Source organism: Arcticibacterium sp. SM2516 (assembly GCF_057914865.1).
The window spans coordinates 2,825,904-2,883,574 of record NZ_CP195290.1 but is presented as its reverse complement, the minus strand read 5'-3'; the positions used below and the strand labels follow the sequence as shown (position 1 = coordinate 2,883,574).

Annotated in this window: 41 protein-coding genes and 1 pseudogene (2 of these 42 cut by a window edge); 10 read left to right on the top strand and 32 right to left on the bottom strand. The window is 38.8% G+C overall.

What is annotated here, in order from left to right; genetic code table 11:
- From ACSBFT_RS11930 to ispF, 24 genes and pseudogenes are all read right to left on the bottom strand, one after another.
- Positions 1–3,036 carry the 5' portion of an Ig-like domain-containing protein gene (locus ACSBFT_RS11930; RefSeq protein ID WP_489604798.1) on the bottom strand. 17,202 nt of this gene lie to the left of the window's left edge, so the window shows 3,036 of its 20,238 coding nt (coding positions 1–3,036); it begins with the start codon at positions 3,034–3,036; the stop codon falls past the left edge of the window.
- A gap of 854 nt (positions 3,037–3,890) precedes the next feature.
- Positions 3,891–5,261, bottom strand: coding sequence for an FGGY-family carbohydrate kinase (locus ACSBFT_RS11925; RefSeq protein WP_489604797.1), 1,371 nt, complete (start codon positions 5,259–5,261; stop codon positions 3,891–3,893).
- Between the two features lie 102 nt (positions 5,262–5,363).
- Entirely contained in the window at positions 5,364–7,469 is a 2,106-nt protein-coding gene (locus ACSBFT_RS11920) for a bifunctional aldolase/short-chain dehydrogenase (protein WP_489604796.1), read from the bottom strand.
- A 132-nt stretch (positions 7,470–7,601) separates the two neighbouring features.
- Positions 7,602–8,519, bottom strand: coding sequence for a sugar ABC transporter substrate-binding protein (locus ACSBFT_RS11915; protein WP_463046743.1), 918 nt, complete (start codon positions 8,517–8,519; stop codon positions 7,602–7,604).
- A gap of 9 nt (positions 8,520–8,528) precedes the next feature.
- The gene (locus ACSBFT_RS11910; RefSeq protein WP_489604795.1) at positions 8,529–9,467 is read right to left on the bottom strand and encodes an ABC transporter permease; all 939 of its coding nucleotides are present in this window, start codon (positions 9,465–9,467) and stop codon (positions 8,529–8,531) included.
- Positions 9,454–10,929, bottom strand: a complete 1,476-nt coding sequence (locus tag ACSBFT_RS11905) for a sugar ABC transporter ATP-binding protein (RefSeq protein WP_489604794.1) — start codon at positions 10,927–10,929, stop codon at positions 9,454–9,456. The genes ACSBFT_RS11910 and ACSBFT_RS11905 overlap by 14 nt, the downstream gene beginning before the upstream one ends.
- A 47-nt stretch (positions 10,930–10,976) precedes the next feature.
- Positions 10,977–12,140 carry a Gfo/Idh/MocA family protein gene (locus ACSBFT_RS11900; RefSeq protein ID WP_489604793.1) on the bottom strand — a complete coding sequence of 388 codons (1,164 nt, stop codon included), beginning with the start codon at positions 12,138–12,140 and terminating at the stop codon, positions 10,977–10,979.
- A gap of 81 nt (positions 12,141–12,221) precedes the next feature.
- On the bottom strand, positions 12,222–13,256 hold the full coding sequence (locus ACSBFT_RS11895; protein WP_489604792.1) for a sugar phosphate isomerase/epimerase family protein: 1,035 nt from the start codon (positions 13,254–13,256) through the stop codon (positions 12,222–12,224).
- Positions 13,257–13,293: 37 nt separating this feature from the next.
- A complete protein-coding gene (locus tag ACSBFT_RS11890; protein ID WP_489604791.1) occupies positions 13,294–14,502 on the bottom strand; it encodes a hypothetical protein in 1,209 nt (402 codons plus the stop codon).
- Positions 14,503–14,523: 21 nt separating this feature from the next.
- Entirely contained in the window at positions 14,524–15,555 is a 1,032-nt protein-coding gene (locus tag ACSBFT_RS11885) for an aldose 1-epimerase family protein (protein ID WP_489604790.1), read from the bottom strand.
- Positions 15,552–16,361 carry an alpha/beta fold hydrolase gene (locus ACSBFT_RS11880; protein ID WP_489604789.1) on the bottom strand — a complete coding sequence of 270 codons (810 nt, stop codon included), beginning with the start codon at positions 16,359–16,361 and terminating at the stop codon, positions 15,552–15,554. Before ACSBFT_RS11880 ends, ACSBFT_RS11885 begins: the two co-directional genes overlap by 4 nt.
- A 1-nt stretch (position 16,362) precedes the next feature.
- Positions 16,363–17,190, bottom strand: coding sequence for a sugar phosphate isomerase/epimerase family protein (locus ACSBFT_RS11875; RefSeq protein WP_489604788.1), 828 nt, complete (start codon positions 17,188–17,190; stop codon positions 16,363–16,365).
- Positions 17,191–17,244: 54 nt separating this feature from the next.
- On the bottom strand, positions 17,245–18,096 hold the full coding sequence (locus ACSBFT_RS11870) for a sugar phosphate isomerase/epimerase family protein (RefSeq protein WP_489604787.1): 852 nt from the start codon (positions 18,094–18,096) through the stop codon (positions 17,245–17,247).
- A 3-nt stretch (positions 18,097–18,099) separates the two neighbouring features.
- Positions 18,100–18,900: a 3-keto-disaccharide hydrolase gene (locus ACSBFT_RS11865; RefSeq protein ID WP_463046753.1), complete on the bottom strand. Its 801-nt coding sequence runs from the start codon at positions 18,898–18,900 to the stop codon at positions 18,100–18,102.
- Between the two features lie 24 nt (positions 18,901–18,924).
- Complete coding sequence (locus ACSBFT_RS11860) at positions 18,925–20,373, bottom strand: sulfatase family protein (protein ID WP_489604786.1); 1,449 nt, start codon at positions 20,371–20,373, stop codon at positions 18,925–18,927.
- 153 nt (positions 20,374–20,526) lie between these two features.
- Positions 20,527–23,208: a c-type cytochrome gene (locus tag ACSBFT_RS11855; protein WP_489604785.1), complete on the bottom strand. Its 2,682-nt coding sequence runs from the start codon at positions 23,206–23,208 to the stop codon at positions 20,527–20,529.
- A gap of 84 nt (positions 23,209–23,292) precedes the next feature.
- Positions 23,293–24,801 (bottom strand): RagB/SusD family nutrient uptake outer membrane protein, encoded by a 1,509-nt coding sequence (locus tag ACSBFT_RS11850; RefSeq protein WP_463046756.1) that lies wholly within the window; start codon positions 24,799–24,801, stop codon positions 23,293–23,295.
- Positions 24,802–24,822: 21 nt separating this feature from the next.
- Positions 24,823–27,883, bottom strand: a pseudogene (locus ACSBFT_RS11845) (SusC/RagA family TonB-linked outer membrane protein).
- A 438-nt stretch (positions 27,884–28,321) separates the two neighbouring features.
- The gene (locus tag ACSBFT_RS11840) at positions 28,322–29,341 is read right to left on the bottom strand and encodes a winged helix-turn-helix domain-containing protein (protein ID WP_463046758.1); all 1,020 of its coding nucleotides are present in this window, start codon (positions 29,339–29,341) and stop codon (positions 28,322–28,324) included.
- A 176-nt stretch (positions 29,342–29,517) separates the two neighbouring features.
- Positions 29,518–30,018, bottom strand: coding sequence for a thiol peroxidase (gene tpx, locus ACSBFT_RS11835; protein WP_489604784.1), 501 nt, complete (start codon positions 30,016–30,018; stop codon positions 29,518–29,520).
- Between the two features lie 91 nt (positions 30,019–30,109).
- On the bottom strand, positions 30,110–31,387 hold the full coding sequence (locus tag ACSBFT_RS11830) for a DEAD/DEAH box helicase (RefSeq protein WP_489604783.1): 1,278 nt from the start codon (positions 31,385–31,387) through the stop codon (positions 30,110–30,112).
- A gap of 119 nt (positions 31,388–31,506) precedes the next feature.
- Positions 31,507–32,991, bottom strand: a complete 1,485-nt coding sequence (locus ACSBFT_RS11825) for a xylulokinase (protein ID WP_489604782.1) — start codon at positions 32,989–32,991, stop codon at positions 31,507–31,509.
- A gap of 846 nt (positions 32,992–33,837) precedes the next feature.
- Positions 33,838–34,986 carry an amidohydrolase family protein gene (locus tag ACSBFT_RS11820; protein ID WP_489604781.1) on the bottom strand — a complete coding sequence of 383 codons (1,149 nt, stop codon included), beginning with the start codon at positions 34,984–34,986 and terminating at the stop codon, positions 33,838–33,840.
- A gap of 117 nt (positions 34,987–35,103) precedes the next feature.
- The gene (ispF, locus tag ACSBFT_RS11815; RefSeq protein WP_489604780.1) at positions 35,104–35,583 is read right to left on the bottom strand and encodes a 2-C-methyl-D-erythritol 2,4-cyclodiphosphate synthase; all 480 of its coding nucleotides are present in this window, start codon (positions 35,581–35,583) and stop codon (positions 35,104–35,106) included.
- Positions 35,584–35,784: 201 nt separating this feature from the next.
- Here ispF and ACSBFT_RS11810 point away from each other — a divergent pair, with 201 nt between their 5' ends.
- The 3 genes from ACSBFT_RS11810 to ACSBFT_RS11800 all read left to right on the top strand — a co-directional run bounded on the left by ACSBFT_RS11810 (position 35,785) and on the right by ACSBFT_RS11800 (position 39,810).
- Positions 35,785–37,194 carry an inorganic phosphate transporter gene (locus tag ACSBFT_RS11810; protein WP_463046764.1) on the top strand — a complete coding sequence of 470 codons (1,410 nt, stop codon included), beginning with the start codon at positions 35,785–35,787 and terminating at the stop codon, positions 37,192–37,194.
- A gap of 421 nt (positions 37,195–37,615) precedes the next feature.
- Entirely contained in the window at positions 37,616–38,560 is a 945-nt protein-coding gene (locus ACSBFT_RS11805) for a hypothetical protein (protein ID WP_463046765.1), read from the top strand.
- A gap of 53 nt (positions 38,561–38,613) precedes the next feature.
- A complete protein-coding gene (locus tag ACSBFT_RS11800) occupies positions 38,614–39,810 on the top strand; it encodes a porin (RefSeq protein WP_489604779.1) in 1,197 nt (398 codons plus the stop codon).
- A 1-nt stretch (position 39,811) separates the two neighbouring features.
- Here the strand turns inward: ACSBFT_RS11800 and ACSBFT_RS11795 are convergent, their stop codons facing one another.
- Positions 39,812–40,378, bottom strand: coding sequence for a thioredoxin family protein (locus ACSBFT_RS11795; protein ID WP_463046767.1), 567 nt, complete (start codon positions 40,376–40,378; stop codon positions 39,812–39,814).
- Between the two features lie 551 nt (positions 40,379–40,929).
- Between ACSBFT_RS11795 and ACSBFT_RS11790 the strand changes: the two genes are divergently transcribed.
- The 4 genes from ACSBFT_RS11790 (at position 40,930) to ACSBFT_RS11775 (ending at position 44,178) form a co-directional block, all read left to right on the top strand.
- Complete coding sequence (locus ACSBFT_RS11790; protein ID WP_463046768.1) at positions 40,930–41,562, top strand: peroxiredoxin; 633 nt, start codon at positions 40,930–40,932, stop codon at positions 41,560–41,562.
- A gap of 215 nt (positions 41,563–41,777) precedes the next feature.
- Positions 41,778–42,389, top strand: coding sequence for a MarC family protein (locus ACSBFT_RS11785; protein ID WP_463046769.1), 612 nt, complete (start codon positions 41,778–41,780; stop codon positions 42,387–42,389).
- A 15-nt stretch (positions 42,390–42,404) separates the two neighbouring features.
- Positions 42,405–43,091 (top strand): DUF2461 domain-containing protein, encoded by a 687-nt coding sequence (locus ACSBFT_RS11780; protein WP_489604778.1) that lies wholly within the window; start codon positions 42,405–42,407, stop codon positions 43,089–43,091.
- Between the two features lie 172 nt (positions 43,092–43,263).
- A complete protein-coding gene (locus tag ACSBFT_RS11775; RefSeq protein ID WP_463046771.1) occupies positions 43,264–44,178 on the top strand; it encodes an OmpA/MotB family protein in 915 nt (304 codons plus the stop codon).
- Between the two features lie 85 nt (positions 44,179–44,263).
- Here ACSBFT_RS11775 and uvrB read toward each other — a convergent pair whose 3' ends face one another.
- On the bottom strand, positions 44,264–46,285 hold the full coding sequence (uvrB, locus tag ACSBFT_RS11770; protein WP_463046772.1) for an excinuclease ABC subunit UvrB: 2,022 nt from the start codon (positions 46,283–46,285) through the stop codon (positions 44,264–44,266).
- 197 nt (positions 46,286–46,482) lie between these two features.
- Between uvrB and ACSBFT_RS11765 the strand changes: the two genes are divergently transcribed.
- Positions 46,483–47,085, top strand: coding sequence for a carbon-nitrogen hydrolase family protein (locus ACSBFT_RS11765; protein WP_489604777.1), 603 nt, complete (start codon positions 46,483–46,485; stop codon positions 47,083–47,085).
- Between the two features lie 302 nt (positions 47,086–47,387).
- Positions 47,388–48,299, top strand: a complete 912-nt coding sequence (locus ACSBFT_RS11760) for an alpha/beta hydrolase (RefSeq protein ID WP_489604776.1) — start codon at positions 47,388–47,390, stop codon at positions 48,297–48,299.
- A gap of 130 nt (positions 48,300–48,429) precedes the next feature.
- On the opposite strand, the gene ACSBFT_RS11755 is transcribed toward ACSBFT_RS11760, so the two are convergent.
- The 4 genes from ACSBFT_RS11755 to ACSBFT_RS11740 all read right to left on the bottom strand — a co-directional run bounded on the left by ACSBFT_RS11755 (position 48,430) and on the right by ACSBFT_RS11740 (position 55,418).
- On the bottom strand, positions 48,430–52,056 hold the full coding sequence (locus tag ACSBFT_RS11755; protein ID WP_489604775.1) for an ABC transporter permease/M1 family aminopeptidase: 3,627 nt from the start codon (positions 52,054–52,056) through the stop codon (positions 48,430–48,432).
- 23 nt (positions 52,057–52,079) lie between these two features.
- Complete coding sequence (locus tag ACSBFT_RS11750) at positions 52,080–52,952, bottom strand: ABC transporter ATP-binding protein (RefSeq protein WP_489604774.1); 873 nt, start codon at positions 52,950–52,952, stop codon at positions 52,080–52,082.
- 185 nt (positions 52,953–53,137) lie between these two features.
- Positions 53,138–54,637 (bottom strand): malate dehydrogenase (quinone), encoded by a 1,500-nt coding sequence (gene mqo / locus ACSBFT_RS11745; RefSeq protein WP_489604834.1) that lies wholly within the window; start codon positions 54,635–54,637, stop codon positions 53,138–53,140.
- 88 nt (positions 54,638–54,725) lie between these two features.
- Positions 54,726–55,418 (bottom strand): peroxiredoxin family protein, encoded by a 693-nt coding sequence (locus tag ACSBFT_RS11740; protein WP_489604773.1) that lies wholly within the window; start codon positions 55,416–55,418, stop codon positions 54,726–54,728.
- 331 nt (positions 55,419–55,749) lie between these two features.
- Between ACSBFT_RS11740 and ACSBFT_RS11735 the strand changes: the two genes are divergently transcribed.
- The gene (locus ACSBFT_RS11735) at positions 55,750–56,904 is read left to right on the top strand and encodes a DEAD/DEAH box helicase (protein ID WP_489604772.1); all 1,155 of its coding nucleotides are present in this window, start codon (positions 55,750–55,752) and stop codon (positions 56,902–56,904) included.
- Here the strand turns inward: ACSBFT_RS11735 and ACSBFT_RS11730 are convergent, their stop codons facing one another.
- Both ACSBFT_RS11730 and ACSBFT_RS11725 read right to left on the bottom strand, forming a co-directional pair.
- Positions 56,905–57,390, bottom strand: coding sequence for an ExbD/TolR family protein (locus tag ACSBFT_RS11730; RefSeq protein WP_489604771.1), 486 nt, complete (start codon positions 57,388–57,390; stop codon positions 56,905–56,907). It abuts the gene before it with no gap.
- A gap of 148 nt (positions 57,391–57,538) precedes the next feature.
- Positions 57,539–57,671 carry the final stretch of a M3 family metallopeptidase gene (locus tag ACSBFT_RS11725; RefSeq protein WP_489604770.1) on the bottom strand. 1,985 nt of this gene lie beyond the right edge of the window, so 133 of the gene's 2,118 nt are visible here — the last part of the coding sequence; the start codon falls outside the window, past its right edge; its stop codon occupies positions 57,539–57,541.

Below are 57,671 nucleotides of genomic sequence, written 5' to 3'. Positions count from 1 at the left end.
ATTGCCACCTGTTAAACTTGCTCCATCCAAACTATAGGTGATGCCTGTTGAATTGGTTGCGGTGGCAGTATATGGGGCCGAAGTGCCTGCTCCGATACAACGTGAAGACGTGGCACCTAAGGTAAATACAGGAGTGCCTACAGTAGGCGTAGTGGTTAGACTACGTGTCGCTGTCTTTGCTCCCCCACATCCTGCAGCCGAAGCCGTAATGATAGAAGTACCACTCCATCCAGCAGCAAAAGTCACCAATCCAGTAGACGTATTGATAGCATTGCCAGCTAATGCTGCGGTGGTAGCATCCAAGCTATAAGTAATTCCAGTAGCATTCGTAGATGTAGCGGTATATTGCTGCGTACCAGCACCTTGGCATCTGGAAGTGACCCCCACCGTGAAGGTAGGGTCTCCTATCACAGGTGTACAAAACGCTACGCTAAGTTGACGCACATCCGTCACAGTACCTTCATATCCTTCTTTTGCAGTAGCAGGAAGAGATACGTTTCCACTTGCACCTGTTGAGTTCCAAGCATATTCAAAGGTTTTGGTACATCCGGCTGTCGCTTTCAAGGTGGCTGCTAATGAGCTGCCGGAAATATTGATGTTTAATCCTGTGATATCGGTTGCTCCAAATGGATCGGTCACTACGGAGCGTAAATAAACGATATCGCCCGCAGTTGCACTGCTTATAATGCTGCCGCCTGGATATGGGGCATTGTATGCTGCATAGGAATTTATTTTTATAAACGTAGTGACGGGTAGTTCTATTTTGGAGGGCTTTGTTTGGCTGTCATAATCGATCTTGAAAATTACGCCAGATTGTGCTGTGGTGACCTGTAAGGCAATGGCTTCCCCTGCTGGTACGCTTAAATTGGAACCCAACGTGCCCGTCCAAGTCAATATACCTCCGCTATATGTAGGATTGCTGAGCGTGATAATATTGGTTGAACCGTATTTTAAAACGGCGGTAATACTCGGATTGGCGGGCATTGTGCCGCTGACAATACTCACATAATTACTCACAGTAATAGTCTTACCAGCAAAAATGGTCAAAGGACTACATAAAACTGGGCTTTGGGTGAAGGTGGTATTCGTAACCGCTACAGCAGGTTTAATAGATACTGCACCAATTGCCCAATCCTGACCGCTATCAGTTGTCCAACTCATAGTTACCAATGACGCTCCTGGCTTTGTACTTGCACCTCCTCCTTTTATTTCTTGACCTGTATCACGGTTGTAACGTTGGGTTTGACCTGATCCCACAGCAATTAAAGATGCGTTCCTCGTTGAGACTACATCATAAACCAATTCTCCTGAAGCAGATGAAACAGTAACAGTAGGCGTTGTTGTTTTATTTTGTGCTCCTCCAAATGTACCTAAGGGTGTAGTTTGGTTTACGCCTGTGAAAGTTGTAACACCAACTACTGCACCTTTGTCAATTTTTAACCCAAAATTAACAGTAACGTTAGCCGTTCCAGATGTTGGGTTGAGCAGTCGATAAATTGCTATTTTAGCGTTCCCATTATCAATGTTATGCCCTACAAATGTTAATGGAATGCCACCATAGGTAACACTGGAAATAGTTGAATTTTTATGTGAAATCCCAACTAACATTAATTTGTCGACCCCATTTCCGGTAGTATGAGAAAGTGTAGCTATAGGAGAACTTGAGCCATCTACAAAAGAATTTGAACTGACTGCATCTATAACAACACCTGCTGGTGTCGAACTTAGTGTCGCTGACTGTGCTGTTGTCGCATCAGAGGTGTTGACAGGGTCTATGCGATCAAGTGCCTGATTTGGGTCAGATAGATAAAGGTGTTTGTTAACATACTGAGCAATGGTCCCCGAAATGGTAGTGGTAGAGGGACATCCGTCTGTTACCGTCACAGCATAGATACCTTCTCCAAGTCCGCTTATGTCTTCAGTAGTCGCATAATTGACGTTATTTTTTTTCCACTGATAGCCTACTGTTGGTGTGGCACCGGTTACGGTTAGGTTTATGGCCCCATCGCCAGCACCTTGCGAGCTTTCTTGGGTGATGGCTAAACTTAAGGAGGGACCTGCTCCTACATTGATGGTTATGTTATCAGTTGCTAAACCAGATGCGGCATCAGTTACCGCTACTTTATACGTTCCTGGGCTTAGACCAGTTCTATTTTTTGACGTTGAACCGTCTGACCAAGTATAGGAGTAAGGAGGGGTTCCTCCTGAAATTGTTAAATTAACTGCCCCGTTATTAGCACCAGCACAAGTTTCATGTGTTAAGGACGGAGTTACTACAATAGGAGGAGCGGTGGTATAAGTAACGGTCAATTTAGCTGGTACGCCACCTCCCTCATAACTGCTTATTGAACGATGTCCTGAACCAGTAATAAGGAGGGCTATTGGGCTACTGGTACTCCATCCCGATTGGTTGACCAACTCTTGAATAACTGTTGACAGGTTTGGTGAATTATAATCTGATCCCGTACTCCAACTGGAGACATTTGACCATGAAGTACTTGCTGTAGTTGCCGTTCTATTGGTAATATCAAAATTGGTACTACTAAAGGTTGGAGCACTTGTGGATTTGTGACCCTTAATCGTCAAGTTAGTTGCTTGGCTATTGGTCATCGGAGCATCCGCAGATGTCGCTCTAAAAGTCAGGTAGGCGTTTGTAATGGTAGCACCAGTGGGAATGTTTAAGCTGGTAAACCTGAATCCTACTTTTTGGTTACCAGTGGCCGTAGGTTCGTTATCTTCCGTTAATTCTATATCGGTAGAGCCATGATACATATGACCATAACTTCCGGCTGTGCCTTCTTCCTCCACATCATCTGTAGAAAGTGTAATGGATCTAACAACCGTGGTTTGGGCAAATAGTGATGCCGTTGAAACAAAAGTAAGTCCAATGATCAATAACAAAAGGTATGGCATTCTACTTTCTGTCAGCTTAAAATTGACAGAAATAGGCTTTGTACAAATCGGTAAAGCTTCGAACCTTTTGGTATTCATTGGGGATTTCATTTGAAATAATGGCAGTCGGATATTTTTTTTCATAATACTAGTCTGATTATGAATGGATTAACTGCTGATTGAAGCTTTACCACACTAGGAAGTAGGACTTGATAGTGGCCCGTAAAGTTTTTATTAATTGAAGTGATAGTGTCCCGTATGGCGGTTGCTAATGAGCCATAAGCACTTTGTAAATGCGTTATAATAGCTGTTTCAACGAGGGCTGGGCATAAGTAGAGTAAAACGCCAAGGGCTAGAAAATTCGAAGAACCTTCGAAGCCCATGGATTGAAATCCAGTTATTAGTTTTAAAGTAAACAGCATTAGAAAATATTTTTTCAAGTACGACCTCTGTAAAAAATAGTACTTGTTACATGTTTGTGTTCAATTTTCATACCAAGTGGTATCATTGAAGGACAAATGGAAGGTTTATGGCGGTAGTTGCCTATTTGGAATTAACTCGAATGAAGGGTGTAAATCACTGAAAGTGAGTAGTTAGTGTTGATGTTGAAATTTGCTTAAAGTAAGAAGTTTAAATTTCCAGGGTTAAGACCAAATTTTCCCAAATTTCTTTAAGTAGTAGTGTTTAAACCGCTATTAATTTTAGTTTATTTTTGGTAAATAAGAGTGCTTTTTAAGCCCTAAAAAGTTCGTTTTTGAGTAGATGTTTTCTTTACCCTTTGGTGGAATGTGCATTCCTTTGTTTTGCACTATTTTCCATCTGAAATTCATGGTTTCTAACTCGATTTCACTCCGTTTTTGCGTGGCTTTAGGAAACTTAATACTAGGATATAATTTTAGGGCATTGTTCGGAGGGAAGAAAAGCTTTTCCTTTTTGAAGAAAACAAAAAAGCGTAATGCTCTAGGAACATTACGCTTTGAAAAATGCTGTAAAGGTTTTTATAAAATGATAGGTTCGTGTTTTTTTAAGGAGTAGTTTTTCTTTAAGAATTCTGGGGTTAATGTGGCCTCAGAAATAGTGATGGCTGCACCCAATGCAGAGCCTAGTGAAGAATCTGTAGTTCTTAGCTCCATATCACTTAAATAGTAACTTAAGAGTTTAATGTAAATGTCGTTATCGCTAAAGCCACCATCGATATAAAGGTTTCTCAGATCATCTGATCCCTTGGCTATTTCAATATTTCTTACCTGCAGTTTGACCAGCTCCAGCATCATTTGATGATAGGCCTCTTCAAAAGTCTTAAAGGGTAATGTTGTTTCGCTAAGAGCGGCAGCGTCATTTAAACTCTCCCAAGAAAAATACCGTTTAAAGTCTTTGTTTAGACGCTTAAAAATGGCTTTGTCAAATTTGACTGTTCTATGTGTTTCGTGGTTTACGCCGTAGTGTTCGGTTAATTTTTTAACCTGTAGTTTGTATTCATTACCTAAGAAAAGCCGAGCAGCTTTTACGGCATCACCGTTTATACGCATATTGTTCTGACAGTCTTCCTTTAAATCTGCAAGGTTTAAAATGCCATCACTAAAGGGGTTCAGTGTAATGCTCCATGTGCCAGTAGAAACCAGTAAAAAAGGCTTTTCAGAGCTTCTTAAATAAGGAACCAAGGCCGACGAACTGTCATGGATACCCACACCAATCTTCATCTGATGACCTTTGTAATTCATGTCTATGCTACTTTCGGTAGATACTATTTTGGGTAATTTGCTATCTATCCCTTCTTCATAGACCCAGCGGTGGTAGTCGTTTTTGTTATAATCCCAGAGGGCAGTATGGCAGCCAATGCTGGTGTACTCGCTTAAAGGTGTGCCTGTAAAAAGGAAACTGATAAACTGCGGTAAGTGTAGCGAGTATTTTATTTTTTTATACAGATCTGGCTGTTTGTACTTGATAAGATAGAGCTGCAAACCAGAGTTTAACATACCCAATTTTGCAGAGCCAGTTTCTTGACAGAATTTGTCTATTGGGCCGTATTTGGCGTAAAAAATAGCTTCAATACAGCTGTCGTAAGGTTTGGTGTAATTATACAAAGGAGATACCACCTCTCCATCTCCTCCAATGTGCACAAAACTGGCACCGTAGGTAGAAAAGTTAAGAGCTGTAATTTCGTATTTTCCAGAGGATAGTATGTTGTCAAAAGTCTCGACCACCCACTTTTTCAACTTTTCAATATCTTCAGAAGGATAGCCGTCTTCATCTTCAATCTCGTCAAACCGTACATACGCCTTATGTACTTCTTGGAAGTCTTCATCAAATAGGAAAATCTTCTTATTGGTTTTTCCTATGTCAAATATTGCGGTTACCTTTTGTTTCATTATGGAATACTAGTGGTTCAAAACGGAAGCTTTGAACAGTAGTTATAATCGTAAAAAAAAACACCAGACCCAGAAGGCTCTGGTGTTTTTTTATTTAAATTTTTATCTTACAAATGCGTTTGCCATACCGCCATCTACATTGATAATGTTGCCGGTACTTTTTTCTAATATTGCTACTAGAGCAAATACGCCATTGGCAATATCGGCTGGATAAATGATTTCATTCATCAAGTTTCTTTTGGCATAGTGAGCGGGTAGTTCTTCTACTTTTATGCCATAAGCTTTGGCTCTGCCTTCTGCCCATGCACCTTCCCAGATTTTACTTCCTACTATCACCCCATCAGGATTAACCGTGTTTACACGGATTTTCTCTGGACCTAATTCTGCCGCTAATAATCTAGCCATGTGCTGTTGAGCCGCTTTTGACGTGCCATAAGCCACATTGTTTGGTCCTGCTACTAAACCATTTTTACTGGCAATGCTAATGAAATCTCCACCCAGTTTTTGCTTACGCATAACGCCTACACACTGTTTGGCAAGTTCAAACTGACCTTTCACCAATACCTTTTGTAAGATGTCCCAATCTGCATCTGTGGTGTCTGCCAGTGGTTTAGAAATGGCCAGTCCTGCACTGTGTACCACAATGTCCACACCACCAAACTCCAAACAAGCTGCTTTATAAGCTTCTGCTACAGAGCTGCTGTTGGTTACGTCACAAACTGCATATGCTGCAGTATCACCACCGTAAGTTCCTACGGCTTCTTTTAGTCTATCTTCGGCAATATCCGTTAAGAATACATTGGCTCCTTCTTGTGCTAATTTGTCGGCAATGGCCTTACCAATTCCACCACCTGCACCCGTCACAAAAGCTACTTTTCTAGAAAGAGGCTTTTCTTTAGGCATTCTAGATAATTTTGCTTCTTCTAAAAGCCAATATTCTATGTCGAAAGCTTCTTGTCTAGGTAGGGAAGTGTAAGCCGTAATGGCTTCGGCACCACGCATTACATTAATGGCGTTGATGTAAAACTCACTGGCTACACGGGTAGTTTGTTTGTTTTTTGCGAAGCTAAACATACCTACACCTGGGTATATAATAATGACCGGGTTGGCATCTCTTACCGCTGGGCTATTCGCCTTTTTGCAGGTATCGTAGTATGCTTGATATTCTTTTCTATAGGCTTCAAAAGCAGGCTCTAGCTTGGCTAAAACAGCTTCGGAATCTGATAAGTCTTCGTTGGCGTCAAGTGTTAATACCAAAGGTTGAATTTTGGTTCTCAAGAAATGGTCAGGACAAGAAGTTCCCATAGGAGCAAGTCTTGCCAAATCATTACTGTTGATAAACTCCAAAACCACATCGTCGTCGGTAAAATGCCCAATCATACGGTTTTCAGAAGAACACAGTCCACGTAAAAGTGGCATAAGATCAGCGGCTTTATCTAAACGCTCTTGCTTAGGTAAACTTTCTATTTTTTGTCCACCAAAAACGCTTCCTTTTTCAGCAATTTTCTTTTCAATGTATTCCGATGCCATCTCAATAACCTCAAGGCTATTGATGTAGCAATCGTAGGAGTTGTCGGCCCAAGTAAACAATCCATGGCTACCCAAAACAATACCTCTGATGCCTGGGTTTTCTGCCAAACATTTTTCCAATTGAAGACCTAAGTCAAAACCAGGACGCTGCCAAGGCACCCAACCCATGGTATCTCCCCAGATTTCTTTGGTTACTTTTTCGCTGTCTTCTGCCGCAGCTACCGCAATAAGGGCGTCTGGGTGAAGGTGGTCAATGTGGGCGAAAGGTAAAAGACCGTGAAGAGGCGTGTCAATAGAAGGGGCACGACTGTCTAAGTCATATATGCAATGATTAAAAAGGCCAACCATTCTGTCTTCGTCAGCCAGACCTTCGTAAACGTTCTTAAGGTTGCGTAATCTTTCTGTATAAAGACCTGCTATACCCGAGCGAGTTAATGTGCCAATGTCTCCACCTGAGCCTTTAATCCACATCACTTCAAGCTCTTCGTTGGTAAGCGGATCTTTCTCTATCGTTTTACAGCTTGTGTTTCCACCGCCATAATTTGTAATTCTTAGGTCTGCACCTAAGATGTTAGATCTGTATAAAAATAACGCAACTTGATCATTTTTTAAAGACTCTGCTTTTTCGAAATCCCACAGGTAGTCTACATATTTAAAATTCTTAACCGAAATGTCCATGATGTTGTTCTTGTTTATAAGTGCTAAATTATTAAGGTCGGATAGGTATCCCGTCCTTTACTGTACTGCTTGGTTGAAAATATTGTTTTTTATCGTTTGTAACTGCTATGTAATTAGACAGTTACGAGTTTTCTATTTTAAGAATTCATTTACGTTTTCTTTGACCACTAACTGGAAAGGAATCAATATTTCTTTCTCGGTTTCCTGTCCTAGTGCCAGCTTAACGGCAGTGCTAATGGCTGCAGCTCCCTGTTCTCTGGCATTCTGGAAAACAGTGGCATCCAATGTTCCTTTTTTTACGGCCTGTAAAGCATCCTGAATGGCATCTATACTCACCACCAGAACCTTATCTTTTAGTCCAGCCGTTTCTAATGCTTTTACGGCACCCATGCCCATTTCATCGTTATGAGCAAAAACAGCATTTATTTTATTTCCGTAAGATTGAATCCAATTTTGCATCAAGTCCATGCTTTTAGAACGGTCCCATTCGCCGGTTTGCTCTGCCAGTAATTTCATGTCAGGGTGGGCTTTTAATATTTCTTTAGCACCTGCCTCTCTTTGGATTTGAGCGGCTTGACCCATAAAGCCATGAATCATCACCAGATTTCCTTTTCCATCCATTTTATCTACCAGATAATTCATGGCTATTCGGGCAGATTCCATGTCATTTGAGCCTACAAAAGCATTGGGTTTTTCTGCGGTTTCAGAGTTGACATTAATAATTGGAATTCCCGCGGCTTTGGCTCTGGCAACGGCCGGAGAGCTGGCTTCTACTTCGCAAGGGTTTAAAATGATGGCATCAACGCCTTGAGCTATAAAGCTCTCTACCTGTTCCATCTGTTTTAGAGCAGACCTTTCGGCATCAACTATAATGAGTTTTACGCCCATTTCCGTGGCTTTCTTCTCCATTTCGTCAGCCACGTTTACAATAAACTCATTCTGCATACTGAGCATGGTAGCTCCTATAACCAGTTTACCGTCGTCTTCGGCAGGATTACAAGCTGTGAGAGAAATAAGACCTGCAAAAAAAAGTAATTTTAATGATTTCATATATACTGTTTAGTTTCTCGTTTTTTGATTCCAGCTGTCCATCAATACAGCTCCAATAATGATGATACCCATAATGACCTGCTGGTAATAAGAAGTTACGTTCATAAGGTCTAGGCCGTTGTTTATAACACCAATCAACAGCACTCCAATAAGCGTTCCTACCATAGTTCCGCGGCCACCTGTGGTACTTGTGCCGCCTATCACTACTGCGGCAATGGCATCAAGTTCAAAACCCATTCCTGAGTTAGGCTGACCTGTGCTTATTCTAGCGGTCAATAGTATTCCCGCCAAACCGGATAAAGCTCCACAGATGGCATAAGCGGCAAGTTTGATTTTATTAACGCTTATTCCTGATGCCCAAGCGGCGTCTTCATTTCCACCTATGGCATAGACATATCTTCCGAAAATGGTTTTACGAAGAGCCACAGAACTAAGGATAAAGACAAGAATTAGAATAATGATGGGTACAGGGAGTCCTAAAACTTTCCCGTTGCCGATAAAGTTGAAACTATCTGAAAGGTTGGAAACCGGCCTGCCTTTACTCAGTATAAGAGCTAGGCCTCTGCCTATGGTCATGGTGCCCAAGGTCACAATAAAGGGAGCAATTTTGCTCTTGGTAACTAAAAAACCGTTTAAAAAACCGAATGCCAGTCCTGCGATTAAACCTCCTGCCACGGCCACCATTACGGGGTAGTCGCCGTTTTGTGCCAATGACGCCGCCACCACACCGGTTACTGCCACAATGGAGCCCACAGAGAGGTCTATACCTCCGGTGATAATTACAAACGTCACACCGAATGCCAGCAAGGCATTGATAGACACTTGTGTGATTATAATGGTCCAGTTGGCCATACTCAAAAACTGCGGCGTAGCATAAGAGAGTATAGCACAAGTGACTATAAAGGAGATAAATATGCCGTATTCTTTGAGGTTTTTAATGAATTGCATATTGCATAATGTTTTCTTGAGTGGCTTCTTTTCCTGATAATATGGCCGTTTGTTGGCCTCTAGAAAGTACTAAAACCCTATCGCTAAGGCCTAAGATTTCTGGCAGTTCGGAGGAAATCATGATAATGGCAATTCCTTCACTGCTCAGCGTTCTGATGAGTTTATAAATTTCGAATTTAGCTCCAATGTCAATTCCTCTAGTGGGTTCATCCAAGATAATGACCTTTGGATAGGTTAAAAGCACTTTGCCAATGACTACTTTTTGCTGGTTTCCACCGCTCAGGTTTACTGCTTTTTGGGAGAGACCGGTTGTTTTAATTTTAAGGTTATTAACCATGTTTTGACCTGCGGCTTGTTCACGTTTCTTAACCGGAAAATTGCTACTTGAATAAACCTTTAAACTGGCTAGGGTTAGGTTTTCATTGACAGATAAATCTGGAATGAAACCCAGGGCTTTACGGTCTTCGCTGACATAACCTATTTTTTCAGCAATCGCATCTTTTGGGCTTTTGAGCTTTAATTCCTTGCCTTCTAAAATCACTTTACCACGGTCAAATTTATCCAGCCCTGCTATGGCTCTAGCTACTTCAGTTCTGCCAGCACCAACCAATCCAGATATGCCTAAAACTTCTCCCTCTTTAACATCAAAATGGATGTTTTCAAATTTCCCTTTAGAGCTTAAGCCTTGTACTTCGAGTAGTGTTTGGCCTATTTTGGCACTTGAGACGGGATAAATATCGTCAATTTCTCTACCCACCATCATACTGATCAGGGTTTTGTTATTGAGCTCATGTGCTGCTTTGGTGCCCATATAATGTCCATCTCTCAACACGGTGACCCGATCTGCTATTTGAAATATCTCGTCCATTTTATGGGAGATATAAACGATGGCCACGTTCTTGCTTTTTAGGTCTTTGATGATTTCAAAAAGTTTCCCCACTTCTTTATCAGATAGGGCAGAGGTAGGTTCATCCATGATAATAACCTTGGCCTCATTTGAAATCGCTTTGACTATTTCCACCATTTGCATTTGAGCGATGCTCAAATCCTTCATTTTGCTTATCGGGTTTAGCGTTAAACCAATGTTATCAAACAGCTCTTGCGTCTGCTGATTGATATGCTTTTCATTTAAAAAGGAAAAAGTGGCGGTTTCTTTTCCTAAAAAGATGTTTTGGGCAATGCTCAATTCAGGAACCATAAGGATTTCTTGATGAATCATGGCGATGCCTTTCTTTAAGGTTTCCTGAACGCCTAGTTTTGTGATATTTTCTCCTGAAAGAGAAATGCTGCCGGAGTTTGCTTTGAGCATCCCCATGAGTATTTTCATCAAAGTAGACTTACCAGCTCCGTTTTCTCCCATGAGGGCATGCACCTCGCCTGCTTGAAGGTCAAAGGAGATATTTTCAAGAACTTGTATTCCTGAAAATGATTTTGAAATTTGGGAGATTTGAAGAAGGGGCATAGGGTTTTAAGAAAATGCAGCCTGGCATTTGCTAGGCTGCATTTATTTTATACGAATTGTCCGTCTACGCCGGTATCCACCCATCTTCTCTCTGTTGCAGATGCAATGATGGCTTCACAAACTTTCTGCGTCTGTAAAGCTTCTTTGAAAGTAGGGGAGCAGTCGCTGCCGTCTTCCAGACTTTTAAGGAAATCTGCCACTTGGTGTACAAAACTGTGTTCCCATCCAATACCACAACCAGGAATCCACCATTTGTCAATATAAGGATGATCTCCATCTGTAACGTGAATAGAACGCCATCCTCTGAGTTTAGACTCATCAGCATGATCAAAGAACTCTAGTCTGTTCATGTCATGCAAGTCCCAACGGATAGAGGCATGCTCACCATTAATTTCAAATGTTTTTAGGGCTTTATGCCCTCTGGCGTATCTTGTGGCCTCAAAAAGACCCAAAGAACCGTTTTCGAAGTGACAATGGAAAAGGCAAGCATCATCGATTTTGACGGGCTCTACTTTACCAGTAAGCTGATGCATTCTCTCTTTTACGAAAGTTTCTGTGACCGCAGAAACATCTTTAATACCACCATTTAACCACATGGCAGAATCAATACAGTGAGCTAATAAATCTCCTGTAACTCCAGAACCAGCGGTGTTAGAATCCATACGCCAAAGGCCTTCACCTCCTTGTGGTAAGTCAGCATTGATGGTCCAGTCTTGTAAGAAGTTTCCTCTGTAATGGAAGATTCTGCCTAATTTACCAGAGTCTATAATGTTTTTGGCTAAAGTGACCGCAGGAATTCTACGATAGTTATACCATACTGTGGTTTTAACGCCTGCTTTTTCGGCAGCGTCTACCATTTTTTGACCTTCTTCTATGGTTCTAGAAAGCGGTTTTTCGCATAAGACCATTTTGCCAGCTTCGGCGGCAGCTATGGATATTTCGGCGTGGCTGTCGTTAGGGGTACATACATCTATAGCATCAATGTCGTCTCTAGCTATCAGTTTTCTCCAATCGGTTTCATAAGAGGCAAAGTTCCACTGCTCAGCAAAAGCCTTAACTTTTTCTTCATTTCTAGAGCAAACCGCTATAAGTTCTGGTTCGAATTCTAATTCAGGGAAAAAGTTATGAATTCTGTTATAGCCGTTTGCATGGGTTCTACCCATGAGGCCCGTGCCTACTAATCCTATTCTAAGTTTCTTTTTTTGTGCCATTCTTTCTAATGTTTCAGGTTGAGTATAGAGTTAAAAATGTATGAGTTTGAATTTAGCGGGATGGCAAAATCCCGCTAAATTTTAGGCCTCGTACCAGCCGTGTTTTTCTCTTACTTGTATCATAGCTCCCAAGATGTCGTTCCATGTTTGAGGCTGCGTCATAATTTCGTTAGAGAACATACATCCATCCCAGCAGATATGCTTAAATGCCTTTGTTAATTCACCAGAGCCATCCCTCAGCCAGTAACCTGCGTCGTTTGCAATGTCTAGTTTTCCGTTAGGATCTGTGGCTTGACAATGACGGCCTGTTTTATCATGCGAGCCTGTTCCGTGTACGGTTCCGTCGTTTTGAGCCACGTGGAAATCTATGGTCCAAGGTCTTAGTTTATCCGTGATTTTTTTAAGAGCGGCTAAGAAAGTTTCTCTGTCGGCCCAGTTGAAATCTTTTGGTAATACCCTGTGTTCCGGAGCATTATAACCAAGAAGATAGAGCGTGGTATGTGACATATCGGCCTGGAAACCAATGTTTTTCCTGTCTACCATCTCAAAGGTTTCTAGCATGTAATCCATACTTTGCATTCCTCCCCAGCAGATTTCTCCTTCTGCGGCCAGTCTTTCACCATAATCTGCTGCTACATCGCAGGCTTCACGGAAAGTGTCGGCTATTAATTTTGAATTGCCTTTAGGGTCTTTTGCCCAGTCTGCTACACTGCTGGCAGAGTCTATTCTAACTATTCCGTTTGGTCTTATGCCCATAGCTCTTAGTTTCTGACCTATTTCGCAAGACTTACGTACCATTTCTACAAATTCTGTTCTTTGCTCTTTGGTTCCCATAGCAGGACCACCCCAGATTGGAGCTACCAAACTTCCTATGGAAAGGTCATAAGCAGCTACTTTTTCTGCCAACCTTTTTACGCCATCATCAGAAGTATCAAGATCGTAATGTGGGTCAAAAAGTCCTAGATCTACACCATCAAACTTGACCCCGTTCACCTCAGCAGCGGCAGTCATTTTTAACATGTTATCTAAGGCTATAGCTGGTTCAGAATCGGGTCCTTTACCTACTATTCCTGGCCAAGTAGCATTATGTAGTTTTGGATAATTATTAGTACTCATTATGTTTTAGTTTGGGTTGATTAAAAATTAAATTCTTTTATTCCACAGTTAAATCTGGATTGTTAGGTCCAAAATGTTTCAATATCACTATTGGGTCATGGGCAGAGTAATTTGTGATAGTCACACCTTCTTTGGCCGCTTTTTCAGTTACAAAGAACTCGTCATTGGTCAGCTGACCATATCTTATCAATGCTGGTGTTTCAATGTTCCATTCGCCCATTTTACCGTGACCCTGCATCACTATCAATCCGTAAGCTGCGGCATCTGTTATGGTAACGGTTTGGCCTGGCAGTACCGTTAATTCTTTGGCACTAAAGTCTACAGCCTTGTAGCATATCCAGTTTTCTATGTAACCTTCAGCTTCCATTTCTGCTACGGGTTTTACTGGTATTGGTAACATGAAAAATTTCTCAACGATGTTTGGGTCTGTGTTAAGTTCCCAATCGATTACGCTTACTAATTCGTCATAATCACCGATTTTATCTTGAGGTGTACCTTTCCATAGTAATTCTTCTGGTACAATAGCCTCATTTACCAGACTTTGGTACATCGCAAAAATGTCCGAAGCTTTCTGTGGCTCATAGGTACAAAGGCTACCCGGTGCATGCAAAACTCCTGGTGGAACATACCATCCAGTGCCAGGTTCTAGTCTTTGAGCAGCGGAATAGTTGGTGATTTTATTGTCACCTTTTGTGAAGTTCATCAAGCATTCTTTGATTTGCTCCTTAGTGGTACCTGGTGTTATTCCGAAAAAAGTATAAGGGAAATCTCCGCCATGATTATTAAGCTGAGGAGGGAAATAATAAGCTTCAGGCTTACCATTTTGACCCACTAATGCTGCTTTTTCGTCATTGTGATGGATATGATGAGGGAGAGGTCCCATGTTGTCAAAAAACTTAGAGTACATCGGCCAGCTTTTGTATTCGTTCCAAAGTCTATCGCCAATAATCTCTCCTTTTAGTTCTTCAATAACATCTTTCAGCGTTACAAAAACATCCTTTTCTCCATCCTTATAAACCACATGACTCAAACCTTCGTTTTTACCTGTTAATGGGCCATTTTCTGCCGCACAGGTAGAAGAAAGCCATCTTTCGTCTATACCGCCACGCTCTCCGCCTAGTACGTAATAATCGTCTGGGTGAAGTTTAATTCTCCTTCCTGGTACACAAAAAGAACGAGGTACCCAAGTAGGGGTAAGTCTCAAAATTCCTTTTCCTTGTTCTAATGCGTTTGAAATGTTACTCATAGTTCCGTTTATATTATGCTTTTAAATGTTTGTTATTTTGAATTCAAGATTTATAGTTTTCGATTGAAAAGGCTCTAAAAATTGTAAAGTGCCGTCTTCTCTCGCTTGCTTTTGACCGATAGGTAAATTTGTTCCAGGTTCTAAGCCTGTCACATATTCGCCTTTGCCCCAATGCTGCCAATTACAGAATGCGGGTAATTGGTCTTTTTTGTATTTTAGATGGACTGCTAGATTCAATTTTTCATTGCTTATACCGCAATTTGAAAAACCTTCGCTGTCTGTTGCCATCTCTATGTAGGCCGCCGCTTCACCGGTACCATCATGTGCCGATAAAGCTCCCGGACAGGTTTTGAAATCATTGCCCTCCTTAAAAATCTCTTCTGATTTGGTATCGCGAGCTTTCCAGTCTCCTTCCCACATAATTTGGGTGCCTTCGTCTACCAGCGGATAACCGAAGTTGACATGGTAAAGCACCATCACAGGCACTTTTGTATTTCCTCTGTTAATAATCTCGTCGTTTATTTTGATTTCAGACGCTCCAAGCGTGCAGGAAATGGTTCTTCGCAGTTCTAGATTGGTACCAAAAACGGTAGATTCTCTCAATATACCGGTGATGCTCATTTCCATTTTTCCTATCAAAGGATCGGGCTGGATAATAGATTCTATTTCTGCTGAAATGTTACTTATTCTGCCGTGCAATCCTCTTTTGCCATATTCGTCTTCATTTGGACCTCCCACATTGGAGAGTCCACAGGTGGTCAGTAAACCCCCTGAGAAAGTCTTAAGCCAGTCTATGCCTTCATCAGAAAATGGCTGAGGGGCTGTAACGCCGTTATGGCTGATCCATGCCAGAGAATGCTCCTTGTAAAATGCATCTACAATGTCCATCCCTCTATCTAAAACGACCTTAAATCTTAAGCCTGATCCAGTATTTATCCAGGCTATTCTAGTACCTTTTCCTAATCCATTGTCCAAAATGGAAGTTTCTATACCACCTATTTGGGAGGTATGCGAGATTTTATCTTTCCAGCTATTTTCTTTTAGGAAATTCATTGTTTTATAAACCAGTTTAAACTTCTCTGGTTAAAGTCTTCAAGATGTTCAAAATGAAAAATATGCCCGCTTTTAGGGTAGAGATATAATTCCGCCTTAGGTATATTTTCTGCTATCTCATTTGCCATCCATTTTGGCGTAAATTGATCCTCTTCACCACCAACAATAAAAGTAGGCTGACTAATGCTAGACAGTTTGTCCAAAACGTTGTGCGTTATGCAAGCCCAGGCTTGACCTTCCAAACCATGTAGAGGCTGCTGGTTTTCACCAATGGCATCTGCGGCTCTACCATCCTCTAGTTCTTTATAAATGGTCTCATTATCCCAAGAGGCTTTTGAATAGATAAGAAGTTGAATGTAGTGGCTAAACTCCTCAGGTCTAAAACGTGCTTTGCAGGTCATTATGTGCTGAAAAATAGCCTTTGCGGTATTGTCGCATCTGGCCCACGGACACATTAATAGGAGAGACTTGACCTTTTTAGGATGTCTTATAGCCAATTGAAGTGCAATGGTTCCGCCCATTGAAACGCCTGCTACATTTACTTTATCAAGGTTTAGATGCTCTAAAAGTCCTGCATAGTCATCGGCCATTTGTGCTGTGGTGTAAGGCCCTTTCGGTTTGTCGGATTTTCCGACGCCTCTATTATCCACAATAATGCACCTAAATTCCTTTTCCCATGCTTCCACGTGAGCATACCATACAGAGCCAGGAGCGGTAATACCCATAATAAGAAGTAGTGGAGGTTTGTGAGATTCTCCTCTTTCTTCGTAATAGAGTTTTATTCCGTTTGTTTCAATGATGGGCATTTTACTTCAGTTTTGGGATTAAATCGTTTACTATCCACTGACCATCATGGATGGTCACGGCATCTGGGTCTTCAAGTGCTAAAGAGCCTTCATCTTCGCAGATGATCCAGCCACCATAGTTAATGTCTTTAAGCCATTGGGTAATTTCTAAAAGCTTTACTTTTCCTTTTCCCATTAATACAAATTCGGGATTTCCATCCCAATCTTTATAATGCACATGGTTAATGAGCGACTGGTATTCCTTCATTTTGCTTAAAGGATCCATATCGCCATTTATGATATGACCTACGTCTGGGGTCCAACCGGTTACAGAAGTGTCAAGACTTTCTAAAACTATTTTATAATCTTCATCTGTTCTGATGATAGAAGTATGCGGTGAATTAGGATGATAGCTACAAGGAATTCCTTTATCAGCGGCTCTTTTAGAAACTGTATTGACAATGTTAACCAAGCTTTTTCTTCTGCTTTCTATATCATGACGTCCAGTTGGAATTTGAACGGTGTTAAGCATAGCCCCAGGAAAATGTTCTAAAAGTGCTATGGCATTATCTGCAACTATTTTTTCCTCATCCGTTTCTTTTGCTCCATTCCAGTCTTGTGCTAAAGCCAGTGCAGCCAGTTCTATGCCTTGTTCTTTAAGCTTGTCGGCTAATAATTCTGGATTGACCAAGTCTCCCATCCAAGTGAAGATGGGCTGAATACCTGTAAAGCCAGCTTTAGCGATAATCTCAATCATGTGACCAAGCTGACCTTTATGGGTTTCACCGTCGCCACTCATAAACCAAGTGTAGACTTCGGAGCCAAAACGGAATGGCAGTTGATTTTTCATAGGATATTTTTCAATGGGTTGTTTAATTTGGTTTCTTTTATAAGCCATGTTTGTTTATAAGCCATGCTTGGCAGACATGTCTTGAATAAACTTCAAGCCTTTTTCTGCAATGTCCCAGGCGTCGTCATATTCTCTCCATACATTGATAGCGTTCGCAAAATCGGGGTCGCTTCTAGAGAAAGCTTCGATGGTTAACCAACCGTCATAATGAATACCTTTTAAAGCCGAAAAGGCGTCGTCGAAAGGAATGTGTCCACTTCCTGGCGTCCCTCTGTCGTTTTCAGAAATATGTACATGCTCTAAATGTGGGGCAATGTTATTGATGGCCGTAACATATTTTTTCTCTTCAATATTGCTATGGTGAGTGTCAAACATGGCCCTCACATTTGGGTGATTTACAGAGGTCACCAGTTTGGCCAAATCTGCCATGGTATTCACTAAATAACACTCAAATCTATTTAAGGCTTCTAGTGCCAAAGTCACTCCTGCTTCTTTGGCGTGTTCACCTGCTTTGTGCATATTTTCTGCACTCCATTTAAGCTCATCAGCCGTGGCAGGGCGTCCATAAAAATGAGCATGAGCAGAGTGAAAAGGGCCACAAAGTATCTTAGAACCTAATTCGGCTGTTCTGTCTATTGACCATTTGATTCTGTCTAAACCCTTTGCTCTTATATTGATATCGTCACTAACCGGATTTGCATCAGGGCTTACCACCGTGACACAAGTAACTTCAAGACCGAGCTCCTTTGAGCGATCTCCTACTAGCTTATAATTTTTAATTTCCTCTGCTCCCACAAAATACTCCACCCCGTCATAACCTATGTTTTTTAGGCGTTCTATGATGGGGTATAAGTCTTCCGATACATTCGCAGACCATGCTAGTACGTTAAATCCGATTTTTGTCATTTGCTATTCTTGTTTTAATCTTAAATTTCTATACATCACTTTCATGGGTGGTCCTACATGCACCTGCACCCCTAAAAGTCCTTTTGTTTTCCCGTTTACGGTGTCGTTGTCGGTTACATCACTCATTAAAACACCATTTACATAATGTTGTAATCTATTGCCTTTAATGACCAACCTAAATTCATTCCAGCCTTCGGCATTAATTTTGGTTTTTAATTCATCAGAATCTCCAACACTACCAGTCACATCTAAGTCGGTCCAAGCATTTTTTTGAACTTTTGCTCTTACTTGCTCATGTGTCATGTCACCATTTTGAGGTCTAATACTCGTAATCTGACCTCTGTAGGCTAGGGTTGCTCTTCCTCTCTCTTCATAGTTTTGGCCCGTATAACGGTTTGCACCGTCAATGTCTGCCTGGTATCCTTTTAATGCAAAAGGAATATCAGAAAGTTGCTCACTTCTATAGTTGATTCCAGAGTTTCCTTTTTCCGTAATATTGAACTCTCCTTTTAATTCAAAATCGCCTGGCTCACCGCCCTTCCAAATTATGAATGAATTTGTTTTTAGCAAAGTCGCAGGGGTTATTTCTCCTACTAAATTTCCATCTTTTACGCTCCAGTAGGTAGGATCGCCATTCCAGCCGTCTAAGTTTTTGCCATTAAATATTTTTTTGAAACCAGCTTCTTTATTTACTGTTGTTTCTTGAGCTGCTTTTGATGCACTATGCGATTGCGTACATGAAACTGTAAAAGAGCCCATTACGACAGTAGCCAGTAGCGTTTTTATGTTTTGATTTAAATTCATTTCGGGTTGTTTGATTGTAAATGATTATTCTATAATAGGTTTTCCTTCATAATTCACATTGATATATGGAACGGTCTCTGTTTCGTCTACCAAATAATTCCATTTCTTAACGTATGCCATTCCTGGAAGAAATTCGTCTTTCTTTTTTTTGAGTTCCTTGCTTAGATTCTTATCCATTTCCTTTTGTAACTTTTGATATTCGGCTTTGCCAATCAAATTATTCATTTGGAAAGGGTCTTCTTCATTGTCAAAAAGGAGCCAAGATCCTTCCAAATCTCTGGCATAAGTGTATTTACCAGTAAAGAGCCCTCTATATTCTTTGCCTCCTTTTTTTCTGGCCCACTGTCCAAAGGGCTGAGGACAAGAAATTAGCGTTTGCTTTACTTTGTCTTTCTTTTTTCCGCTGAGGACAGACGAAAAATCTATGCCTTCTACAGTTTCTGGAATAGCAATATTTGACAGCCCCAAAAGCGTAGGCATGATGTCTGGCGAATTAATTAAGGTTTCTAAAGTTTTACCTTCTTTCCCAAATGCTTTTGGGTAGTGAATAAGAAAGGGCACTTTAATACTTTCCTGATAGGGCTGCTGCTTTTTATAGAAACCATGAGAACCGAGTAGGTCGCCGTGGTCAGAGGTGAAAACGATGATGGTGTTTTCTTCCAGATTTAGGTCGATGAGTTTTTGCCACATTTGTCCTATGTAAGTATCTATGGCAGTCATGTGTGCATAATAACCTTTGGTGTCCTCAAGCACTTTCTCTCTAAGTTCAGCTGGCACATTGTCTCGAAGGGTTATTTCTTTGTTTTCATACCATTCCTTGAATTCGGCAGGGGCTGTTTCATAAGGAGCATGAGGGCTACCAATGGAAAGCATGAGTAAGAAGGGCTTATCTTTTGAGGTTTGCTTATCTAAATATTTTAATACATCGTCTGTTTGAGCGGCAGCGTCATAGCCATCCCAAAATTTCTTTTGGTCAGAATCACCGGTGTAATACGCAGAGTTGTTATAATTATGTGTGCATTCCAAGGTTTTCCAATACGCAAATCCTTGCTGGCGAGTAGGGGGAATGTAAGTGTTTCTGCCGTGACCATCCAGGTGCCATTTGCCTATGAATCCCGTGTTGTAATTATGCTTGTTAAATACCTTAGGTAGCGTAATGGCATTGGTGTCTAATAAGTCATCATTCATAAAAACGCCATTGGTCAGTGGGTACTGGCCGGTCATTAGAGAAGCCCTGTGCGGAGTGCATACGGGTGTTCCAGATACGGCATTTTTAAGGTTGATACTTTCGGAGGCCAGTCGATCCAAATTAGGCGTAATAACATCCGGATTTCCAGCGTATCCCGTGGTCTGGGCTCTCCATTGGTCTACCAGAATATAGAGTATATTAGGAGATTTTGGAGTAGTATCTTGAGCCCGTAATAGGGTTTGAGAAGCCAAGAATAGGAATAATATCAGTTTGGTGTTTTTCATGTCTTAGAACCGGCTAAATAGAAATAAGAAAGATTGGTTCAGATAATTACATATCTGAACCAAATCTAATTTTTAACTAAACATTAACCATTGACCATAGCCTGTCATTCTTAGTATAAAAGGATCTTAGACAACATTTTATGGTCACTAGTTTTACTTGGAAGAGAACATTTTATTTTTTTCGTTTCCTCCGGCCATTAAATAGGCTACTAAATCTTTTAATTCATCTTCGTTAAGACTGTTTATCAGTCCTGGGAACATGATAGAAACCTTTGAAGTATTTACAGATACCACATCAGATTTTAACACTTTTTCAATAGACTCTGGAGCAAAAGGATTTTGAGAGACATAGTAAGTAGTCTTGTCTTCATTGACCAATCTTCCTACTATTGAGTTACCATCCTTTAGTCCGAATTGCGAGGCGGCATATTGATCAGAAACTACTTTGTCGGGCTCTATGATTGATTCCAACATGTCTTTAGTAGAAAACCTGGAACCTAATTGGGTTAAATCTGGTCCAATCATTCCTCCATCACCTCTCATGGTATGACAGCTTTTACAAGTAGTAGCCGCAAACATGGATTTACCTTGTTCAAAGTTTCTGTTTGTCAATCCACTTTCCATGGCTTTTTCCGCACTTTCTATAGTCCAACGTTTTCCTGGCCCCTTTGGATAGGCAACCTCTGTAAGGTCGTTTCCATTTGAACTTAATTTATCTGCACCAGACATTTTATCGTAATAGGCTATTTTGTCTTCTGGTACATTTTTCAAAGCTAGTTTACGAGCTCTGTCTATGAAACCCACATAACTTCTTCCGCCTTTATAACTGAAAGCTTTATCGAACCATTTGAAGTAAGTCTCTCTCATTTTAGGAGTCCAACCGTTTTTAGCCATGCTTAATACGGTAGCGTAATAAGTGTGCTGCATTGGCGGCATGTTTGCTAGCATTTTAGCAATGTCAGAACCATACTGAGGGTTTCTTAAGATTAAATCGCTAGAAGCTGTAGCGGTTTCTTCCATTAAGCTTTCTGTGCCCGGCTCTGTTTTAATTTTCATTAAAGCCAAAGTCTTCTGAACTGCTCCAGGAGCATCTAAGTATAATAATACTTTGCTCAAAGACCTGTTTAATTGAGCTGTTTTGGCTGGGTAGTTAGGGTTTAAGAATGCCACTACTTTTGTTTTCATATCTCCTTCTGGCTCACCCATTCTAAGAAATGCTAGTTCAAAAGCTCTTAATACATCTAACTGCTGAGCTTCATTTAGTGCTTTATAATTAATGCTGGTTAAGGCACTTAATATTTCGTTTTTCTTAGAGCCATCACCCATTCTTATTAATGAAATAAGAGATTGTGTTAAGGCCACAGGATTTTTCTCCGTAAGAGCTTTTGACTGCCATTCTGAAACAGGCTGATGCTCTAGAGCTAATCTTGCCGCATATCTAATGAATCTGTCAGGGTTACTAAGTTCTGGCCAAGCAGCTTTTACAGCGTTTTTGTTTGGACCACCCGTATGGAATTTCTCTAAATCTCTTCTAAGTTGGTTTTCGGCATTGATAGGTTTTGCGGCTACTGGAGCAGTGCTTTCGTTCCCTACATATGCTACTCTATAAAGGTCTGATTCTAATCTACGACCACCCGTTAAGAAATAAAGAGCTCCGTCAGGGCCAATGGCTCCATCTGTTAATGGAAGCGGAATCCCTGACAAAAATTCTTCTCTGTCTGCCGAATAGGAAGAGCCATCTGGTTTTAAATGAATGGCATGGATAATTCCAAAACTCCAGTCGAAAGCCAACAGTGAGCTTCTATATTTAGCAGGAAATTTAGCATCTTTTAAATGCAAAAGGTTGGTAGGAGAGCCCTGTCCAATGTTTAAAACTGCTGGTAAGTTGTCTGGGAAAGAAGGAGCCCATTTACTGTTTCCTGTTCTCCAGCCATATTCACTTGCACTGGTCGCATGATTAATACGGGTAGGGCGGTACCAAGGCTGTCCAAAATCCCACTCCATATCAGCATCATAGACAAATAAATCGCCTACTTCGTTGAACGCCAAGTCAAATGCATTTCTATATCCTGCACTTACCAATTCCCACTTTTTTCCTTCTGGGTCAAGGTTTGCAATCCATCCTCCAGGTGCCATGCGGTCATTGGCGTGTCCTCTTGGGTCTTTAATTAATGGGAAAAGGTTGTCTTCTTGCCAGTTTGAAGGTAATCGGTAAGCGTCCATTGCTGGTACGTCTGTATGGTTTCCTGCAATTACATATAGCGATTTTCCATCTGGAGAAAGTACAATACTGTGTGGTCCGTGCTCACCTTGACCTACTAGTTCTTTAATGAGCGTAATTTTGTCAAAATGGTCGTCATTGTCTGTATCTTGAAGCCTGTATAGGCCACTAGAACGCGGAAATTCTTTGTTGTTTTTTCCGTTATTGATCATGACATAAAGGCTATTGAATGCATAAAGCAAACCGTTGGCATAACCCATGCCTACTTCATCTACATTGGCACCGGTTCCAACTTTTATTTTCTCTACTTCTGGTTTTGAAGTTGGGCTGCCAATAGGTGGTATTTTTAATCTGTAAAGTGAGCCATATTGGTCAGAAGTGATCATTCTACCTTTATCGTCAAAGGTCATTGCTACCCACGAACCCATTTCTGCGTCTGATGGGCTAAATAGGTGTTCGGCTTTAAAGCCCTCGGTTAGTCTAAGCTTTTTAATCTTAGGGTTTTCATTGTCCATGGAGGGAAGTACCTGACTTTTAAGAAAGGTAAATGAGTTTGCGATAACTATCGCCGATGCCCCAATTAACAAGAGAATACTTCGGTTTTTTAGTGTCATTGTTTGCCTTGGTTGAATTTTAATTTATACTGCACAAGATAAAGAATAAATTCTCTCTTGTGCAGTATTTTCGTCTACTGAATACTAGAAGTGAGGAGACAATGAAGCCTCATCTGCTGGCATTCCATAAAACAATGAAATATTAGTGAAAGAGTTACTTCTTGGAACTGCTCCAGCTGGATAATAATAAGCTAACGGATTAGCTTTGATTCTGTTTCCGTAAGCGGTGATAACTTCTACAGCTCTTCCAGTTCTAACCAAATCAAACCAACGCTTATTCTCAAAAGCTAGCTCCACTCTTCTTTCTTTATAAACAGCTGTTCTTAAATCTGCTTGCGTACTTGCCGTTGTATTTGCAAGTCCTGCTCTAGAACGTACCATGTTTAAGTATTGAGCTGCTTGAGCTGTTTTTCCTTGCTCCGCAGAAGCTTCAGCTAAGAATAATAATACTTCAGAATAACGATAGATTGGCCAGTTAGTACCTGTGTTATTATGAAGGCTATGCTTTTTAGCATACTTCTTAATGTATGGGTATTCTTTATTGGCTCTTAAGCTACCGCCTAAAGTCACATAGGCTATAGATTCATCTTTTCTCAGATCTCCAGCCTCATAAGCCGCAATAATGTCTGGTGTAGGAATGTTGTTTCCTTCTCCACTTACTGGCTGTGCATTAGAAGTTCCAGTTATGGGTGCAAGTTCCACTGGGCTAATTGGGCGTGGCAGGAAATTATAAATGAAGTTGCCATTTAAACCTGCGGAACCCTCTAAGAATTGAACTTCAAATACTGATTCAGCATTGTTTTTGTTGCTGCTGTTGCCAGAAAAGGCTTCTCCATAAGTAGGCATTAGTGAATAAGAACCACTATTTACCACTTCCATAAGCAAAGCTTCTGCTTCCGCCCATTTCTTTTGAACGATGTATACGTTTGCAAGTAAAGTTTTGGCAGCTCCAGAAGTAACTCTACCGGGCTCTTGGTTTGCTTTAGATTTAAGGCCAGAGGCAGCTGCAGTAGCATCAGATATAATTTGAGCATAAATTTGAGCTTCTTCTGCCAAAGGCAATGCAGCACCTTGTCTGTCTGTCACTGGCTCTAAGTGCAAAGGCACTTTACCGAAGTATCTTACCAATTCAAAATAAGCATAAGCTCTTAGGAATTGTGCTTGACCTTTAAGATTGGCCTTTACAGTGGCATCAAAATTCACACCATCTATTTGAGTTAGAATTTGATTGGCTCTTGCTATTATTTGATAATCAAGTCTATACTGATTCAACACATGCGTGTTTGAAGTAACACCATTTGCAGTAGGTATAGAAAAATCTGCGATATCCTCTTGCTGTTCGGTAGCTCCAAACAGAATGTTTCTTGCATAATAGGTATTATCAGAGTGCATTTCTCCAAGTAACCAAGCTCTGTCATTTACAATATTACGTAAGGGTACGTAAGTAGCATTAACGGCTTGTTCAAAATCTGCCTGCTTCGTAAAGAAGGTGGCAGAACTCAGGGCGGTAGCAGGTACTAGACTTAGAAAATCTTCCTTACAGCTAGTCTGTGTAAATGCTACTAGTAATATTAGAATGATAGTTTTTTTCATTTTACAATAGATTTAGTGTTTTTAAAAGTTTAGGTTAATTCCTAAAGTGAAAGTACGTGGCACTGGATAGTTTGAAAGGTCAACACCAGGACTTAGGTTTCCACCATCTCCCTGACCATTACTCTGTGCACTTGTTTCAGGGTTAGGACCTCCCCAATACTTTGTGAATACAAACGCCTGCTGAACGGAAGTATAAATTCTAGCAGAGTTAAACACTTTGTTTTTCTTATTGATAGTATAACCTAAAGTGATGTTTTTGATAGTGAAGTAAGAAGCATCCGCAATGAAACGGCTGTTCATCCAGTCTCTTTCAATACCCGTTACGTTTCCACCACCTACGGTAGTTCCGTAGAATCCTTTACCAGGATTATCCACAGAACGGAAACGATACTGAACTTCCTTCACCATGTTAAAGACTCCGTCTAAGTTGGCGGTACTATAAAGGTGACGCACTAATAGTTGGTTTCCTTGAGAACCTGAACCTACGATGCTCATATCCCAATCGCCGAAACGGAAGTTGTTAGTAATGCCATAGGTAAAGGATGGGAATGGATTACCCATGATAACTCTATCGTCAAAATTGCCACCATTGGTAATGATACCATCACCATTTTGGTCCGTTAATTTGATACTACCTACGGTAGATCTTCCCGGCACTTGAGGAGAGCTATCTAAATCTGCTTGATTCAAGTAAACACCTTGAGCTATATGACCATAAAATTGACCAAATGGTTGTCCTACTTGTGTAATATGGAATGTACCATACACTCTGTCGATGCCATCAGCCAAAGACATTACTTTGTTTCTGTTTACAGAAAGATTGAAGTTAGTATTCCAAGATAACTTCTTAGATGGATTTAAGTTTTTGGTATTAATAGAAAACTCATGTCCCCAGAATTTAATTTCACCAATGTTGTCATTGAAATTACTGAATCCAGACTCCTGAGGAATTTGAACACTGTACAAAAGATTAGTGGTACGCTTAGTGTAGAAATCATAGATAAATTGGATTCTATCATTAAACAAACCTAAATCTAAACCTAAGTCAAACTGCTTGGTGGTTTCCCAACCCAAGTTACTATTTGCAAGAGAGGTTACCACTGCTCCTGGAGCTACTGTGCTTCCAAATACACCATTTACGGTGTTGTTAATAAGTGCATAGGATGTATAGTTACCTATATTGTTATTTCCAATAATACCATAACTCGTTCTTATTTTAGCAAATGATAATTGCTCTACATCGGCCAGGAAAGGTTCGTCAGACATAACCCATCCAGCAGAAACTGAGGGGAATGTACCCCAACGGTTTTCAGAACCGAATCTTGAAGAACCATCACGACGAACAGAAGCCGTAAGTAAATATTTACCCTTATAGTTATACGTCAATCTTGAAAGTAAAGATGTTAAACTCCATTCGTTTACGCCGTTGAAGGTGCCACCTCTGTTAACGTTGATAGCTCCTTGGATGGTTGGAAGGCGATCGTCCGAATAAGTGTCAGCTTGCACTCTAGTGCTTTCTTCTGTGAACTTCTGATTTGTGAAACCACCTAGTAGTTCAAAGTTATGGTCGTTATAACTCTTTGTATAAGTGGCTAAATTCTCATTCAACCAGCTTAAGCTTTCTACGTTTTGACGAATAGATTCTGCCGTCGTTGGAATTGGAACGTTGATTCGACTCGTGGCAGTAGACGGATTGAAGAAGAAGAATTTAGACCTTAACATCTCCACATTGAACGTAGATTTCAAAACAAGATTTTTTATCGGCTCGTATTGTTAAGTAAGCGTTAGATAACAAATTCGTCGTAGTCGTTTCGTTTGTTAATTCATCCGCTGCTCTTACCCAGTTGGCATAGTCAAAGATGTTTCCAGTACTTCCAGGAAATTTGTTAGAAAGCGTTAGCTCACCTTTGTCGTCATAAATAGGCATAACTGGCCAAGTATGAAGTGCGTTGAACAAAATACCTGTACCTCTATCTCCATCTGTTCTAGGGGTATTATCATACACATACTGAGGAGCAATGTTAAAACCAATTTTTACTCTATCAGAAACATCAAACTCTGAGTTTATTCTTAAAGAGTATCTCTGGTATTTGTTATTAATAACTACACCGTCTTGATTAAAAACACCAGCTACTACCGCCGTTTTAGAATCTGCTTTGTTTGAAGTTACGTTAAGCGTGTAACTCTGCAATGGGGCATTTCTAAGAAGAGCATCGTACCAATCATTGTTTTTTCCTCTGTAATCTGCTGGGTTTTGGAATTCAACAGGAACTGGCTGACCAGCATCTGTGTAGTATTCTTTTTTAAACTGAGCAAATTCTTCTGCATTCATCATCTCAATTCTACCTTTCTCCGGAACGGTCTGAATACCCGTGTAAGCATTGAAGCTCACATGAGTCCCTGCAGAACCTTTCTTAGTGGTGATAAGCACTACACCGTTTGCCGCTCTAGAACCATAAAGAGAAGTAGACGCCGCATCTTTAAGGATGGTGATTTCTTCAATTTCATCAGGGTTTAAAGAGCCGATGTTTCCTGTGATAGGAAAACCATCAATAACGTAAAGAGGGTCACTTCCTGCAGAAACAGAAACCTGGCCTCTAATTCTGATGTTCATTCCTTGACCAGGCTTTCCTGTAGTTTGGTTAATCTGAACACCAGCAAGTTGCCCTTGAAGTTTCTGACCAACCTGAGAAACGGGCAAGTCTTTAAGCTCTTTGTAACCTACGGTTTGAACCGCTCCAGTTACCTCTCTTTTTAACTGGCTACCATAACCCACTACTACGACCTCGCTTAAAAGTTTGTCGTCAACGTCTAGCGAAACATTAATTGTTTTTTGGTTTTGAACAGTTACTTCTTTGTTTAAGTAACCCACAAAACTGAATACTAAAGTAGAAGAAGTTGGAGCATCAATTTTGTATTTACCATCGATATCCGTGGAGGTACCTTTGGTAGTTCCTTTAATACTGACACTTACCGCAATCATGGGACTTCCGCTTTCATCTATTACAGTTCCCTGTATTTGTGAAAACGCAGAAGAGCAGCATCCAAGGAAAAGGAATAGGAGAATCCCCGATTCCTTCATCCACTGCTTTTTTAGAGTAGTTTTTAATTTCATAGTACAATAGTTTAGGATTGAATAGTATATATATTTAAAAAGAAATATTTATTCCTCTTTAAGTCCCAAATGTATTTCTATGAAGAGTTCAGACCGTCATATACTGTCTTAATAGCTGTCTTATACTGTCTTGTGCCTGTCGTTTTCGTCTATACAAAAAAAAGTAATGTCGTTGTATTGATTTGTTTCGTTGTTGGACATTTAAATAGTAGGACTATTCTTCCAAAATATATTCATAAATAATGACAAAAAGGCGTCTTATGTCCTGTTAGTCAGGAGGATAGTGGGAAATGTCATTTATAACATTTCTTATTTAGCTGCGTTTTTCTAAAAACGGATGTCTTTAGCAGCGGCTGGTGGAATTGCTTTTAGGGATTGAATAGGGATAAAAAGCGGATTCGATGATTAACTCGACGCTCTTAATCGAATGGTAAAGGGGTTTTCGAAATGTTCTTTTTTGTTGTTGAGTATAAGCTCTGCTGCTTTTTCGCCCATTCCAGCGAAATCAGTTGAAATGGTAGTGATGCCGTTAAGAATGAATTTTTTAAGCGGTGTTTCATTGTATGAAATGATACCAATGTCTTTGCCTAAAATCAAACCAGAGTCTGGGATCATGTCTAAAAGTTTAACGAGGTCGTCCTCCATGACATTGATATAAAGTTCCCCAGGTCTTATTTTACTTTTTCTGATGTCGTTTATGATTTTGTAATTAAACTCATAGCTATTGCAAAAATTAATGAAACCTTCCATAATGTCTTTCGGATAGTAGGAGTTCTCTGGAAAAATAAGCACCATTCTGTTGTACTTTTTCAATGTTTCCCAAGCTTCGCCAAGGGCTCCAAAAATATCAGTTTCAAAGGGCTGATAAACAGCCGCAAACTTTCCTGTAATACCTTGAAGCATTTTGTCCAATATGACCAACTGGTCTTTAGGTAACTTGTTAATTACTTTAAGAGCCAGCTCGTCCCCTTCAATAAAGTTTGGAATAATAACGTAATGCGAATACCCTTTCCTGTTATTTTCTAGAATCTGACAAAACTGTGTGGCGTCATTATTATAGATATAAAATTCTATAGCCGCACGGTTTCCTAATTTTGATACCAGTCCATCATACAATTGTTTCTTATGAGCACTTAGTTTATTGAAAAGCAATAAGATTTTAAGGTCTTGCTCCACTTGGTCATTAATGACAAAAAAACCTTTACCCGGGTGAGCGGCTATAAAGTTCCTTTTTCGGAGTTCGTTATAACCTTTCTCCACCGTAATTCTAGAAATTTCAAAGCCGTAGCTCACCTCATTGATGGAAGGTAGCGTATCGCCTTTTTTTAATCGACCAAATCGTATACTCTCCAGAATACTGTTGACCAGTTGCTGATATTTTGGCGTAGCGGAGAATTCGTTGATACTTATGATTTTGATACTCATCTTTTTTCTTTCAATAGGTTTAGCTTAATGCCCAATGCATTATACAAGGTTTGCTATGTCTTTCAAAAGAAATAGCAAACGAAACGGTTTAATTTTGATTGATTTCAAAGGAATAGGCAAAAATAAAGCACACTAGCGAAACTAGCGTGCTTTACGATGTTAGTGTAAGACAGTTACTACGCCAATACTTTTAAAGCAGCTTCGTAGTTTGGCTCCTGTGCTATTTCAGGAACTTGCTCTGTATAGATCACTTTATGGTTTTCGTCTACTACTATAACTACTCTACTGTTGAAATCTTTTAATGGACCATCTACTATTTGAAGGCCATAATCTTTACCGAAACTTCCATTTGCAAGGTCAGAGAGTGTTTCCACGTTTTCGATGCCTTCTGCACCACAAAAACGACCTTGAGCCATTGGCGTATCTCTAGAAATACAAAGTATTTTAGTGTTTTTAAGGTCAGCAGCCACTTTGTTAAACTCTCTTACAGAAGTACCACATATACCCGTATCTAAACTTGGGAATACATTTAAAACGACTCTAGAACCTTTATATTTATCAAGATTAGTTCTTGACATATCTTGAGCTATTAATTCAAAGTTTTTAGCCTGTTCGCCTATTTGGGGTAAGTTGCCATTGGTATGTATAGGATTTCCTTTTAATGTTATTTCAGCCATTTTTATTGATTGGTTTTATATTTTTCTTAAAACACAGATACGACAGTTGCGAGTTCGAAGTTTCTGAAAAGTTCTTTAATTTTTAAAGGAATTACTTTTTCTTTTTTGCCTTCTTTAGCTTCTCTTTATTCTTTTTCTTATGGTGTTTGGCACTAAGCTCTTCCGCCATCTGCATTTCTTTTTGAATGTCTTTCCAGGTGGTATTGGACTCATTTTTAGTAAAGTCTAACGTCTCTTTGTATTCGTCTTTTGCCAGCTTAATTACCTCAATCGGACCTCCAAGATACGCTTCTATTTCAGTAAGATATTTCATTTCTTCTGTTGCACAAAAAGCTACCGCTTGGCCTTTATTCATGCCTCTTCCTGTTCTTCCTACTCTGTGAACGTAGTTTTCTGCTACATCTGGCAGATCATAATTTATGACCAAATCCACATTAGGAATGTCAATACCTCTGGCACTGACATCTGTCGCTATCAAGACTTTATTGTCTCCTTTATGGAAATGGTGCATCACATCTTTACGCTCGCTGTGTTCTTTGCCACTATGAATGGTTTCTGAAGCCAGTCCTACTCTTTCCATGGCGAGCATGACCCTTTCCGCTCGAACTTTCGTTCTAACAAAGACAATCATCTTTTTCTCCGGATTTTCTTTGATGATTCGCTCTAGGAAAAAGCGTTTGTCGTCCATTTCTACCATCATAAGAGAATGAACAATGTTTTTAGAAACAGGGTCTTTAGGAGAAACCTGAATCCTAATGGCATTTCTAACCAGCGAGTAAGCCAGTTTTTTGATTTTCTCGTTGATGGTGGCTGAGAAAAAGAGGGTTTGCCTATTTAAAGGAAGGAATCGAATGACATCTCTAATGTCATCTATAAAACCTAAATCCAACATGTGATCGGCTTCATCCAAAACCAATATGTCCACAGTGCTCAAATCTAAATGTCCTTGACTTCTTAAGTCGAACATTCTTCCTGGCGTGGTGACCAAAATATCTATCCCAGAAGACAGTTTTTCAATCTGAGGTGCTTGGTCTGTACCGCCAAAAAGGGCAAAAGTCTTTATTCTTGAATATTTCCCTATGCTTTGAAAAACTTGGTTTATCTGAATGGCAAGCTCATGGGTAGGAGCCATTACCAAACATTTGATACCCTTCGTTTTAGATCTCTTTTTTCTTTCGTTAATCAGATGGATGATAGGAATAGCGAAAGCCGCAGTTTTACCAGTTCCGGTCTGAGCTATAGCTAGCACATCTTCTCCTTTTAAAATAGGAGGTATGGCCTTATACTGGATGTCGGTAGGTTTTTTGAAATCTAGCTGCTCAAGGCTCTTCTTGATTTCATCGGATATATTATATTGGGAGAATTTCATTTGTTTGCTTTCAGAAGTATGGTTAACCCTATTAAAGTTAATGCCAGATGTTTAGTGTAAAATTAAAAATCACGTTCATCTGGCATCAAATGTTTCACCCAACTAGGCACGGCTTAACCTTAAACGAACAAAGTTAAGGCTTTTACCCATTTTTGGTACGCTTCTTCAAAAGCATCTTTTTGCTTGGCCTTAGGTTCTATAGTTTTTAGAAGAGTAAGTCCCTCCATAGTTTCTGAAAGCGAGTTAAAAATGCCAGCTCCAAAACCCCCACCTAAAGCAGCACCTTTGGAACCGTCGGTGTCATAAAGTTCTACGGGCGTCTGTGTGGCGTTTACCAGTGTTTCAGAGAATACGTCACTTAAAAACATATTGGCTTGGCCGGCACGAATCACTTTTGGGTCTACACCATTTGCTTGCATCATATCAAAACCATATTTTAATGAGAAAGCAATTCCTTCTTGCGACGCTCTGTAAATATGGGCATCGGTATGGTGGTTAAAATCCAAGTTGACAAACTGTGCACCCACTTGTTTGTTCTCTAACATCCTTTCTGCACCGTTTCCAAAAGGCAATACTGAAACTCCATTTGAGCCAATGGCTACTTTGGAAGCTGCTGCATTCATTTCTGGATAGTCAAGTCCTTTGGCTATGTTATGCTTTACCCACGAGTTCAGAATTCCTGTTCCATTGATACATAAAAGAATCCCAATTCTTGTTTGGTCGTCAAGCTGATGGTTAACGTGTGCAAAAGAATTTATTCTAGACTTAGGGTCATGAGAGACTTGGTCGCTCACGGCATAAACCACTCCCGATGTACCTGCGGTAGCCGCTATTTCGCCAGGGTTGACTACGTTTAATGACAAAGCATTGTTTGGCTGGTCTCCTGCTTTATAGGCCACAGGAATACCTACGGGTAAACCCAAACGCCCCGCAATTTGAGAGGTAACCTCACCATGATTAGAGAATACCGGTTTTATAGCGGGAATTAAATCCATGCTAAAGCCATAGGCATTCATAATATCCTCAGAGACTTTGTTGTCACAAAAGTCCCAAAATACGCCTTCTGATAATCCTGAGTTAGAGGTGGTGATTTCGTCGGTGAGCATCATACCAATATAATCACCCGGCAGCATCATTTTATAGCATTGCTCGTAAATAGCCGGTTCGTTCTCTTTAACCCAAGCTAGTTTTGACGCCGTAAAGTTTCCAGGTGAATTAAGAAGATGGTTAAGTGCTTTTTCTGCTCCAATTTTCTGAAAAGCTTTTTCTCCAACTTCTACGGCACGGCTGTCGCACCAAATAATAGACGGGCGTAACACTTTCTTGTTTTTATCTATGATAACAAGACCATGCATTTGATAGGAAATTCCGATAGATGCTATTTCAGATGGATTAAATTTTCCTGAGGCAATAACCCTTTCAATGGCTTTTTGACTATTCTCCCACCACATTTCAGGATCTTGCTCCGCCCAACCTGCCTTAGGAGAAGAGATTGGTGTTTCTGAATCTGGGTATTGAGCAGATGCCACTACTTTTTTTGAGCCGGCGTCTACCACGGAAGCTTTGATAGAAGAGGTGCCTATATCTAATCCTAATAAATACATATTTCTTTTGAATTAACAGGTTTGAATCCCAAAGCTAAGAATAAAGTGGAATATTTTAATTGTCAATAATACACTTAATTTGAGTAAAGCTTACTATAATCAATTAAAAGCCCCTATAGGGTGGTATTTTCATAGTAATTTTATGTTAAAGTTTTGAAACCCCAGAGGGGTGACATGTTATTGTTGGCGATTTATTTAGGACGAATAAAATTTCGCTCCGCTAGAGCTTGTTATTAACGTTAATGACTCTAACCCTTACTGTATCGTTGAAAACATCTAGAATAATAATGTTATTTTTATTTCATGGCTAACACATACACACAATTATACTTCCATATCATTTTTGCTGTAAAAGGAATAAAAAGCTTAATTCAATCTTCATGGAAACAAGAACTAAATAAAGATATCTCGGGTATTTTTTCTAACAACAATCATTAGTTAATGATTATTAACGGCATGCCAGACTATATTAACATTCTTCTTTTAACCTAGGCCAATGTAAATCTATCTGACCTTATTAGAGATATTAAAGCAAATTCCTCTAAATGGATAAATGAAAAACTATTGGTAAAAGGTAAGTTTGAATGGTAAGCTGGCTTTTGGGCTTTTACTATTGGTCAATCTCAACTACCTACAAATATTAATTATATAAAGAATCAAGAAGAGCATCATAGCAAGAAATCATTTAAAGAGGAATATATTCAATTTTTAAAGGCTCATGAGATCGACTATAAAGATGCCTATTTGTTTGAAGGGATTTAACCAATAGCGAGCATATTGAAAATTTCAAAAAAAATACCCTTGAATTTTACTTTCAAAGGCATTCTTATCATGCTTGCTTTTGTCCTAATTCGGAAACATACGCTTATCAATTCCCGGCAGTATCTTCAATGCATTTTTATAATACAATTTCTTCAAAACCTCATCTGAAAGACCAATTCCATACATTGGCCAGAAGGCGTGGTATTTTTTATGATATTCAAAATATTCATCTTTAGTTTCTAAAACACGGAAATACGTTTCGTATTCCTCCGGTTTCCAAGAGTCTTTTCCAAAAAGAACTCTGTCTTGCCATTTTGTGAAAAAGCTATTGGCAGCTCTAGGCTGACGACCAAGTTCTGCTATTACAGCTCCTATTTCCACATAAGTATTTGGGAGAGCTAACATTAAGCTGTCTAGTTTTTGAAGGTCATTGGCGTACCAACCCATGTGAGCATTGATAAACGTGGTGTTTGGATGCTTTGCAAAAACGTCATGTTGTTGCTCAATAAGTTCTTCAAAAGAATAATCACCTTTCTCTGTATTTCTAGCTCTACGAGGATGTGTTTTTAGCTCTAACCATCTTTCATTGTATCTATTTAGTGGATTCCAGAAAGAAGCAGGTTCGGCGGTATGAATCAAAACAGGTATACCCAGTTTACCCGCCATTTCCCATACAGGATCAATACGTTTATCATTAACAGCCACTACAGAACCATCGGCATTGGTTACATTAAAGCCTAAGCTTTTAAAAATTTTTAATCCACCAGCTCCACGAAGCTTGACATCCTCTTCTAACAATTTTACGGCCCTTTCTGTCCAGCCAGGTTCGCTAATGCCATTGAAATCTATATTAGTGAAAATGACAAATCGCTCTGGGTAATTGTCATTAACTGCTTTTACATAGCCTTCTAAGATCTTTGTAGATTCATTAATGTCTCTGGACCAACCTCTTCCGCTTAGGTTAATCATCACCTTCATGTTAAGGCTATCCATGTCATGTACGATGTCGTCCAGTTTAGCTTTGGTGTCCATGCCATACTGATGATTATGGATATCTATAAAAGGAAATTTGGCCGTAGTGGGTACATGATGCTCCACCACTAAGGTCGACTTTGGGGTATATTCTTCAAAAGATATTTCTCCATTGGCTCCTTCACCTATGGCAATCTGCTGGCTAAAAGAAGCGGAAGAAATTAAGAGACCTAGTCCTAGAAGAAATTTACTTTTAATCATAAAAGGTTTTTAATTGAATTGTTATAAAGGTAACATTCGCTTTACGTTCATTGCATTGTTAAAAGGAAGATTATACTTCAAACTGTTTCAAAAGGCAAATTTTATAGTCCAAAGGGGCTATTTCTTAAATAATAAACAAACGGCATGAGCTTCTAAGCCTTCTTTTCTGCCCACGAAACCCATATTTTCTGCCGTAGTTGCTTTTATGCTCACACAGTCCTCGTCAATCTTCAGACATTCTGCAATGGCTTTTTTCATACTAGGGACATATTTTCCAATTTTCGGTTCTTGTAGAATAAGTGTAGAATCAATATTTCCGACTACCCATCCTTTCTCATTGATCATGCGGTTGATTTCGTCAAGAAATATTTTACTGTCGGCTCCTTTCCATCTGGGGTCTGTGTTTTTAAAATGCAATCCTATGTCTCCCAAAGAAAGTGCTCCTAAAAGGGCGTCGCAAATGGCATGCAGTAATACGTCGGCATCAGAATGCCCCATTGAACCCACGGTATGCGGTATTTTAACACCTCCTAAAGTCAATTCGTATCCAAGGGCTAGTTCATGTACATCGTAGCCGTGTCCTATTTTTATATTCATTGTTTCTTTTGATTGGTTCCAAAATTAAGAAAACAATAAGTTCAATTATCAGTTTCCTTTAGAAGTAGGCAAAGTAATAAAGCTTTACAATTTTTTAATATTGGTTTGAGATTATATTCCCGATTTATAATGACTTTTGATGGATCAATTTCGAACATTATCGCTGTTAATAATTTTCTGAAATGGTCAAATATTAAAAACATGTTTGGAATTGAAATCGGCTTGTTAGCCGTTTTGGTTGTTGCATTGCTCTTTGCATGCCTTTTTGAATTTATCAATGGATTTCATGATACCGCTAATGCTGTAGCTACCGTAATTTATACCAACTCACTTAAACCAAACCATGCTGTTATTTGGTCGGGTTTTATGAATTTTTTAGGGGTTATTACTGGTGGGGTAGGCGTTGGTATCAGTATCATTTATTTACTTCCTGTAGAATTATTAATTGACCAAAATATATACCATAGTATTGCTATGGTTATGGCCATGTTGATTTCGGCCATTATTTGGAATTTTGGAACTTGGTATTTAGGATTACCTTCTTCTAGTTCCCATACATTAATTGGGGCTATCTTAGGAGTAGGTTTAGGTTATGCCTTATTGCCAGATAATACTCTTGGTTTGGCTGCGGTAAATTGGGAAAAGGCTCAAAGTGTCTTTACAGGACTCTTACTAGCTCCACTATTGGGCTTTTCCATGGCCATTGCCTTAATGTTTTTATTGAAGAATGCCATAAATAAAAAGCTACAAAAGATTGTTTTCTCTGAGCCCAAAAAAGGAGCTTTGCCTCCCACTTGGATAAGGTTAATTCTTATAGGAACATGTACTTTAGTCAGTTTTTTCCATGGTAAAAATGATGGTCAAAAAGGCATTGGTCTTATCATGCTTATACTCATAGGGATTCTGCCTTCCATTTATGGGGTTACATCCATAAAGGATTTTCAAAAATTGGAACCTGAAGTTAATTCCATTGATGCCATTGTTTCTAAAATTGATACGCTGGGTTTAGGAAATTCAGAAAAAACACAGATTAATACGATTCAAACGAATACCCTGGTATTACAAAATGCCTTTACAGATGAAAATGTAAATAAACTTGAAATTAGAGGGGCTATTCTCAGTATTTCTAGCAATGCCAAAAAATTGCTGCAATCTGAAAATATTAACTTAAGCAACAAGGATAAAAAGGAACTAGCACTCCTTGCTACTAAAGAAGAAAAGGGAATCCGTAAAGCAACAGACTACGCACCTTTATGGGTGATTCTGCTCATATCAATTTCCTTAGGATTAGGAACTATGATTGGTTGGAAAAGAATTGTTGTTACGGTAGGAGAAAAAATTGGTAAAACGCATTTGACCTATGCCCAAGGAGCTTCTGCGGAGCTCGTGGCAGCCATAACCATTGGTTTGGCCACTGGGTTTGGAATGCCCGTAAGCACTACGCATACACTTTCTTCAGGTATTGCAGGTTCTATGGTGGCAAATAAGGGAATAAAGAATTTGCAATCTGGAACGGTAAAATCTATTGCATTGGCCTGGGTGCTAACATTGCCTGTTTCGATTCTTTTATCGGCTTCTTTATTTCTTCTATTTCGATGGGCTTTTGGTTGATAGTGTTTTGAAACCATCTGAAAGTCTATTTTTCGGTTGGTTTCCTGCTTTCTGCCATTGGGGTTTCAATACATCAAAGTAAGGCTTGTTTATGTCATGGTCTTATGTCCCTTCAAGTAGAAGGTTTGTGTGTCTTTTTGGGCTCGCTTAAGTCGCCATTTTGCTAAACTTAACAATTTATTAATATTGGAAAGTGCCAGCTAGTTTTTTTTATTACGGACTTTTGCGGCACAATAATTAATAAGAGTGAAGGAATAAGCTTTTCCAGCAAGATATTTAGTTTGTAGCATTTGTGACTATTTATCTATTAAATGCGGGATTTTTGAAGGTTAGAGAAGTGAAATTTGATATCTCAAACTTAAAATAAGGAGCGGTTTGTCCACTATATAACAATACATATCTCCAAATAAAATTATAAGTAATGGATCAGTTCTTATCAATTTTTTTCTTCCTTCTAGCTTCTTATTCGGTAATCGCAAACGACTCAATTCAAACTTTAGGAACTTGGATGTCTTCAAACAAGAAGATGCCATGGTATTATCTTGCGTCTTTTGCTGCTGTGGGTTTAATTTTAACGGTTTCGTATAGCTGGTTTGCTAATAATGGAGATATCTCCTACGGTAGACTAGAGAAAATACCATATATAGAGGTGCACTGGTACCATGGAATTGCTCCTGTGGTATTGATATTTTTAACTAGAATAGGTATTCCGGTTTCTACCTCATTTTTAATTTTAGCAACTTTTGCTTCTTCCGTTGTTTTAGAATCTATGCTGATTAAGTCTATCATTGGGTATGGTTTGGCAGCAGTTACGGCTTATGTTTTTTGGATTGCTATTTCTAAGGTTTTAGATGAAAAGGCCAGTATCCGAGGGAAAAACAAGGATTTATGGGTGAGATTACAGTGGGTGTCTACTGGGTTTTTATGGTGGAGCTGGTTAACACATGATGTCGCCAATATTTCGGTATTCTTGCCGCGTCAGATTACAGCTCTTCAGCTTGTGCTTATTTTAGTATTCTTTACCAGTGTTATCTTTTTCATTTTTAGAGAAGGTGGGGGTAAAATTCAAAACATCGTTTTAAGTAAGACAAACACTAAATACGTAAGGTCTGCAACTATCATAGACTTCGTTTATGCCGCCATACTATTCTTCTTTAAAGAAATTAACTCTATACCGATGTCTACTACGTGGGTATTTATAGGCCTTTTAAGTGGTAGAGAAATGGCCATAACGACTCTTTCTAAACATAGAAAAATGAAAAAGTTATTCCCAATTATTAGAAACGATTTTGGTAAGTTGGTTTTAGGTATGACGGTGTCGGTAGTTATAGCCCTAGCTGTTAATTATATAGCATCAAGGAACTAATTCTCTTTAAGAGTACTTATACGATTCAAGGCATTATTTGAATCAAGAATAGAATGAAGATTTTTTTTAGAGCCATCAAATTGATGGCTCTTTTTTTTGCATTGTGTCACACACATGCTTTTTCGCAAAAAGTAGAGCATATCGGAGCAAATTGGTATGAAAGGTTTAGGTTTGGAGGTTATACCCAGTTAAGATATAATAGACTATTTGAGACCAATGAGAACCTAGAATGCGAGCAATGCGATAAATCATTGGGAGCTGGAAAGGGCTTTTTCCTGAGAAGAGCCAGGCTCAAATTAGATGGAAATATCAATGAAAAGATGTATGCTTATATCCAGGTAGATATGGCTACATCTGCCGGTAACTCGCTTCAGCATATGTTAAGTTTAAAGGATGCCTATTTCGATTTGGCTATTGATGATGAAAGAAAATATAGATTCAGAATAGGTCAGAGCAAGCTACCTTATGGCTTTGAAAATATGCAATCTTCCAGTAATAGATTGACGTTGGACAGAAATGATGCCTTGAATTCTGCGGTTAGTAATGAGAGAGATATGGGTATAACATTTTATTATGCTCCTGTGAAAGTACGTGAACGTTTAGCAATGCTCACTAGTGGCTGGAACAAAGGTTCAGGTGATTTCGGCATGTTTGCCTTTGGCTTGGTTAATGGACAGGGTCCTGGGAAAATAGAAAAGAATGATAATCTTCACGCTTTTACTAGATTGTCTTACCCTTTTCAGCTGACCAATGGACAGATGATAGAAGCAGGTATTCAAGCGTATAAGGGTAAGTATAGTATTTCGCTAAGTGATAATAATCTGTCTAATACAGACTTGTGGAAAGATGAGAGGATAGCAGCATCTTTTGTTTATCATCCACAGCCTTTTGGCTTTCAAGCAGAGTATAATATAGGGAAAGGTCCAGAATTTAACCCTGCCACCATGAAAACGGAACTGCAGAGCCTAAAGGGCGGCTACGCTCAATTGATGTACAGAATACAGACAGAACATCATAATTTCACTCCCTTTGTAAAATATCAATATTACGATGGCGGTAAGAAATTTGAAATTGATGCCCGTTCATACTTAGTAAAAGATACCGAAATAGGCGTAGAATGGCAGTATAGAAGATACTTGGAAATAGTAGCTCTTTATATGATATCAAATCGAACTTTTGAAGATGCTATCAGACCAGATTACAATGTAAAAGGTAATACTTTGAGGCTACAGCTTCAAGTAAATTATTAATTTACAAACTTACTAAAGCAGTCTTAAAAACGGTTTTGTAAGTATTGGCTTTGTAATCATCGAAAGTCTCCTTTTTGTGGTAGTCTTCGCCAATAAATGTGATGACTTCATGAAAAGCTCTTGCTTCCATATAACCAGGAATTGGCTGTATCATATTGAACTGTTCATCCAAATAAACGATACTCGGGAAACTCATCTTTCCTTGTAAAAGAGCCACAGCTATATCGTTAGCTCTGTTTTGCTCATTATATTCATAAGTAGTACCGCCTATGGTAATACTACTTTTCGTTTCTGCATTCAGTTTAACGGCATAGAAGTTCTCGTTCACGTATTTCACAACTTCTGCATTTGTGAAAGTTTTTTTGTCCATCACTTTACACCAACCGCACCAGTCTGTATATACGTCTATTAAAACTTTTTTAGGGTTCTGCTGAGCTGCGGCATAAGCCTCTTCCATACTCATCCAGTTAATCTCAGAAGCAACTTGTTTTCTATCGTCCGAGTTAAAGGAAGTTGAGACCAGTATTAAAAAGGTAGAAATAAGTGCTAGATAGGTTTTATTAAACATGTATACTTTTTTTATGATGCTTATTACTAACGTGAAAACGCAAAAAGCATTCCAATTATTCTCTCAAATATGTGTTTTATACTTTAAAACAGGCTCTAAATAAAGTGAATTATATCATTCATGTCAATTTTGAGGTTAAAATCCATGAGCTGTTTATTTAAAAGTCCCGATAAGACTGTTAACGTTGCTTCTTGGTTATCATTCGATTTTTGAATAAGTAAAGGCTCAGTAGGTCTTTTGAGTTCTTGAAATAGTTTAATTTGGGTTGGGATTTGTCAGCCTGTTTTACGGTTACTTTTATGCTATGAATTATTAAATTTCGTTTGTGATATTCATTAATTACTATTCGAAATCTCAAAGAAGCTTATTTTAGCGATCGGGTAATTTTAATATTTAAAATTGCTTAAGTCCTAAGTTCTTTTTTGTGTAAAAGTCAATCTTAGAATAGTTCTATTTGATTTTTGTTTTTAAGGCTGAAAGTCGCTCAAAACTTTGCAGTGAAAAGGGTTTGAAACGTAACTTTGTAAACACGAAAAAAAGATAAATCGAATATGTCATTAGTAGGAAAGAAAGCACCAAATTTTACAGCAGTTGCGGCTATAGAAGGTTACACTTTAGATGAGAAATTTTCTTTAGAGAAATATATAGGGAAAAATGAAGTTTTATTATTCTTCTACCCAATGGACTTTACTTTTGTTTGTCCTACGGAGCTAATTGCTTTTCAGAACAAATTAGAAGAGTTTGAAAAAAGAGGAGTTGTAGTAGTAGGATGTTCTACAGATACGGAACAGTCGCATTTGGCTTGGTTACGTACACCAAAAAAGCAAGGTGGCATACAAGGTGTTACATATCCAATTATTGCAGATACCGATAAAACCATCGCTAGCAACTTTGGCGTTTTAGGTGGTTCTTATGAGAAAGATGCTAACGGCCAGTTAACTTTTGTGGGTGAGCCTGTAGCATTCAGAGGTACTTTTTTAATAGATAAAGAAGGTATCGTACGTCATGAAGTCGTTAATTATTTCCCAATAGGAAGAAGTGTTGATGAGGAATTGAGAACCATTGACGCTTGGCAGTTTAGCCAGAAATATGGTGAAGTTTGTCCAGCAAACTGGCAATCTGGAGAAGATACATTAAAGGAAAGTCACGAAAGTGTTTCTGAGTATCTATCTGCCAACGCCTAATTTTAAGATAAGGGATATTGAGCCGCTTAGTGAGAATCACTAAGCGGCTTTTGTTTTTTTGGCTACGAAGTTTTATTTTTCTGGTATTAAGGTATTTGATGGACTGTAGAAAATTTCAATTGAGAGAAAATGCGTTCATTGGCTTTTAATTACTGTTTTTATTCTTATAATGTATGCCGTTAAAAACTAAGTGAGAAACCAAAAAATATTTTTCTATGTCCGACATTTTTGCAACCATTTTTTTTCTAATAGCCGTAATAGACCCCCTGGGATCTGTTCCTGTTTATCTGGAGGCCACTAAGCAGTTTGATATTAAGTATAAAAAGAAGGTGGCTTTACGTGCTTCGGTCATAGCATTCTTTATTTTAGTCTTTTTCATTGTCATAGGTCAGTTAATTTTAGAGGGTATGGCCGTTTCCTTGGATGCTTTTCAAATTTCTGGGGGTGTTATCTTATTTCTATTTGCGTTAACTATGATTTTTGGTGATGGTAAACCCCAAATGGAAAAGCATCTCATAAAGGATTATAAACACGTCACTATTTTTCCTGTGGCTATTCCGTCTATTGCATCTCCTGGTGCTATCATGGCGGTGGTATTAATGACTGATAATCATATTTATAATTTCCAGCAGCAGCTTATTTTTACCGTTCTTGTGGCTGTGGTCGTGGGTTTAACATGTTTGCTACTTTTGGGTGCCAACATCGTTCAGGAGAAAGTAGGGGAGTATGGAATTACAGTTATTAGTAAAATAATGGGTCTTATTTTGGCCTCCTATGCTGTTCAAAGTATTCTTAGTGGTCTAAGAGACTTTTTCAAAATGGTTTAATATTATTTTTTTTCAATGGACATGAAACAGTCTTTAGATTTTATAGCCCGTTTGGCTGAGCATAATAATAGAGAGTGGTTTGCCGAACATAGGGCGGACTATGAAACTGCTTTAAGTGGTGTTATCGCTTTTGCAGATGAGCTGTTATTGGAAGTGGGTAAGCATGATGTTTTAGAAACTAACTCTGGTAAGAAATCTTTACATAGAATATATAGGGATGTAAGATTCTCAAAAGAGAAGATTCCATATAAGAATAATTGGAGTGGTAGAATAAAAAGAGCAACGGCCCAAAGAAGAGGTAGTTATTACTTTCATCTTAGACCTGGGAATAAATCCTTTATAGCTGGTGGGTTTTGGGGGCCAGAGAAAGAAGATTTAAAATTGATAAGAGAGCATCTAAGTCAAGAAAGCGAAGCGTACAGGGAAATAATTAACGATCCAGACTTCTTGGCGTATTTTGGAGAAGTAAAAGGGGATCAATTGAAAAGTGCACCCAAGGGTTTTGCAAAAGATCATGAAGCTATAGACCTTTTAAGACATAAACAGTTCGTGTTAATGCACGGGTTTACAGACAAGGAGGTGCTATCAAAAGATTTCTCTCAAATAGCTTCTGGAGTTTATTCTGAAATGAGACCTTATTTAGATATAATGACTGATTTTTTAACGACAAACCTGAACGGAATCGAGATAGAATTGACTTAGAAAAGCTATTTTAAGAGCAAAAGACAACTAATTTGGATCAGAATAGTACCTTATGTCTATTATTTATCAAAAAAGATGCGGTATGGCTTATAATAACTTGGTAATGCCATCCTCTTTTGCTTAAGTTTGTGTCAATATTCGTAAAATTTAACCAAAAAAACTCTGATAAAAAATGAAATTAACAACTCGTATTGCGGTGATTCTTATGGCATCTGCTGCATTCACATCTTGTGTAAGTAAGAAGAAATTTACTGGTCTACAATCTGAATTAGCTCAATCTCAAAGCTCTCTTCAAAGTTGCAGCGACGACCTTTTAAAATACAAACAAGATTTAACAAAAGCAGAAAACGATTTAGCCAACGAAAGAGCCAGTGCATCTAACACTGCCAAACTTCGTGAAGAACAAATTGCTGACCTAAGAGGTCAAGTTTCAGATCTTCAGTCTTCTCGTAATCAGCAAATGCAACAAGTTGAAGGTTTGACTGTTTTATCGAAAGCAGCAGCTGATAATATTGACAAAACTTTGGCTCAGCTAGAGCAGAGAGATAAGTATATCAACTTACTTAGAAATGCAAAAAACAAAGCGGATTCTATGAATCTTGCCTTGGCGATTAATTTAACAAAATCTCTTGATGTTGACATCGAAGACGAAGATGTTGAGATTAAAGTGGACAGAACAGTGGTTATGATTAACCTTTCTGACAAAATGCTTTACAGAAGCGGAAGCTCTAGAATTACTGCTAAAGCTAATGATGTGTTAGGTAAAATTGCTAAAATCATCAAATCTAGACCAGAGCTTGAAGTTATGGTTGAAGGTTATACAGATGACCAGTCTATCAATACAGACTGTATCGAAGATAACTGGGATTTAAGTGTAAAAAGAGCTACTTCTGTAGTTAGAGTTCTTCAAAAGAACTTTGGAATTGACCCTGATAAGTTGATTGCTGCTGGTAGAGGTGAGTATAATGCTATCGCTAATAACTCAACTAAAGAAGGTAGATCTACTAACAGAAGAACAAGAATTATCTTAATGCCTAAGATTGAGCAATTCTATGACTTATTAAATCCAGATTTAGCTGGAAAATAATCATCAGATGATGAGATACTAAAAGAGGTGCCAAACGGCACCTCTTTTTTTTGGTTTTATCTCTTCCATAAAATTTAATTATGATTTATACCTCTGCTAATTTAGCTTCTAGCTGCTTCATTTCATCTCTGTATCTGGCTGCTTGTAAAAAGTCGAGGTCTTTGGCAGCATTTTCCATTTTCCGCTGTGCTTCCCCCATAAGTTTTGTAAGCTGAGGTTTGCTTAAGAATGCAGTAAGTGGGTCTGCGGCTATATTAAAGGTCTCAGGCTCCACATAGTAGCCTCTGTTAATTGGTTTAGTGTCTGCAATAGAGGTTTGACCCATAATGGCTTCTTTGCTCTTTAATATGGTAGTAGGCGTGATTCCATGTGCCTCATTATATTCTATTTGTAGAGCCCTACGTCTACCAGTTTCATCAATGGCCTGTGCCATAGACTTCGTGATCTTGTCGGCGTACATAATCACTTTACCATTTGAGTTTCTGGCGGCACGACCAATGGTCTGAATCAAAGAACGAATGTCTCTCAAGAATCCCTCTTTGTCAGCATCCATAATAGCCACTAAGGAGACCTCAGGCAAATCAAGCCCCTCTCTTAAAAGGTTTACTCCCACCAACACATCAAAAACGCCCAATCTTAATTCTCTTAAAATTTCTACGCGGTCTAAGGTCTTGACCTCGGAGTGAATGTAGCGGCATTTAATACCCACTTTGTCAAAATATTTACTGAGCTCTTCTGCCATCCTTTTAGTAAGGGTGGTCACCAGTACTCTTTCTTCTCGCTTGATTCTAATGTCAATTTCATCAAGCAGGTTGTCAATTTGATTTAAACTTGGTCTAACATCTATTTCAGGGTCTAAAAGTCCCGTAGGTCTAATGATTTGTTCAATGATAACTCCGTCTGATTTGTTGATTTCGTAGTCGGCAGGTGTGGCAGACACATAAATAGACTGTCCTATTAACTCTTCAAACTCTGGGAATTTTAGGGGTCTATTATCCATGGCAGAAGGCAGTCTGAAACCGTTTTCTACCAAAGAGACCTTCCTAGAACGGTCACCACCATACATGGCTCTTATTTGAGGTAAGGTGGCATGACTTTCATCCACTACCAATAGGAAATCCTCGGGGAAATAATCGAAAAGGCAGAAAGGTCTTTGACCAGGTTCACGTTTATCAAAATACCTAGAATAGTTTTCAATACCGCTGCAATAGCCTAACTCACGCATCATTTCAAGGTCAAACTCGGTTCTTTCTTGAATTCTTTCTGCTTCATGAGGTCTGCCTTCTTCCTCAAAATACTTGATCTGCTTCATCATGTCATCCTGAATCTGTTTGATAGAATCTTGCATGACATCTTTACCCGTCACAAATAAGTTGGCAGGATAAATAATAAGCTCAGAAAGATCATCCATCTTCTTGCCATTTTCTGGGTCAATCATTTGAATTTCTTCAATTTCATCTCCCCAGTAAAGGATTCTATAGGCATAGTCTGCATAACCCGGGAAAATATCAACAGTGTCTCCCTTTACCCTGAAAGTTCCTCTACCAAACTCTAGTTCCGTTCTAGAGTAAAGGATATCTACCAGACTATGTAAAAATTTATTGCGACTAATTTCTTCGCCTTTTTTTATGTGAACGACACTCTTTTTATATTCTGAAGGATTACCTGCACCATAAATGCAAGAAACAGAAGCTACCACCACAATATCACGTCTACCAGACATCAATGAAGAAACCGTTTTTAGTCGGAGTTTTTCAATTTCTTGATTTATCTGAAGGTCTTTCTCAATGTAAGTTCCCGTTGTAGCTATAAATGCCTCCGGTTGGTAGTAGTCATAGTAGGACACGAAATATTCTACTTTGTTTTCAGGGAAAAAGTGTAAGAATTCCCCATACAGCTGTGCCGCCAAAGTTTTATTATGACTAAGTATTAAAGTAGGTCTGTTAATTTGTTTTATGACATTGGCTATGGTAAAGGTCTTGCCAGAGCCGGTTACCCCTAAAAGCACTTGGTCTTGCTCTCCTGTATTTAGACCTTTAACCAATTTTTCAATGGCTTGTGGCTGGTCTCCCGTAGGCTTAAAATCAGACGTAAGTTTGAAGTTCATTTCTTATAGCTTTCTTGCTTTGCAATATAGACCAAACAATTCCTTCCTACAGTATAGTTCAAATTTTTACTATTTGCTTCAAGTCAATTAGCTTTAAATACTTATGCATATATCTTTATATTAGTGATATGGAAAAAAGGGATTTTAAACTTATGAAGTTATTATATTTTCTAGTGTTCACTTTGACCTTGATATCAATGGATACATATGCTCAAAAAACTGTTAAGGTAGCTTTGGCTCAGATTTTTTGTCTGGATAGTGATAAAAGTGGAAATCTGAAGAGAATTGAAAATGCCATCATCGAGTCGAAGAATGGCGGAGCTGAAATTATACTATTTCCTGAAATGTCCTTAGTGGGATGGGTGAATCTTGATGCACATTCATTATCGAAACCTATTCCCGGAGAAGATTCTGATTATTTAGCCAAATTAGCGAAAAAGTATGGCGTTTATTTGTGTATTGGCTTGGGGGAGAAAGAGGGCGAAAAACTCTATGATAGTGCCATTTTAATAAGTGAGAAAGGTGAAATACTGCTAAAACATAGAAAGAATAATATATTATCGGAACTGATGGAGCCTCCATATAGTAAAGGAAAAGGTGTTCAGGCTGTACAAACTAAATTTGGGAAAATTGGTGTGATGATTTGTGCAGATACTTTTGAGGAAGATTTGTTGATGGAAATGGCTGATTTAAAGCCAGATTTAATGTTGATACCTTATGGTTGGGCAGCAAAAGTAGAACAATGGCCAGAGCATGGTAAGGAATTACACGCCGTGGTTAAGAATGTATCAATGAAATAAATTGCCCTGTAATAGGGACAGATTTGGTTGGGCAAATCTCAAAAGGTCCTTGGAAAGGTCTAACCTACGGTGGCCAGAGTGTGGCTTATTCCAAAAGCACCAAATTACTACACATTTCTAAAGACAGGGATAGGGATATAACTGTTTTGGAGGTGGAGCTTTGAAAGGAAATGGAAGTTGCTTCTTCTGCTCTAAAGTGAAGGATGTCGACTTGTTGAAGACAAAAGTGGCAGTTTAGCTCGTTTAGGAAAGATAAGTTTGAGCGTAAATGTTAAATTGGAGTTTAATCAACCCTCTTTCAAATGAACATGATTTCTAAGAAAAACTCTAATCTTAAAACGCTCTTTTTTCTAAGCCTATTTTTTGTCGCTTTATCATCAAAATCACAGGATTTTAAAACCTTAACTTATCTACAAGGTGATACTGCCAGTCTACAATTAGACCTTTTTTTACCTCACGATAAGTCGGTCAAAGACGTCCCTTTAATGATATTTGTTCACGGCGGTGGTTTTTCTGGCGGAAATAGAACAGCAGGACACGCCTTTGGCAGATATTTATCAAAGAACAATGTGGCTTATGCCACTATCAGTTATAAGCTTTCAAGAAAAGGAAAGGGTTTTGGTTGCGACACACCGCAGGAAGACAAGATTATGGCTATGCGATTAGCCGCTAGTGAACTTTGGGAAGCAACCGCTTTCTTGTTGGAAAAGGCAGATGAAATAGGTTTTGACAAAAGCAAGGTCTTTATTTCTGGAAGTAGTGCTGGCGGAGAAGCGGTGCTCCATGCCGCATATCTTGACAGAGCAAAGATGAGCCTTCATGGTAATTCTTTGTCTAGTGATTTTAAATATAAGGGCATGATTTCTGGTGCTGGAGCCATCATTGATCTCAACCTTATTACCAAAGAAACCGCCATGCCGACTTTGTTCTTTCATGGAAACGTAGATAATGTAGTGCCTTTTGTTACTGCGTCTCATCACTACTGCGGGCCAGAGACAGTGGGTTGGATGATGCTTTTTGGTTCTCAACCTATTTACCAGCACTTGAAGTCACTGGACGTAAGTGCTCAGTTGCAAGCTTTTGTTGGCGGAAAGCACGAGTTCGCGGGATGGTACTTTTATCGCAAGCAAGAGGTGCTTTTAAACTTTATGAATAAGGTATTAGCTGGTGAGCAGTTTTTTATATCGGAGGAAGTAGTGGAAAGTGCGAAGTAGGAATCAAGTATTTAAAAACTTAAAGAGTTCAGCCATGCTATGACTGAACTCTTTTCTTAAACTAAATAGGAAAGTGAAACCATTTATTAGCAATAGATTTAACTCCTTGTGTACGATATTGGTTTGAAAACTATACTCCCTCCATTAAAACCGCTGATTTCGTGTTGTCGTCCGAATGACGATCAATTAATTTGTTAATTGGGTCAATGCCTGCTTTGGTTGGTTTCTCTTTTACGATAAGCTTAAAAGTATTCTCCTTTTTGGTGAATTTCCTCTTTTGAAGATAAAGTAGCTTCTCTTCACCTTTATCATCTTTTCCAAAAACGCCCACATCTATCCAATCGCTTAGACTTATTGATTTTTCATTACCAGAGCTATCGGCTCTAAATTTCTCTGAAATGGTGTTGATAGTGACTTCAAATGTCTTGTCTTTAAGCTCTCGGTATTCTACCTTTTCTGTTTTGTTTTCAAATAGCGTAATGGTTTCAAACATATCTTGAATAATGTATTGAAGAGAATCTGGGGTTTCGGCCTTTATGTATTTCAATAAATCATTACTTGTAGGATAACGCTTGTTTTTAGAATCTGGTCCAGGATATTGCCATTCCGTCAAGAAGTTTCTAAGAGCTAAATTGACTTTCTCTTCACTAATATAATCTTGAAGGGCAAACATCACTAATGAGCCTTTTCTATAATGAATGTATCCTTGACCTTCCACCATGTTTAGGGGTTGTTCCTTCTTTCTTTCTATAGAACGCCCTTTTAGGTAGCTGTCAAGCTCATATTTTAAGAATTTCTGCATCATTTCAGGTTTTACCTTCTTCTTCATGACCATCAAAGCAGCGTATTGTGATTGGGTTTCAGAAAGCATAGCATTGCCTTTTACTTTGGCATCTGCAACCTGATGCCCCCACCACTGATGACCAAGCTCATGAGCAGTCACATAAAAAGGCATGTCTAGGTCTTTTTCTGGATCTGCTATTTTTTGGATAAAGCCTATCCCTTCAGAAAAAGGTACCGTATTGGCGAAAGACTGAGCAAAATCCGCATACTTCGGAAATTCCATAATTCGCATTTGTCGGAATTGGTATGGACTGAAATTCTTTGAATAATAATTAAATGACGCTTTCATGGAAGCCATCATAATGTCCAAATTGTACTCGTGACCTTTATTATAATAAATTTCAAGGTCTACGTCATTCCATTTATCCTTTTTTACTTCGTATTCGGCAGACACAATTGAATAAAAATTAACCATCGGTACGTCCATTTTATAATGGAAATAGTTTCGATTATTCTCTTCCCATTTTTCTTCCAAATAACCCGGAGCTATGGCCGTTTGTTTCTTACTAGTTCCAATTACCATTTCAAAATTGATATAGTCGGCGTCATCACCAAAAAGGTTTTGTGAAAGTCCGATAGGGTCATTTTGCTCCATCATTCTTTCCTTTTCAGGTAATTTATATTTCCTTCTTGTATCATCATCATTAATCTCAAAGTTTTCGGAATAGCCCAATGTGGGGAAATACATATTATTAAAGAAGGTACCATTAAAAACGACATCGGTGTTTGAGCCTCTGGCTACAAAACCTTTACTTTCATAGGTGGTTTTAAAAGACATTTTCACCGAATCGCTAGGGGCAAGTGGCAGGTCTAAGGTATAAATAGTATAGCCTAGCTTATCATTTGAGGTATCCGCCTGAGTTGCTTTGCTGAATTTTAAATATTCAATTTGCATGTTATGCTGGAAGTCATTTTGAATGTGAATTTCAGCTAACGGTTTATCCGACTTGTTTTTCAGCCAAAAATAGCCTTCTGCCACAAAACTTCTTTGCTCTGGATAAATGTCAACCTTAAGATTGACATCGGTAATTTTAGGGCCAATCTTATTCTTATATTTTGACAAGGTCTTTTCGTAATCTACTTGTATTTGTTCTTCATCTTCTCTTGACAGGTATTTATTAACCTTATTGGTGTTATAAAACACATAACAACCTGTGGATACAAAGGCCATTAACGCAAATATCCCCAATGTAAGGACAGGTTTAGTGAGACGAAGTTTTCCCACTTTAAGCCTACTTTTCATAATGGATTCAGAACCTCTGACCGATAGCACGACAGAAGCTACAAACAAGAAAATGACTAAGCCTAACCAATACAGTTTAATCCAAGAGAAGGATGTTAGGAAATGCCCAAATTTATTCATGTCCGAATAGCTCCCCAGCCCACCACTGCCAAATATCAATAATGGGTGCTGAATACCTGCTGCTCCCAAAAAGAAGGTTACTAAGAAAAACACGAACATCATGGCAAAGCCAACAAACTTGTTATTGGACATCACTTGTACGAAAAACGACAATAAGGTATACAGGACTGTAAAGGCTAACGTACCAGTAAACATAGATTTAAAGTATAATAACAACTCAAAATTGAAATATCCATGAGCTGCCTGAATTGATACACCCATAAATATTAATAGAAGCATCATTGCTATATTTATTAGCATCATACCAAAAAACTTCGCCGTGAGATTCACCCAGTCGGGCGTTGGTGTGGCATCCACTATCAAATGAAAATTTGACACCCTTTCTTTCCAAATCAACTCGCCTGAATAGAAAACAATGATGATTAGAAAAAACAGATCAAATTCATCCAGCATATTTATCACGTTGGCGGTAATAGGGTAAGAGCTCGTACCATACATTTTGGCGAAATAGAAGGAACTGATAATGGTTTGAGCCACTCCCACAAGTAGGATGGCCAAGAATGGCACTTCCTTTATCACCATTTTAAAATAGAAAATAGTTTGCCGCCAAAGCTGGGTTAATTGTGTTCCAAAACCGAAATATTGCATCGCAAATGGAATATTCACGAGCTCTGGTTTGATTTTAGGCGACTTATCTACTTTCAATTTCTTCTTAAAAATGCTATTTCTCACCACATTAAAACTGAAGGAAAAATAAGTGCCTACCAGTATCAAAACGGCAATGCCGCACCATAGAATCCTATTCCAAAGTAACATACCCGCCAAAGGAACCAGCTGACTATTTTTTTCTGAGGGTGTCCAATATTCTGTAAAAATAGAGAATGCCCTAATACCAAAAGGATCCAACATGGAAGCCAAATTTTTGTTCTCAATATCCTCTAAAAGCGTGTCAGAAATTTGATATAAGACGAAAAGAATAATTCCTTGTGTATATATAACTACGGTGGATCTGCTTAATGCTCCAGCGGCAAAAAAGATGGCTCCTTGAATGAAAAGATTGGTGAATCCCCAAATGATAAAGGGTTGGAAGTACGCCCAAGCATCAAAAGGTAGCATGGCTTTTTCTTTCCAAGAAGGATCCCATGGCAAATGCTTTCCAATACCAAAACCGGTCATAAAGGCTATCCAAATGGCACTATAAATAAGCAACATAACAAGGAACGAGCCTGCAAACCGACCAATAAGGTAGTCGAATTTGGACATGGTAGTGCTGAACATCAAAGATTCCGTTTTATGTTCAAAATCTCTTAATACAGCTACGCCCATAATAGCGGAGGCAATAAAGGTGAAAATGAAGGTCATGATCAGCGTCATGAAGGCTATATTATATGGGCTGTTCTCTTTAATTTGGCCACCAGCTATGCCACCAATCGTTACATATTTTGATGTAACCGCAGCAAAACACAAAAGAAAGAGTATTCCAAAATAGAGATACGTAGCGGGTCTTTTCTTACGGTAAGCAAATTCGAACCTTAAAATTTCTTTAAACATGATCTGTAAATTTTAGGTTAGAATTAATTTTGGGCAAAAATCTTAGAGAAATAGACATCTTCTAAATCACCTTCTACGGCTTCAAAACCATCTTCTGGATTAGTATCCGATAGAATATGGATAACTGGATTTCCTGCAATCAGTTTTTCAGAAATCACTTGGTATTTAGCCTTATGATCTACCAAGTCAGATTTATTGATTTTTTTCTCCCATATCTTTCCTTCTATGTCTTTTAAAGCATCTTCAGGGCTTCCTTTAAATAAAATTTCGCCTTTATTGAAAATAGCCATATCAGAACAGAGCTCTTTAACATCATCCACAATATGCGTGGAAAGAATCACAATCGTGTTTTCGCCTAGTTCTGATAAAAGGTTCAGAAATCTATTTCGCTCAGCAGGGTCTAAGCCCGCAGTGGGTTCATCTACAATAATGAGTTTAGGATTGGCCAATAGGGCTTGTGCTATACCAAAACGTTGTTTCATTCCTCCAGAAAAACCGCCCAGGTTTTTCTTTCTGGCATCCCATAAATTGGTTTTTTGAAGCAATGCTTCCACAAGTTCTTTACGTTCACTTTTATTGGTAATGCCTTTTAGTACAGCTAAGTGATTTAATAAAGTTACGGCATTTATTTTTGGGTATACCCCAAACTCTTGTGGTAGGTAACCCAAGGTTTTTCTTACTTCTTCTTTCTGGGTGAGTACATTAATTTCGCCCAAGGTTATGCTTCCTGAATCGGGCTCTTGAAGGGTAGCTATGGTTCTCATAAGCGAAGATTTTCCAGCTCCGTTGGGGCCAAGAAGACCAAACATGCCCTGATTTATGGTTAAATTGACATCATTGAGAGCCTGGACACCATTGGCGTAAGTCTTGTTTAGCTTTGAAATTTCTAGCTGCATTTTAAAATAGTTTTGATGGTTATAAAGATTTAGGTATAAAACCTTTCATCAAAGTTGCGAAAAAAAATTAAGCCAAAAATTTTATTTGTAGGAGTGGTAATTCTAGCCTTTTGAGAAATTAATGATTAAGTATTTTTTGATTTTAAATGCTAGCTGTAGTAGTCTTGAGTTTGCTTAAATTTAACTTATTCAAACAAAATCGCACTTAGCTTCCTAGCCTCCAATATTTTTTCAGGATTTTCACGCAAGTCTTTGGCTCTGTAGGGTACCATTTCGTTGAGTTTGGTTTGCCATTCGATGCTATGATATTGAGGGAAACAGTCTTCCAAAATATCCAACATGATACTGGTAGCGGTGGATGCTCCTGGCGAAGCACCTAAAAGACCCGATAAAGAGCCATCGGCATGGCTTACCACTTCCGTTCCGAAACCTAATATGCCTACTTGTTCGTCGTCTTTTTTGATAACCTGAACGCGTTGTCCCGCTATTCTTAGCTCCCAATCTTGGTTTTTGGCTTCTGGGTAATATGATCTTAAAGCGTTCATGCGGTCGTTAAAAGAGAGTCGTACTTGGTCTATCAAATACTTTGTTAGTTTTCTGTTATGCCAGCCTGCGGCCAACATGGGAAAGATATTGTCAATTTCTATGGTTTTAATAAGATCTAGGTAAGAACCATTCTTTAAAAACTTGGTAGAAAAGCCAGCAAAAGGGCCAAAGAATAGCGAGCGTTCGCCATTGATTCTTCGGGTGTCAAGATGTGGTACACTCATTGGGGGAGCACCTACTTTGGCTTTTCCGTATACTTTAGCGTAGTGTTTATGAATTACCTCTTCGTTTTTACATACCAGCCATTGTCCGCTGACAGGGAAACCGCCATAACCATCGGCTTCGGGGATATCTGATTTTTCTAAGAGTTCGAGTGTTCCGCCTCCAGCTCCAATAAATACAAAATCAGCTTGAACCAAATACTCATCTTTGGTTTCTAGATTTTCTACTTCAAGTGTCCATTTTCCATCATCTTCCCTTTTAATATCCTCTACCTGAGCGGCCACCTTTAGACTTACGTTTTTCTTCTCTTTGACGTAGTTTATAAGATTAGAAGTCAATGAACCAAAATTCACATCACAGCCGTTTGCTACGCGAGTGGCGGCTATAGGTTCTTTGGAGGTTCTGTTTTCTAAGAAAAGAGGAATCCATTCTGCTATTTGTTTTTCATCCGTCGAGAATTTCATGCTATCAAAAAACGGGTGTACATGCATGGCCTCATACCTTCTTCTTAAGAAGTTGACATCATCCGTTCCATACACAAAACTCATGTGTGGAATAGCATTTAGGAAGCTTTTAGGCTTTTCAATGCATTTGTTTTTAATTAAGTACGACCAGAATTGTTTTGATTCCTCAAACTGCGAATTGATTTTCAATGCCTTTGAAATATCAACAGAACCATCTTCTCTTTGAGGCGTATAGTTAAGTTCACATAATGCTGCATGACCAGTACCCGCATTATTCCATGCGGAAGAACTTTCTAAAGCCACATGTGGCATTCGCTCTAAGATGGTGATGGTTTTGTCAGGCTCTAACTCATAAAGAAGCGAGGCTAAAGTAGCACTCATGATACCACCACCAATTAATGCGTAATCCGTTTTTATGATTTCTTTTTTCGAGGACATAGTATATGAGGAAATTAGATTTACTATGCTATAACATTGCTGAATTATAAATAGTTTTTCATCATTAGTTGCCGCCCGTGGGAACTATAGCAAGATCGGCTAATTAAATAAGAACCTCTCTAATTTTAGCTTCTAGTTCTTCTTTGTCGAAAAAGATTTGCCTTACTTCAATAGTGCCATCGGGATTAATGAGAAAAGCCATATTTGGGGCTTGACCATAGTTATTCCAGAAATTATTCTGCACGTCATCAATGAGGATTTCATTGCTAATATCAAATTGTTGACGCCATTTTTGAGTGAGTTTTTTTCTTTCAAAATAGGTAGTAGGCCTTTTAGCTTCTGCATTGTCGCGGATATTGGCGTTAGAAGGCCAAATTTCGTTTTGGAGCGAATATGGGCTGATGTTATTAGAAGGATGTGCCTCAACAGTATGTATTAAAAATGTTTTAAGCCTTCCCTCAAACTCATTGGAGAGCTCTTCCATATTTGTCAAATTCCTGCGACTAATGTCACAAGTATAACTTCCGTTTATTAAGAGTAATGGCGTGCCTTTTTTTAATTCGCTATAGAGGTTGAACGCTTTTCCGTTTTGATCTTCTAGGGTAAAATCTTTCGCTTTGCTTCCTTCTTGTGGAAGTAGAAACTCCCAGCGTCTCATGAAGTTTTCATCTACCATAGCTTCCGACTTTTTAAAGTTTATTTCATCAGAGTCATGTGGTAAGGGATTTTTCTTTCTGGTGCAGCTCAATACTAAAGTAATAGTACAAAGCATTAAAAATGCTTGAGTCGTTTTCATGGATGTTAATTTTTAAAAGTGTGCTTCTAAGTGTTTTTGAAGCTTTTTTGGGTTATTACAAAGATAGCTTCGGGCTTTTTTATGAAGGGATGGATTTAGAAAAGGGTAGACGTAAAGGTGGGTTCGTTGTGCTGATTCAATCTATTTAATATATCATTAATTTAATTTTAGTTTCTCTGGATTTGGGAGGCTCTTTATTTGGTAGATGAATGTTTAAGATGTGATGATTTATTTTTTTGTGAAATTGTAGATTTCGGCTCTATGAATGGTTCTTAAAGGAAAATAAAGGTCAACTTTGTTGAAATTATTGAAAGTAGACAAGGCATAACTTATGGACGGAGGTAAAACATTTGAGGAATTAGGATTATCAAAACCACTATTGACGGCTATAGCCGCTCAAAAATATGGTAAACCTTATCCAATTCAGCAAGAAGCCATACCCGCTGTTTTGTCGGGAAAGGATATTCAAGGCATTGCCAAAACAGGATCAGGTAAAACGGCAAGTTTTGTTTTACCGATTCTAGAAGGGTTCTTAAAAATGAAGGCTTCCAGAAGAAGAAATCTGAAAGTATTGATTTTGGTTCCTACGCGTGAGCTTGCCATGCAGATATCTGAGGTTATATCTGGTTTTACGCAAAATTTGGAGGATGAAATAAAGAATTTGGCAGTTTATGGTGGTGTAAAGGTCAATCAGCAGATGGTGCAGTTAAAAGACACCGAAATTTTGGTGGCTACGCCAGGTAGGCTTCTTGATTTAATTTCTAGCCAATCTGTGAGTTTAGGCAAAGTGGAAACACTCGTGCTGGATGAAGCAGATAAGATGTTGGATTTAGGTTTCCAGGAAGAGTTTGGTCAAATACTTAAACTACTGCCTAAGAAGCGTCAAAATTTACTGTTTTCAGCTACGCTGGATACAAAGATTATAGATCTCAAAAAAGAACTTCTTACAGACCCCGTGACCATAGAGATAGCGGAGGAGGAAGATGCCGTGGAGTCTATCAAACAAACAGCCTATTTGACCAGTTTGGAAAGAAAAGGGCCACTACTTAGGTATTTGATTAAAAATCAGGAAATAACTAAAGTTTTGATTTTTACTTCGTCTATCAGAACGGCCGATAATGTATGTAATAAGCTGAACAAGAATGGTATTACCGCAAGTGCCATTCACAGCAAGAGAACACAAAGTGCTAGAAACAAAGCTATGCTAGACTTTAAACTGGGGGAAATTACGGCTTTAGTGGCTACCGATGTGGCTGCTAGAGGTATTGATATTCACTTTTTGCCTTGTGTTATTAATTATGAACTTCCGCGTTCGCCTAAAGATTATATACACCGAATAGGCCGAACTGGTAGGGCTGGAGCCATGGGTGAGGCCATTTCTTTAGTAACTGATGAGGAAGAACCGCATTTTTATATTATCCAAAAAAAGATGGGTAAGCGTGTGGAAAAAGTAGCTACGGAAGATTTTGATTTGACTGGGGTTTAATCAATAAACCATTCTCTCATAAACCTCCCGCTCATTATCTGACAATTCTACCACAGCTTTTCTTGAGGAGGCTGTAATGGCGGTTTCGTCTAAAATATCAACAGCGTTTTTCCAATTTGAATCATCGGATGGTTTAATAATGACCGTCCACAGTTCAGGGTCAATAGCCTGTCTCTTTTGGTTTAATATGGCTTGTCGAATGCCTTTTGGGGAGAAATCTGTTTCAGTAAGGTCGCTCTCTTTTACGAGAGCTACCTCTTCTTGATGCCAATAGACTTTATTGTACTTTCCCAGAATAATTGTCATAGAGTTACTCTTTTTTATGTGTGCACCTACTTCCCCTTTAGTACTTGGCATGTTTAAATCCATTGTATTTGGTGTACTGAAGGTGGTGGTGTAAATGAAAAAGGTAATGAGCAAAAAGCCCAAATCTACCAAGGGCGTCATATCTGGTTTACCAGCTTGTTTGTTTCCTACTTCTGCCATGATTGTATACTTTAATGTGAACTAAAAGATTAGTTGAATGTAGCATAAGTTTTGCATAACTAAAAATATAGTTGAACAAGGTTTGACTGTAGCATAAAAAAAAGAGGAGCTAAAAAGCCCCTCTTTAATTCAATTTTTTGTTTAATATCTATTTCACAAACCCTCTGTCACGCATTAAAGCGTCAATAGTGGCATCTCGACCTCTAAACCTTCTATAGGCTTCGGCTGGGTCTTCGGTGTTTCTTGGGGCAAATAATATCTCTTTCATTTTCTTTGCCAAT

What these genes read in the sequence shown, in the direction of transcription:
- ACSBFT_RS11925 (WP_489604797.1), bottom strand. Translation starts at nt 5,261, where the DNA reads ATGAAACAAAAGGTAACCGCAATATTTGACATAGGAAAAACCAATAAG.
- ACSBFT_RS11920 (WP_489604796.1), bottom strand. Translation starts at nt 7,469, where the DNA reads ATGGACATTTCGGTTAAGAATTTTAAATATGTAGACTACCTGTGGGAT.
- ACSBFT_RS11915 (WP_463046743.1), bottom strand. Translation starts at nt 8,519, where the DNA reads ATGAAATCATTAAAATTACTTTTTTTTGCAGGTCTTATTTCTCTCACA.
- ACSBFT_RS11910 (WP_489604795.1), bottom strand. Translation starts at nt 9,467, where the DNA reads ATGCAATTCATTAAAAACCTCAAAGAATACGGCATATTTATCTCCTTT.
- ACSBFT_RS11905 (WP_489604794.1), bottom strand. Translation starts at nt 10,929, where the DNA reads ATGCCCCTTCTTCAAATCTCCCAAATTTCAAAATCATTTTCAGGAATA.
- ACSBFT_RS11900 (WP_489604793.1), bottom strand. Translation starts at nt 12,140, where the DNA reads ATGGCACAAAAAAAGAAACTTAGAATAGGATTAGTAGGCACGGGCCTC.
- ACSBFT_RS11895 (WP_489604792.1), bottom strand. Translation starts at nt 13,256, where the DNA reads ATGAGTACTAATAATTATCCAAAACTACATAATGCTACTTGGCCAGGA.
- ACSBFT_RS11890 (WP_489604791.1), bottom strand. Translation starts at nt 14,502, where the DNA reads ATGAGTAACATTTCAAACGCATTAGAACAAGGAAAAGGAATTTTGAGA.
- ACSBFT_RS11885 (WP_489604790.1), bottom strand. Translation starts at nt 15,555, where the DNA reads ATGAATTTCCTAAAAGAAAATAGCTGGAAAGATAAAATCTCGCATACC.
- ACSBFT_RS11880 (WP_489604789.1), bottom strand. Translation starts at nt 16,361, where the DNA reads ATGCCCATCATTGAAACAAACGGAATAAAACTCTATTACGAAGAAAGA.
- ACSBFT_RS11875 (WP_489604788.1), bottom strand. Translation starts at nt 17,190, where the DNA reads ATGAAAAATCAACTGCCATTCCGTTTTGGCTCCGAAGTCTACACTTGG.
- ACSBFT_RS11870 (WP_489604787.1), bottom strand. Translation starts at nt 18,096, where the DNA reads ATGACAAAAATCGGATTTAACGTACTAGCATGGTCTGCGAATGTATCG.
- ACSBFT_RS11865 (WP_463046753.1), bottom strand. Translation starts at nt 18,900, where the DNA reads ATGAATTTAAATCAAAACATAAAAACGCTACTGGCTACTGTCGTAATG.
- ACSBFT_RS11860 (WP_489604786.1), bottom strand. Translation starts at nt 20,373, where the DNA reads ATGAAAAACACCAAACTGATATTATTCCTATTCTTGGCTTCTCAAACC.
- ACSBFT_RS11855 (WP_489604785.1), bottom strand. Translation starts at nt 23,208, where the DNA reads ATGACACTAAAAAACCGAAGTATTCTCTTGTTAATTGGGGCATCGGCG.
- ACSBFT_RS11850 (WP_463046756.1), bottom strand. Translation starts at nt 24,801, where the DNA reads ATGAAAAAAACTATCATTCTAATATTACTAGTAGCATTTACACAGACT.
- ACSBFT_RS11840 (WP_463046758.1), bottom strand. Translation starts at nt 29,341, where the DNA reads ATGAGTATCAAAATCATAAGTATCAACGAATTCTCCGCTACGCCAAAA.
- tpx (WP_489604784.1), bottom strand. Translation starts at nt 30,018, where the DNA reads ATGGCTGAAATAACATTAAAAGGAAATCCTATACATACCAATGGCAAC.
- ACSBFT_RS11830 (WP_489604783.1), bottom strand. Translation starts at nt 31,387, where the DNA reads ATGAAATTCTCCCAATATAATATATCCGATGAAATCAAGAAGAGCCTT.
- ACSBFT_RS11825 (WP_489604782.1), bottom strand. Translation starts at nt 32,991, where the DNA reads ATGTATTTATTAGGATTAGATATAGGCACCTCTTCTATCAAAGCTTCC.
- ACSBFT_RS11820 (WP_489604781.1), bottom strand. Translation starts at nt 34,986, where the DNA reads ATGATTAAAAGTAAATTTCTTCTAGGACTAGGTCTCTTAATTTCTTCC.
- ispF (WP_489604780.1), bottom strand. Translation starts at nt 35,583, where the DNA reads ATGAATATAAAAATAGGACACGGCTACGATGTACATGAACTAGCCCTT.
- ACSBFT_RS11810 (WP_463046764.1), top strand. Translation starts at nt 35,785, where the DNA reads ATGTTTGGAATTGAAATCGGCTTGTTAGCCGTTTTGGTTGTTGCATTG.
- ACSBFT_RS11805 (WP_463046765.1), top strand. Translation starts at nt 37,616, where the DNA reads ATGGATCAGTTCTTATCAATTTTTTTCTTCCTTCTAGCTTCTTATTCG.
- ACSBFT_RS11800 (WP_489604779.1), top strand. Translation starts at nt 38,614, where the DNA reads ATGAAGATTTTTTTTAGAGCCATCAAATTGATGGCTCTTTTTTTTGCA.
- ACSBFT_RS11795 (WP_463046767.1), bottom strand. Translation starts at nt 40,378, where the DNA reads ATGTTTAATAAAACCTATCTAGCACTTATTTCTACCTTTTTAATACTG.
- ACSBFT_RS11790 (WP_463046768.1), top strand. Translation starts at nt 40,930, where the DNA reads ATGTCATTAGTAGGAAAGAAAGCACCAAATTTTACAGCAGTTGCGGCT.
- ACSBFT_RS11785 (WP_463046769.1), top strand. Translation starts at nt 41,778, where the DNA reads ATGTCCGACATTTTTGCAACCATTTTTTTTCTAATAGCCGTAATAGAC.
- ACSBFT_RS11780 (WP_489604778.1), top strand. Translation starts at nt 42,405, where the DNA reads ATGGACATGAAACAGTCTTTAGATTTTATAGCCCGTTTGGCTGAGCAT.
- ACSBFT_RS11775 (WP_463046771.1), top strand. Translation starts at nt 43,264, where the DNA reads ATGAAATTAACAACTCGTATTGCGGTGATTCTTATGGCATCTGCTGCA.
- uvrB (WP_463046772.1), bottom strand. Translation starts at nt 46,285, where the DNA reads ATGAACTTCAAACTTACGTCTGATTTTAAGCCTACGGGAGACCAGCCA.
- ACSBFT_RS11765 (WP_489604777.1), top strand. Translation starts at nt 46,483, where the DNA reads ATGGATACATATGCTCAAAAAACTGTTAAGGTAGCTTTGGCTCAGATT.
- ACSBFT_RS11760 (WP_489604776.1), top strand. Translation starts at nt 47,388, where the DNA reads ATGAACATGATTTCTAAGAAAAACTCTAATCTTAAAACGCTCTTTTTT.
- ACSBFT_RS11755 (WP_489604775.1), bottom strand. Translation starts at nt 52,056, where the DNA reads ATGTTTAAAGAAATTTTAAGGTTCGAATTTGCTTACCGTAAGAAAAGA.
- ACSBFT_RS11750 (WP_489604774.1), bottom strand. Translation starts at nt 52,952, where the DNA reads ATGCAGCTAGAAATTTCAAAGCTAAACAAGACTTACGCCAATGGTGTC.
- ACSBFT_RS11740 (WP_489604773.1), bottom strand. Translation starts at nt 55,418, where the DNA reads ATGAAAACGACTCAAGCATTTTTAATGCTTTGTACTATTACTTTAGTA.
- ACSBFT_RS11735 (WP_489604772.1), top strand. Translation starts at nt 55,750, where the DNA reads ATGGACGGAGGTAAAACATTTGAGGAATTAGGATTATCAAAACCACTA.
- ACSBFT_RS11730 (WP_489604771.1), bottom strand. Translation starts at nt 57,390, where the DNA reads ATGGCAGAAGTAGGAAACAAACAAGCTGGTAAACCAGATATGACGCCC.